The sequence below is a fragment of the Leisingera sp. ABM4_060 genome (assembly GCF_056158765.1).
The window spans coordinates 1-55,969 of record NZ_JBSWTX010000003.1; the positions used below are offsets into that span (position 1 = coordinate 1).

Sequence of the window (55,969 nt, forward strand, 5' to 3'; positions counted from 1 at the left end):
TGCCGCCGATGATAATCACCGGAAACCCCATCGGCCACAGCGCCTGCCGCATGGTCTGCAGCCGCTGCCGCCAGGTGGCCTTGGGCTCCGCGGGCACGTTGTTGCGCACCGCGTAGACATAGGCATAGGCGGAAAACAGCAGCAGGATCAGCAGGCCGGGACCGATGCCTGCAATGAACAGCTCCGCAATCGAGGTGCTGGAGACCACCCCATAGATGATCATCCCGATGGAGGGCGGGATCAGAAAGGCGATGTCGCTGGCGTTCACAATCAGCGCCAGCACAAAGCTGTCCTTGTAGCCCGCCTGCAGCATCCGCGGCCTGAGCGGCGCGCCAATCGCAACAACCGTCGCCTGGGTCGAGCCGGACACCGCACCGAACATGGTGCAGGCAGCCGCGGTGGAAATCGCCAGCCCGCCGCGGATATGGCCTATATAGGCCATCACCACATTGATCAGCCGCCCGGCCGACTGGCCGCGGGTCATGATGTCGGCGGCAAAGATGAACATCGGCACCGCAATCAGCGAGGCGGGCCGGATACCCGCCATCATCTGCTGCACCATGGTCTCGGTCCGGGCCAGATCGCCGAACAGCATCAGAAAGCCGATGAAGGCGCCGGCAATCAGCGGGATCATCATCGGAAAGCCCAGCAGCAGCAGGACAATCATGGTCAGGAAAATCGTGGCAGCCATGGGTCCCTCCTCAAAACCCGGTTTCTTCCGCGGCCTCGTACCCCTCCTGCACATGGGTCGAGAGGTAGATGCCGGAAGAGGTCAGGTTGCGCACCGCCGTCAGCAGGTACTGGGCGCCGGTCATGAAGAACCCCGCAGGCACCCAGACCAGAATGACCCAGACCGGGATCTGCAGCGCCGGCAGCACCCGCCCGCGCGCGGCCTGCGACCCGATGTATTTCACCGCGTAAAAGCACAGCAGGAACATGAAGCCCGCGGTGATAACGGAAATCACCACCACCATCACCTTGCGCAGATGCGGCGGCAGCAGGTCATAGACCGCCGACATGCGGATGTGGCGGGCGTTGCGCGCGGCATAGCTGATGCCGGCAAAGGTGATCAGGATGATCAGGATCCGGTTCAGCTCCTCGGTAAAGAAGATGGAATGCCCCAGCACGAACCGCCCCACCACATTGGCCACGGTATTCCCCGCCATCAGCAGGACACCCGCCGCCAGCAGAAACGACTCGGCGCGGCTGATGATGGTGTCCAGCGTGCCCAGCAAGCCGGGCAGGGCGGTGGCATGTGCCTGCTGCATTCCTTCCTCCCAAGGTCTGCGCACCGCTGAGCAGGCAGTGCCTGCTCAGCAGCGATTGCGGGAAAGCCTCAGTTGGCAGTTGCCGCCAGGTCTGCCTTCAGCTGCGCCAGAATGGCCGCGCCGCTGTCCCCGGTCATCTCAATGAACTTGGCCTCAACCTCGGCGGCCGCTTCCCTGAAGCAGCTGCGCTGCTCCTCGCTCAGCACCGTCACCTGCATCTCAGGCTTGGCCTCCAGGATCTTGGCCAGTTCGGTCTCCGCCGCCTGCTGCTGGTAAACCACCGTGTGGTCATAAGCCGCCCTGGCCGCGTTCTGGACGACCTGCTGCTCTTCCGCGCTGAGGCCGTCGTAGAAATCCTTGTTGGCCATCACCGCGGTGGTGAAATTGTTGTGGCCGGCATAGGTGATGTAATCGGTGACCTCATAGATCTTGGTCGAATAGAGGAAGAACGTCGGGTTCTCCTGCCCCTGGATCACATTGGTCTGCAGCCCGCCATAGACCTCGCCCCAGGGCAGCGGTGTCGGGGTGGCGCCAAAGGCCTTGTAGCTTTCTACCAGCAGGGGGTTGGTCATCACCCGGAACTTCACCTCGTCCAGGTCGGCACAGCTGGTCACCGGCGTCTTGGTGGTCATCGCCACTTCACCCTCGGGGAACATGTTCAAGAGCTCCAGCCCCTGATCGGCATAAAGCGGCTTGAACATCTCGTTGATCGCCTTGCTGCCGCGGTAGAAACGCGCCAGATGCGCCTGATCGGTGGGCAGCAGGTAGGGGACAAAGAACACCTGCGCCTCCGGGATCAGCGAGCCGGTAAAGCCCGGCGACTGGTCCACGAACTGCAGGATGCCGTCCTGGGCCTGTTCCATGATGTCGGCGGATTCGCCCAGCGTGCCATAGGGGAACAGCTGGATCTCATGATCCGAGTTCGCCTCGATCTCTGCCTTGAATTTCTGCGCATAGACGCCCTGCACATCGGTCATCGCCTCCTCGAAGGCATAGCGCCAGGTGTCCGCCTGCGCCGCACCGGCAGCCAATGCAATCCCCGCCGCCGCAACCGCTCCAAAGGTGAATGTGATGGATTGAGCCATGATTTCCTCCCAAGTCTTATCCGTGCCTGAGCACCGCTGCGCCAGACTTGGGAAATATTGTACTGCATGTCAATTTTTTTATTGACGCATGACAATTCTAATAGGTGAAGGGCGCAACCCCTTCCGGCGGCCGGCTGAGCATGCCGGCGATCAGCTCCAGCGCCTGCCGGAACCGGTCCGGGTCCTGGATACTGCCAAGCGAGACCCGCACCGCGTTCTGCGTTGGCGTCTTGGGGGTGAGGAAGGGGGCATCCGGCGCCACCGCCACTTTCAGCTCCCGGGCATAGGAGACAAAACTGGCGGTGCTCCAGCCCTCGGTCAGCGGCAGCCAGAGGTGCAGGGCAGAAGGATGGCCGCGCCACGGGTGGTCCTGCAGCACTTCTGCCGCAATACCATAACGCGCCGCCAGCGCCCGGTGCAGCCACTGCGCCAGTTCCGCAGCGGTGCCGTCCAGCACCCAGCGGGTGGCCAGCTCGCACATCAGCGGTGTCGCCATCCAGCCGAACACAACCAGACGCCCGGTCAAGGCCGGCAGCAAATGCTCCGGCGCGGCCATATAGCCCGCACGCAGGCCGGAGATGGTGCATTTGGTAAAGGTGGTGAGGTAGATCGACCGCTCCGGCGCCAGCGCCGACACCGGCACCGGGCGGTCTTCGGCAACCGGCCCGAAAGCATCGTTCTCGATGATGTGCAAATCGTGCTTGCGGGCAAGGCCAACCAATTCGCGGCGGCGCTCCTCCGGCATCATTCCCGCGGTGGAATTGGCCAAAGACGGAAGCAAAAACAGAACTTTGGCAGAATACTCGCGGCAATGGCGGTCCAGGGCCTCCGGCAGAATGCCGTCGGCATCCGTCTCCAGGCCGGCAAGGTTCAAACCCAGGTAAGAGCAGCCTGAAACCAGCAGATGATGCGTGATCCTGTCGGACACCACCGTGTCGCCCGGCCGGGTCAGCGCCGACAGGGCCGCGGACATTCCATGGCTGACTCCATTGGTCATGATGATCCGCTCCGCCGGCACCTCCAGCCCGCAAAGCTGCAGCCAGCGGCAGCCGGCAGCGCGGTGGGCGTCATGGCCGACATTGGGGCGGCAGGACAGGTAATAGCTCGGGTCCAGCCCCTCGGGCAGATCTTTCAGCGCCTGCTGGAACCGCTCTGCATGCTGATGCGAAATCACCGGGCGCGAGATTGACAGATCGAAATCCCCGCTCTTGTCAGAGCTCAGCCGGAACGGCTGGTCATTGGGCTTGTCAGGGTCCAGCACATAGCTGCCGCGCCCCACCTGGCCATCGATCAATCGCTGCCGCCGCAGGCTTTCGTAGGCCTTGCTGACGGTGTGAACGCTCAACTTCAGCTCTTCCGCCATTTTCCGGTGCGTCGGCAGCTGCGCCCCCTTGGGCAGCCTGCCGTCAGAGATGGCTTTCGCAATGGCCTGGGCAAGGCTGGAATGCAAAGGGGAGGTCAGGGTGGAGGGATCAGGAAGCCATATTGTCATGCGACAATTCTATAATTGAAGGAGTTCTGTTTGCAATGAAATTGCCGTGCCGGCTTCCGGCCCGGTGCCTGCGCCGGCGGGACAATGGTCTCTGGGACCGCGTGCCATGTGCTATACTTGTTCCGGGCACCGCAAGACCCGGCCCCCAAGGAGAAACAGACGATGTAAATGGAGGTTTGCCATGACCATTTCCGAAACCGCAGCACCTGCAGGGGTTCACGTAGCCGGGGACCTCGGGTGGCAGGATCTGCGCAGGGCGATTGCAGCAGGCTGGGCCGATTTCAAATCCATGCCCGCCTACGGGCTGTTCTTTGCCTGTTTCTACATGCTGGGCGGGATTGCGCTCTATTTCGGAATGATCGCCAACGGGCAGCTCGTCTGGTTCATCGCCGCTGCCGCAGGCTTTCCGCTGTTTGCGCCCTTTGCGGCCATCGGGATCTATGAGGTCAGCCGCCGCCGCGAGGCCAAGGAAGACGTCGGCTGGCGGGCCGTCCTGGGGGCGCTGCGCGGCCGGGGCAATGGCCAGCTCTCGGCCATGGCAGTGATGGTGCTCATCGTTTTCGGCTTCTGGGTGGTTCTGGCCCGCGGCATCTTTGCCATCTTCTTCGCTCAATCGGGGATCGGGCAGGAAACCGCCGGCATGCTGCTGTCTGCCCAGGGGCTGGCCATGCTGGCCGTCGGAACCCTTGTCGGCGGGATGATGGCACTGGCCTTGTTTTCCGTCACCGTTGTCAGCCTGCCGATGCTGCTTGACCGGGACGTGGATTTCGTCACCGCGATGATCGCCAGCCTCGAAGCGGTGCGCCAGAACCGCAATACGATGATGACCTGGGCGGCGCTGATCGCCGTGGTGCTGTTCGTGTCGATGCTTCCGGTCTTTCTCGGGCTTCTGATCGCGCTGCCGGTTCTGGGGCATTCAACCTGGCATCTGTACCGGCGCGCGGTGCCCGCAAACGGCTGAACCAAGGCGCCCCCAAGGCCGATCTCACTGCGCAGGCCGCATGGTCGCGACCAGCTCGGCTGCTTTCAGGCCGAACTTGCGCATCTCGGATTTGTTGAGGATGACACCGCTCTCCGTCAGATACATCCAGTCGGTGGCCTGCAGCACATGGCCGCCTGCGCTTTCTGGCAGCCTGATCGTATAGTTGAGCTGAACCGTGGCACCGGACACAACACCCTGCGCCTCTCCCACCAGATCATCGGCAGTGGCGGTAAACGTATTGTCCGGGCCAAGCGTCAGATACCATTTCCGGCTTTGGGTCACGCCGTTGGAATAGGTGAACTCCTCGGACAACGTGCCGGTGCCGCCCTCCCATTCCCCCACCATCCTGGCGGTGAAGCTGTTGGCCATCTTGCCATTGGGGCCAAAAATCAGCCCCTCGGACAGGATTTCGCCTGACAGATGCCTGGTCAGGACAAACTCAGGGCCTGTCCCCGCATAATCATCCGGCGACTGGAACCGGAAGCTCAGCAGATAGGTTTTTGCAATCATCGCAACAAGCGCGATCAGCAGCAGCGCGGTAAGCAGTTTCATGGCGCGGGTCTCTCCGATGGAAGCGTCAGGGCAAAGGCAAAAGCAGCGGATTTCAGGACACAGGGCAGCACCGCATAGGCCAGAGTCAGGGCCGTCAGCGCCTGCGCAGTGTTCGAACCGCCCGGGCGGAAGCCCTGCTGTTCCAGCAACGGCAGCGCCAGGGCGGCGGCCAGCGCCAGCGCCAGCTTGCCGGCAAAGGACCAGATACCGAATGCAGCAGCAGCGTTGAGGCCTGCCTTGGTCAGGGCGATGCTGAACATGGCCGGCAGCAGCACCATGTCGGCCCCAAGTGCTGCCCCGGAGGCCGCGCAGATCAGCGCAAACCCCGCCAGGCTGCCAGGGTCCAGACAGGCCGCACCGGCAAAGCTGGCAATCGCCAGCGGCATCGCTATCAGCAGGGTTTGCTTGGGGCTGGTCCGCTGGCTAAGGCGGGTCCACAGCGGCACGCTGAGGCCCGCGCAGAGGAAGAACAGCACCAGCAGCCCGCCTGCATATTCCGCCAGTTCCAGCCGGTCGCCGGCAAAGAACAGGAACAAGGTAGAGGTCAGCGCAACCGGCAGGCTGTTGAGCACCGCCAGGATCAGCAGCCGGATGGCCCCGGCGTTCGCCAGCGACCGGACGGACAGGCGCTGCCCCGCGCGCACTGGCCGGGTCCAGATCGGGCGGGTCAGCACCGCGGTCAGCAGCGCAAACAGGCCCAGGGCCAGACCAAAGGCGCCATAGCCCTGGCCCGCCGCCCCCAAAGCCGCCAAAGCGGCAGGGGCGACGGCAGCGAAAATGACACCGGCCAGCAAACCGGCCTCGCGAAAGGCCGCCAGGGTCAGCAGCTCGCGGGGGGCGGGCTGTCTGGCCAGCGTGGCGCTGCGGCCATACAGCAGGATCATGCCCAGGCTATAGGCAGTGAACAGGACGACCAGCACCAGAACCAGCCGGACCGCAGCCTGCGGCCCAGGGGCCAGCGAGAACAGCAGGGGAAACCCGGCCGCCAGCCCGCCGGCCGCCAGCATGGCAAGGCTGAACTGCGCCCCGGGCCAACGGTCGGCCAGCCAGCCGATCAGCGGATCCTGAACCAGATCGGCCAGGCGGATACCCAGCAGGATGGCGCCAAGCGTGCCCAGCCCGATGCCCAGTTCCACCGACGCAAACTGCGGCAGGTGGATGTACAGCGGGATACCCGCCGAGGCGAGCATCATCGCATAAAGACTGACCCGCGTGTAAAGCATCGTCACCCCAGCAGGCCGTGCGTGAAACGGGCCGAACGGGAGTTTTCGCCCAGGAAGATCGACATGAAATGCCGTTTGATGCCCGGGTGCCGCAGACTGCAGGTCTTGCGGCCGTTGCGCAGAAAATCGACCTGGTCCTCCCCCTTGCTGACGGCCAGGTAGCGGTCGCCGGGAGCAACGCTTTGAAAACAGGCGGCCAGCTTGGCCTCCGGCGGCGCCGGATTGCCCATGCGGCGCATCTCGCGCAGGGTTGCGCTGGTCAGATCCGCCTGGCTGATCCGGCGCTGATAGGTCAGTTCGATGCCGAATTCCTGCGACCAGTCCAGCGGTGCCGCGCCCTTGGTGAACAGCCGGGCCTGATAGACCGGCAAACCCAGCAGGCGGAAGGCCGCGGCGCCGCGCTCCTTGGCCCCCGGCAGCAGGGTTTGCAGCTGGCCGGCGGCCCCGGCCGCAGGCAGCGCCAGCAGGCACAGAATGGCAAACGGCCTAAGCATGGGCCAGCTCCACCTGCACCACATTGGTGTGGCCAATGGCAAAGGACGCGGCGCAGATTTCCAGGTAGTACTGCCAGTTGCGGAAAAAAGCCTCGCCATAGCCCAGATCCATGATGCGGCGTTTCTGATCCGCAAGGCGCTGCGCCCAGATGCGGCAGGTCTTGCCGTAATCCTGGCCAAAGGCAAAGCTGTCCCGCACGTGCAGCCCGGCGGCGCCCGCCTGCCGCGCGATCACCTGATCGGACAGCAGCATACCGCCCGGGAACACATACTGGCGGATATAGTCCGAAGACCTGCGGTAAGTCTGGAAGAAATCATCGCGCACCGTGATCGCCTGCAACAGCACCCGTCCGCCCTCGGCCAGATTGCTTTTGAGCTTGGCAAAATAGTCCGGCCAATACCGTTCGCCCACCGCTTCGATCATCTCGATCGAGACGATGTTCTCGAACTTGCCCTCGATGTCGCGGTAATCGCGCAGTTGGATGTCGGCGCGCCCGTCCAGGCGGCTTTCCGCATAGCTGTGCTGGTTGCGCGAGATGGTGACGCCGGTCACCTCGCGGCCCTCGGCGCTGGCCTGTTCGGCAAAACCGCCCCAGCCGCAGCCGATCTCCAGCACCCGCTCCCCGTCCCCAAGGCGGGACAGAATACGGTCGTTCTTGCGGGCCTGCGCCTTGGCCAGGTCGCCGCAGCCCGGGCTGAACAGGCCGGAAGAATAGGTCATGCCCTCATCCAGCCAAAGCTGATAGAACTCATTGCCCACATCGTAATGGGCGCGGATGTTCTTGCGGGCGCCGCGCTTGGAGTTTGCCCGCAGCAGGGTGTCGACAATGCGGAACTTTGCCCGGTTCAGCGGGCTGGCCTGATCATAGCTGCCGAGGTGGTCGCGGTTCTGCATGGCAAGCCGCATCAGCCCTTCGACCGACGGCGTGTCCCACAACCCCTGCACATAAGCCTCGCCCAGGCCGACCTGCCCATGCGCCGCCATGGCAGAGACCGCGGCCCAATCATGAATTTGCATTTCTGCCTCTGGCCCCCGGCCGCCGAATTCATAGCGCGCGCCGTCCGGCGTGCGCAGGGTCAGCCGCCCCTCACGCAGACGCGCGCAAGCTGAGAGGAATTCCGTCTGCAGGGCTTTGTCCGTGAATGCCATGATCTGTTCCTTTGACCGGGTATGCGCTGGGTGAATTCATCATGCGGACAATCCGCATGGCGCTGGCGATGCCGTCTTCGTGAAAGCCGTGCCGGTTATAGGCGCCGGCAAACCAGGTGCGGTTCTGCCCCTGCATGTCCCGGATCTGCCGCTGCGCCCGCAGCGCGGCCCGGTCAAAGACCGGATGGGCAAATTCCACCAGGTCATAGATCTTGCCCGGCGCAATCGGGCGGGAGGGGTTCAGCGTCACAAACAACGGATCGCTTTCGGGAATGTTCTGCAAACGGTTCATCCAGTAGGTGACCCCGACGCCGCCCTCCTGGCTGCGGTAGGCCCAGCTGGACCAGCAGGTGCGCCGCCGGGGCATCTGCCCCTCGTCGCAATGCAGCACCGCCGTGTTCGGCTGGTAGCGGATCGCGCCAAGCGCAGCGGCCTCGGCAGGGGTTGCACCGCTGCCCAGAATGGCCAGCGCCTGATCCGAATGGCAGGCAAAGATCACCTCGTCAAAGGCGCCCGGCGCCTGCCCCTCCATATGCAGCGTAACCCCCGCGCCATCGCGGACGGCCTTGCGGACGGGCGTGCCGGTCCGGATCCTGCAGCCGCGGGCAATCAGTGCGGCCTCCAGGCGGCGGACATATTCGATGCTGCCGCCCCTGACCGTCCACCACTGATGCTTGCCGGTGCCCGCCAGCAACGCGTGGTTGCGGAAGAACTGCACCAGCGATTTCGCCGGAAACGCATCCACATCCGAGACCGGCGTCGACCAGATCGCCCCGCACATCGGCATCAGGTAGTTGTTGCGGAACCACTTGCCCAGGCCCAGCTCATCCACCAGTTCGCCAATGGTTTTCTCGTCGTCGCCCGCTGCCGCTTCGGCTTGTCTGCCGAACCGGATGATGTCGGCAATCATCTTGTGGAACTGCGGACGGATCAGGTTGCTCTTTTGCGCGGTAAGCATGCGCAGGCTGTTCAGCCCGTATTCCAGCCGGCCATCGTCTATGCTGGCGCAAAAGCTCATCTCGCTTTTCATCACCGGCACATCCAGCTCGCGGAACAGCCGGGTCAGATAGGGATAGGTCGCATAGTTGAAGACGATAAATCCGGTATCGACTGGCTGGTCACCGTTCCTGCCCGCCAGCACCGTGCGGGCATGGCCGCCAAGCCGCGGGGCGGCCTCATACAGGGTGACGTCATGTTTCACAGACAGGTAATAGGCCGCGGACAGGCCGGAAATGCCGCCGCCGATGATCGCGATTTTGCTGCGTGGTCCCTGTGTCTGATCCAGCATAGGCCGTTTTCCCTCCGTTTCATTTGAAGGTGCTACGGCAGGGGAGGGGGCTCGGATCACTCCCGCCGGAAAAAAATCCTGTTTGAAAAAAGAGACCCGCAGAGTGATCCGGATAACCGGCACGCACGTAGAAGGAGCATGATAGAACATATTGCAGCCCAGACCCATCATGCCCGGCGGGGCGGTTTGAAGAATGCCTTCCGCTACGGCGTCGATTACATTCTGACCGATATGACCGAAGACGGCCCGCCGCTGCTGTCGCGCAACCGGTTCAATCTGTTTTCCATCCATGACCGCCACCACGGCGGCCCGCGCGGCGCGGGCAGCGGCGTTGCCTGGTTCCGCGGTCAGCTGCAGCAGCGCGGCTTTCCGCTGGAGGGCGCGCAACTGCTGCTGCTGGCCCAGCCCAGTTTTCTGTGGTTCCACTTCACCCCGGTGAGCTTCTGGATCGCCGTCAGGGACGGCACGCCAAGGGCCTTCATCGCCGAGGTGAACAACACCTTCGGCCACCGCCATTGCTACTTTGCGGCGCATCCGGATTTCCGGCCGATCCGCCGGGACGAGGTGATCGGCGCCGAAAAGCTGATGCATGTGTCGCCGTTTCAGCAGGTCGCCGGCCGCTACCAGTTCAATTTCGGGATGACCGACCGCCTCTTCAGCATCCGGATTTCCTACACGAACGGCGACCAGGGCGTGCTGGCAACCCTGAACGGGCTGCGCCGCCCGGCCACCGCGGCCTCCTTGGCCGGCGCCGCCCTGCGCCGTCCCCTGGGCGCGCTGCGGGTGCTGGCGCTGATCTACTGGCAGGCGCTGAAGCTCTGGGCCAAGCGGGCCCCGTTTCTCAGGAAGCCCGCGCCGCCGGAACCGCTGGTGTCCGACAGTTCCACCTATTCGGGAGGCGGCGCATGAACTGTTTTCGCGGCAAGACCGTCTGGCTGGTGGGCGCAAGCCACGGATTGGGGCGCGAGATCGCCCGGCAGCTGGACCGGGAAGGCATCCGGCTGGTCCTGTCGGGACGCTCGGGCGAAGAGCTGAAGGAGCTGGCGGGAGAGCTGGCCTGGGCACAGCCGGTGCCGATGGATGTGACAGACCCGGACTCGGTCGCGCTCGCGGCGCAGCTCGCGGGTCCCGTGGATTCGATTATCTACAACGCCGGCGACTATGAGCCGATGCACACCCGGGACTGGAACACCGAAGCCGCCCTGAAGATGAGCGAGGTGAACTACCACGGCGCCCTCAGGGTGCTGGGGCAGGTGGTGCCGGACTTCGTCAAATCCGGCCGCGGCGAAATCACCCTGATCGGATCGCTGGCCGGATACCGCGGCTTGCCCGCCGCCATCGGCTATGGCGCCAGCAAGGCGGCGCTGATCAGCCTCGCCGAAACCATGCGGCATGACCTGAAAGGCACCGGGATAACGGTCCGCATCATCAACCCGGGTTTCATCAAGACCCGGCTGACGGACAAGAACAAGTTTACCATGCCGCAGATGATGACCCCGGAAAAGGCGGCCCGCCGTGTTGTAGCGGCGCTGAAATCGCGCCGCTTCCGGACAGATTTTCCGCGCCCGTTTTCCTGGATGATCAAGCTCTTGAACCTGCTGCCCGACTGGCTGGTCTACCGCGGCCGCTAAGGCCGCTTCAGATCCTGAACAGCGGCTGCAGCAGGCGCGGCACCAGCGCATTGAACCGCAACGGCGCATCTGTCGCCGCAAGGCAGATGCAGGGCCCGCCGGCATCCGCCACGGGCGTATGCTCCAGATCTTCATCGCCAATCTCGACATCACCGGCGCCATACCGCCCGGTCTCGTCGCTGAAGCTGCCCTGCAGCACCAGCGTCAGCTCCAGGCCGTTGTGGCTGTGATCCGGCACCGCCTGGCCTGCGGGAATATACAGCAGCCGCACCGAACCGCCGTCGCCCTCGAACAGGATGTTCTGCCTGACGCCCATGCCCAGAGGCCGCCAGCGCGGGGCACCGCCCTTCAGGGCCTCCATCACCGGGCCGGGGTAAATGCCCTTGGCGTCATAGACCGGCTCCGGCACCGCGGGTTCATCCAGCATCGCCATGACGCTGGCCTTCATCCCGGGCGACAGCTCCGCGCCCGCAGCGGTTTCCAGCAACGCACCGCCAGCGCTTTGATGCGCGCCAAGCGCAGCCTGGCAGTCGCGGCAATAAGACAGATGGCTGGCCACCACCATGGCAAAGGCATGCGGCAGGCTGCCCGCCGCATAGGCGGCAATCATCGGGTCGGGGATATGATGGGTGATTGCAGGCATATCAGCGCAATCCTTTTAGTTCTTTGCGCAGCCGCCCCAATCCAAGGCGGATACGCGACTTCACGGTACCAAGCGGCAGGCCGGTCTGGCTGCTGATCTCCTGATGGGTCAGCTCGCCGATATAGGCCTTCTCGATCATCTCTTTCTGGTCCGGCTGCAACTGCTGGATCGCCAGCTTCAGCTGTTCGGCTTCCTGCTCCAGCCCCAGGATCTGGCTGGCATCCGGTTCCAGCCCGGGATCTTCGCCCAGCTCATCCGGAACCGGGCGGTGTTCCTTCCGGACAATGTCGATATGGCGGTTGCGGGCAATCTGATAGATCCAGGCCGAGGCCTGCGCCTTATGCGGGTCAAACTGCGCCGCCTTGCGCCAAATGGTGAGCATCACGTCCTGCACGATTTCCTCAGCCAGCGCAGAACCGGCGCCGGAGCGCATGACAAAGCCCTTCAACCGTGGCGCCAGATGGTCGAACAGCGCGCCAAAAGCCGCCCGGTCGCGCTGGTCGCGGACCGCAAGCAGCCAGATCGTCAGCTGAGAAAAGGCCTTGCCGTTTGACACTGCTGCTGCGCCCCTTGGGGATGCCCCGTGCAGAATGTGCCTGCCGGGCGGTCTGTCCAGATTTACTGTCACCATAAACCGGATACGGCGGCATAAGGAACTTGGATCATACCGGGCAGCAAAATTTCTTTCTGCACGCCCGCTCCAGGCCCCGCCCCAACACCCGTAATCAACATTATGGTAATTTATTCACCTCCACACCCCGCCAGCCGCCGCGCAGCGCAAAGGAGGCGCGGCCCGCCCAAGGTTGACAAACCGGCCTGCCAGCCATACTTAGACGGTAACAACACCCCCCAGGCGACCGGCCGAAAGACCGGGCTCAATACCGGGGGGTTACTTTTTTCCTGGGACTGGCGCATCAGTTTGCAGTTCACCAAACAGCCCACAGACATTGATCAGCAGCTGCAGCTTCTCATCAGCCGGGGCATGGATACCGGCGATGCCGCCGCGGCCCGCAAATGGCTCGAAACCGTCGGCTACTACCGGCTCAGCGCCTATTGGCTGCCGTTTGAGAAACCCGCGGCCAATGGGGCCGCCCGCAGCAAACGCTTTGAACCCGGAACCACGCTCGACGCGGTCACAGAGCTTTACGCCTTTGACCGCAGGCTGCGGGTCATCGTCCTTGAAGCCATTGAACGGGTCGAGGTGCATGTGCGCTCCCGCTGGACCTACCGCATGTCGCATGCGCACGGCCCGCACGCTCATCTGGATCACCGCCTGTTCTCAGGCGGCCTGAACCATGCCGAGCAGCTTGTCCGCCTGGCCCGCTCCGTTGAAAAATCCGAAGAAACCTTTGTTGTGCACTACAAACGCAAGTACTCGGAACCCTATTCGCCGCCGCTGTGGGCCGCCACCGAACTGATGACCCTCGGGGAATTGTCCAAGTGGTTTCAAGCCACCAAGGACAATTCCATCAAATCCCAGGTCGGTCGCGATCTGGGCCTGCCAACCAAGGAAATCGTCGAAGGCGTCCTGCAGGTACTGTCCTATGTGCGCAACATCTGCGCCCATCACGGGCGGCTGTGGAACCGGCGCACAGTCAAGCGTTTGCCCAAAATCAAACGCTACAAGGACGACCTCGTGCTGCTAAGGGAAGACGGACAGGCGCAAATCGACAACCGGCTGTACAATGTCCTGGTGGTCCTGCTGTATCTGATGGACCGGCAGGAAACGGACAGCACCCTGCGCAGCCGCCTGCGCGAGCTGGTCGAAAACCAATCCGCCGCCAACCAGGCCGCAATGGGGTTTCCCGCCGATTGGCAGGCACGGCCGGTCTGGTCGCGTTAAGCCGGAGTTGCTTTCGCCATTCCGGCAGGCGCGCCCTACCCGTTCAGCGCAATGGTCTTGGCGCTGTCCCACGACAGCCACACCGGTCCCTGTTCCGGCAGCCCCTGCAAGTCCTGGTCGCGGCCAATGACTTTCAGGCTTTCGCCCTGCCAGTCCAGGATGCAGGTGCCCATGGCGCCGCCAAAGACCTGCTGCACCAGCTTGGCCTGCAGCCGGTTCGCCGCCTCCGGCTCCTGCAGCGAGATCTGGATATTTTCAGGCCGCACCGCTGCCGTGGGGCTGCTGCAACCTGCGATCAAGGCACCATCCGCCAGCCGCAGCCCGCCCGCCTCCGGCGTGCCGGTGAACAGGTTCGCCTCCCCCAGAAACCGCGCGGTAAAGGCATCCTGCGGATCGTCGTAGACCGCGCGCGGCGGCCCATGGCGCACCAGCCGCCCGTCCTTCAGAATGCCGATCCGGTCCGACAGGGTCAGCGCCTCTTCCTGATCGTGGGTGACAAAGATGGTGGTGATGCCGATCTCGCGCTGGATCCGCTTCAGCTCAATCTGCATGTCGACCCGCAGCGCCTTGTCCAGCGCCGACAGCGGTTCGTCCAGCAGCAGCACCCGCGGCTGGGTCACGATCGCCCGCGCCATCGCCACCCGCTGCCGCTGGCCGCCCGACAGCTGGTGCGGCTTGCGTGCGCCCAAGTGCCCCAGCTGCACCAGCTCCAGCGCCTCCGCCACCCGGCGGGCGCGGTCAGCGCCCGAAACCCTGCGCACCTCCAGGCCAAAGCCCACATTCTCAGCCACCGTCATATTCGGAAACAGCGCATAGTTCTGGAATACCATACCGATCTCGCGCTTCTCCACCGGCACATTCTCCACCGGATCGCCGCCGATGATCACCCGGCCCGTATCCGGCGCCACAAAACCGGCAATCGCCCGCAGCAGCGTGGTCTTGCCGCTGCCCGATGGCCCCAGCAGCCCAAAGAACCCGCCGTCAGGAAAGGTCAGCGACACATCATCCAGCGCCCGCGCGGGCCCGTAGGTCTTGACCAGATGCTCTACCCGGACTTCGCCCATTACTGTTCGCCTCCGAAATTTGAATAGCGCGCGGCCAGCAGCATGATGCCCATCGAGACCGCGATGATGATGGTGGAGACCGCGTTGATCTCCGGTGTGAACCCCTTGCGGATCGAGGTGTAAATCAGCACCGGCAGGGTGCTGTCGCCCGGCTCCGACAGGAAGTAGGAGACCACGAACTGGTCAAAGCTGACGGCAAAGGCAAACAGCCCGCCCGCAATGATCCCCGGCAGGATCCAGGGAACAGTCACGGCCATGGTCACCTTCCAGGCACTGGCGCCCAGCGACCGCGCTGCTTCTTCCAGGGTCCGGTCGAATGTCGCCAGCCGCGCGGTGACCACGACAATCACGTAAGGCAGCGCCAGCGCCGCATGGCCGATGATCACCGCCGGCGTGCCGCGGTCCAGCCCGATGCCGAAAAAGAAGATCAGCATAGCGGTGCCGGTGATCAGCCAGGGGATTGCAATCGGCGGGAACAGCAGCAGCTGCAGCACCGTCTTGCCGGGAAACTCATATCGGAACAGCGCAATCGACGCCGCAGTGCCCAGTGAGGTGGCTATCACCGTCACCACCACCGCAATCCAGACCGACCGCCAGGCTGCCTCCAGAATCTCGTCATTCTTCCACAGCCGCTCGTACCACTCGGTCGAGAAGCTGAACGGCAGCTGATAGAATTCCGAGGCGTTGAACGACATCGCCGCCATCACCAGGATCGGCGCGTAAAGGAAAAACAGGATCAGTCCCAGATAGGCCTTTCCCAGATGGGCCAGCAAGCGGTTGCTCATGTCCGCGCCCTCCGCAAGACAGGGCTGAAGGCGCCCAGGATCACCAGCACCACGGCCAGCAGGATAAAGGACAGCGCCGCACCCAAGGGCCAGTTGAACACCGCCACAAACTGATCCTCGATCACCGTGCCGTAGTAGGTGCCGCGCCGCCCGCCGAGCAAACGCGGCTCCATGAAAGAGCCCACAACGGGCACAAAGATCAGCACTGCGCCGGCCAGGATGCCAGGTGCGGCCAGCGGCAGGATCAGCCGCGTCAGGATGGTCCGCCGCTTGGCGCCCAGCGACCGCGCCGCCTCGATCAGGCTGTCGTCAATCGCCTGCAGCGCCAGGTAGGAGGTCAGGATCACATACGGCAGATAGGAATGCACCAGCCCGATCACGATGGCGGTGGGGCTGAACATCAGGTTGATGCGCACGTCCCAGGGCAGCACCGCATTGGCGGCAAAATCCAAGACCCCGTTGCCGCGCAAAACAATCGCCCAGGAGAATATCCGCACCAGCGAATTGGACCAGAACGGCAGGATGACCAGCAGGAACAGCGCCTCGCGCGAGCGGCCCTTGATCACCTTGGCCAGCACATAGGCGCAAGGAAAGCCGATCAGCACCGAAATCCCCGTCACCATTAGCCCCAGCTTCAGCGACTTCCACAACAGCGTCGCATAGGTGCTGGTCTGAAAGAACTCCTGGTAATTCTCCAGCGTCCCATGCCATTCGCGCTCCCCAAAAGGCACGTCGGACAGAAAGCTGAAGAACACCATTGCCGACAGCGGCAGGAACACCGCCACCGTGAGCCACAGATACGCCGGGGAAAGGAGCGTGAACGCCCGTATCCGGTCCCGTCTAGCAGATAAGCTGCTCATCTCATTTCCCTTGGGGTCTTGGCATATTGAAAACAGTCTGTCTGAAACCCCGGGCCGCCTACGGCCCGGCTCGCGCCCGTCCCCGCCCCCCAGGGCGGGCGCGAACCTGTTGTTGCGGCAATCATCAGCGGCATGCAGCCTTGCTTTCAGATAGCTTTGGCCCGCCCTACTGCGCCGCCTTCAGCTCTTGCCAGAGCTTCAGGTAGGCCTCTCGGTTCTCTTCCGACACCGGCCGCATGAACTGCACCTTGGCCACGGTGGCCGGGTCGCCCAGAACGGTGCGGTTAAAACTGGTCTCAGGCAAAGCCGCCGCCGCCTTGGCGTTGGAGGTGGCCGGCGCGCCCTCAGCGTCCCATTTCACATAGAACTCCGGATCGACCATCCAGTCGATGAACGCATGCGCGGCCTCCTTGTGGGTGGAGCTTGCCGGGACCGAGAGCCCGTCCAGCCAGCCGATGGCGCCCTCATCCGCCACCACAAAGGTGATCGGAAGCCCCTTGGAAATCGACCGCGAGGCCGAACCCGACCAATAGGTCGCGACGGCAAAATCGCCCGCTGCCATGAACTGGTTCCAGTCGTTTTCCGACCCCCAGAACGTGGTGATCTGCGGCAGCAGTTCGGTCAGCTTCGCCTTCACCGCATCCATATCCTGGATGTCGTTGATGTTCTGGCCGGTCGCCATCGCGGCAAACTGCACCGCCTCCAGCCCGTCGTCGCGGATCGACACCCGGCCCTTCAGCTCCGGATCCCACAGGACCGACAGCGAAGTGGGCGCGTCGGGGAACTCGCCCGCATTCACCGCCAGCGAGGTCAGCCCCCAGGTCCAGGGCACCCCATGCAGCGCGCCGCCGGGGTTCAGATCCTCATTGCCCGTAAGGTTCGGGTCCAGATCACCAAAATTCGAAATCAGCGTCGCATCAACCGGCCCGATCAGCCCCTCTTCCTGCGCCTGCGCGGTATAGGCCGCGTTGATCAGCACCACGTCATAAGCGCCCGGATTGGTGCGCAGCTTGGTCAGCATCTCCTGTTCCGAGGTGAAATACTCATGCACCACGGTATGGCCGGTGGCCTCGGTAAAGGCCTCCAGCGACCAGTCCAGGTCGGTGCCGTAGCCTTGCCAGTTCAGCACCCGGATTTCATCGGCCAGCGCTCCCTGGGCAGCCAGGGCAAGCACCGATGCGGCGAGCAGTTTCTTCATGATATCCTCCCAGATATGTGTGTGGTGTGTCAGGCCGGGGCCTCTGCGCGCTCCAGCACGGCTAAAACCTCGTCCCATGCCGGAGCCGCCGAGGGCCCGCGTCTGGTTGTTGAAAGCGCCGCGCTGATATTGGCCGCCCGCGCGGCCTCCGCCGCAGCCCAGCCCTGCGCCATCAGCGCAATGAACGTGCCGGTATGGGCATCCCCTGCCCCGTTGGTGTCCACGGCCGTGACCTTGTGGCCCGGAAGGTGCGAAACATGCCCGTCCGGCAGCGCCAGCCAACAGCCTTCTGCCCCCGCCCGCACCAGCGCGCCGCCCTTGCGGCCCTTTGCCAGTTTGCAAGCGGCCTCCGCCGGGGCCGAGAGGCCGGTCAGCACCCGCGCCTCCTCAGCATTGGCCGTCACCCAGGCCGCAGCACCCAAAGCCGCCGAAACGGCCTCCACCGGAAGTTCCGCCACCAGCGGGCAAGGGTCAAACACCAGATCAAGCCCGCACCCGGCCTGCGCCTGCAGCCAGCGCGTCAGCGCGCCGCAGCTGCCCTTGTAGTGCAGCGCATAGCCCGACAGCAGCAGCCAGTCCCCTGCCCCGGGGGTGATCCGCGCCAGGTCCGCATCCGTCACAACCCCGTCCGCCCCGGATGAGGCAATGAAACTGCGCTCGCCGTCGCGGTCGATCAGCACCGTGCAGCAGCCCTGGTCCTGGCCTTCCAGCCGCGGGTGCAGATTGCCGATGCCCTCATCTTTCAACGCCGCCTCGGCAATCCCGGCAAACGCCCCGCTGCCCATCGTGCCGCCGTAATCCACATTCAGCCCGGCCCGGCGCGCCGCCACCATCGCATTGAACCCGCCGCCCGCAGCAATGGCGCTGCCGTGCACCACCGCCTCGGTTCCGGGCGCCGGCACCGCGTCAACGGAATAGATCATGTCGATGATCACCCCGGACAGCTGGATCAGCCGCGCGCTCATCCCGCAGCCCTCCGCGCGCGCAGCTCCAGCAGTCCGCGTGCCACCGGTTCCAACTGCAGCCCGTTGGCCTCTGCCACCTGCGCCAGCTTCTCTGCCGGAAAGGCGCTTATCCCGGCACAGGCCCCCGCCATGGCGCAGGCAATGGCGCCGATGGTGTCGGTGTCATCGCCGAAATTCGCCGCCAGCAGTGCCGCCTGCCAGGGATCGCCCTGCGCCAGCCGCACAATGCCGAAGGCCGCTGCCACCAACTCCCGGCTGGCCACCGAGTTGCCCGCCACCCGCAGCAGTGCCTCTTCGCCGCCGCTGTCTGCGGCCTCAACTGCGCGGGCTATCCGCCCGGCCATGTCCTCTTCGCCCACCGGATAGCCCCGGGTGCTGCCGATCCGGGCCGTCTCCAGCGCCGCGGGCAAAGCCGCCTCGAAATCCGCGCCGTCAATGCCGCAGCTCACCGCCATCGCCACCGCCGAGGCCGCCGCAATGGCCTCGCGCGTGGCATGGGTCACCCGGCAGGCCTCGGCCACTTTGTCCACCAGCGCCTCCGCATCCTGCGGCGGGCAGGCAATCCCCACCGGCGCAATCCGCATCGCCGCGCCATTGGTGGTGCCGCCCTTGCCGGTCTCGCTGGCCGGCGTGCCTGCCAAGAGCGCGTCCAGCGCCGCCTTCGACGACGGGCCCAAGAGGTCGCGCAACCCCCGCGCCCGCACATCCGCCTCCCAGTCCAACAGCGCCCGCGCCCAAAGCTCGTCTTCGAACGTATCCGGGTTGAACAACAGCAAATCTGCAAGCAACAGCGTCTGCTCGGTATCATCCGTCACCTGCGCCGCCCGCAGCCCGTGCGACACAGGGTGATCCGGGAAAGGATCCGCAAAATCCGTGATCCGCCCGTAGGCCGCCCGGATCTGCGCCCGCGGCAGGGTCTGGGCCGGCATGCCCATGGCATCCCCCAGGGCCACCCCGGCCAGCGCCCCAAGCGCCCGATCGAACCGCTCCGTCAAAACGAAATCCTCAAGCCAAAGCGGTCCGGGTCGAGGATGCTTTCCACGAACTCCAGCACGCTGCCGTCCTCGCAGCGGGTCACCCGCTGCAGCCGCAGCATCGGCGCGCCGGCCGGGCGCTCCATGATCGCTGCGTCCACCGCCTCCAGCGCCGGGATCACCCCGGCAGTTTCTTCGCCGCTGGCCGCCGCCAGGCCCTGCCCCGCCAGCGTTTCATTCAAAGAGCCGTCCTGCAGCCCCTGCTCCAGCACCGCCTCAAATCCCTCGCGCCACGGCAGCCGGCTGCGCTCCAGCGAAATGCCCTGCCCCGCCGCGCCGCAAAACCGCAGACGGTCCAGGCACAGATACTCCTGCCCCTCCCCCAGTGCCGCATCCGCCCGGACGCAGCCATCCCTGCGCAGCGACAACAGCCGCGTCGACACATCGCCGCCGCCCTCGGACAGCGCCACGGTCCAGCCCTGGCTGCTGTCGATCGTCGCCCCGTCATAGGTCACAAAGGACCCGATCCCGGTGCGGGTGGTGATCAGCCCCTGGCGCGACAGTTTCTCCAGCCCGCGCCGCACCGTGTTGCGGCTGACCGAGAACCGACGCATCAGCGCCCCTTCGCTCTCCAGCTGGTCGCCATGGCCAACCCGCCCCTCGCGGATCTCGCGCTCGATGGTCTGCGCCACCTGTTCAGATTTTGGGAGTCCGACGTGTTTCACTGGCTTGCGAGTCATAGTACCTGTTCCTACCTGTACCTTTTGATATTCGTGCTGTTCTGTCAAGAGCCCGCACACGCAGGTGCCGGAACCGCTTGCAGCACCTATAGCAAAAACAGCGCTGGAGGGGCCCCGGCGCTGTTCAATTTCCCAACTATTGTTGCAGGTTAGCAGGCCGCAGGCCTCACCGCGCCTGTGCCGCCAGAAACGCTGAAACCCGCGCCAGCCCCTGCTTCAGAACCTCCGGCCCATTGGCATAGCCGATGCGCACATAGCCCTCCATGCCCAGAACCGACCCCGGCGTGAACATCACCCCTGTCTCTTGCAACAGCGCCACACAGAACTCCCGCGAGTTCATCGGCAGATTGAATTTCAACAGCGCCGTGGTGCCGGACCGCGGCTTCACCCAGGAAATCCGCGGCTCCTGTTCCACCCACGCTTCCAGGATTGCCAGGTTGCCGCGGGTGATCCGCTGGCTGCGCGCCAGCACAGCCTCCCGGTTCTCCAGTGCCAGCGCTGCAAAGTGATCGTCGATCATCCCCACCGAGATGGTGTCGTAATCGCGGTGAATGGATACCGCCTCGATCACCTCCCTAGGCCCGGCAATCCACCCCAGCCGCAGCCCGGCCAGCGCGTACGCCTTGGACATGCCCGCAGTGGAAATCCCCTTCTCATAGAGATCCGCGATTGAGGCGGTCATCCCGTCCCCCTCCTGATCGGTGCCGCGGTAAACCTCGTCGCACAGGATCCACGCCCCGGCCTCACGGGCAATGGCGGCGATCTCCTCCAGCATCGCTTGGTCCATCAGCGCCCCGGTCGGGTTGTTGGGGTTGTTGATCGCAATCAGCCTGGTCTCCGGCGTCACCAGCGCCCGCAGCTCCTCCAGGTCGGGCAGAAACCCGTTCTCCGCGCGCAGGCGCAGCGGGTGCACATCCGCGCCGATGCTGGCCGGGATCGAGTAATGCTGCTGATAGGTTGGCACCACCGCCACCACGCGGTCGCCGCGCGCGACCAGCGCCTTATGCACCAGCATATTGGCGCCGATGGTGCCATGGGTGACGATCACATTTTCCGGGCTCTGCCCCTTGTACAGAGCCGAAATCGCATTGCGCAGCCGGTCCGAGCCCTCAATGGCGCCATAGGTCATTTTCATCGCCAACAGCTCGGACAGATCGGCGGAGTTTCTCCCCGCCAGTTGCAGCAGCTCGTCAATAGTCAGGCTCTCGACACAGGTCTCGGCGAGGTTCCATTCGCATTTGGTCTCCCACTCGTTCATCCAGATCTCGACGCCAAAGGGTTCGATATGCATGGCTCTCTCCTGTCTCTCAAGCGCTTGCGGCGCGGTAGATGGCATTGGCGATGGCAATGTCTTCCAGCCCCAAACCAATCGAGCGGAAGAACACCGGCCGCCCAGGCTCCGGCCCCTCACAGGTTCCGGCGGCCAGCCCCGCCAGATCGCCGCGGAGCTGATCCGCGCTCCAGCCGTGATCCCGCGCCGCCAGCACCATCTCACCGGCGCTTGCCGGCGTGGTCTCACGGTAGTCGCAATAAACCTGCGCCGAAGCCAGGAAGCTGGGCGCGATCTCATGCGCCTCAGCCGCATTGGTACTGATCGAGGTGACCAGCGCCCCCGGCGCCAGTGCCGCGGTGTCCAGAACCGGCGTGCCTGACGACGTGCACAACATCACCACATCCGCCTCCCGTGCTGCCTCTTCCGCACTGGCAGCAAAGACAGCCTCAGGACAAATTCCGCGCCAGGCGGCCTGCTTGTCCGCATCGGCGCCCAGCCCCGGCGAATAGACCCGCACCTCCTGCCAGCCGCGCAGGCCCTGCACATACCGCCAATGCGCCTGCGCCACGGCGCCGGAGCCGATGACAGCCACCGTCCTGGCGCCTTTCCCGGCCAGCAGCTCCACCGCCAGCGCCGTTGTGGCCGCCGTCCGCTCGGTGGTCAGCCGCCCGGCATCGCACAGCATCAGCGGCTGCCCTGTCTCCATCGACATCAGCACCGTCCAGGCGGTGATCACCGGCCCGCCCTCGCGTACCAGATAGGGTGAGAGCTTCGCACCAAACGAACCGCCCCCGGCCCCCAGATAAGTGATGAAATCCCCCTGCCCTTCGGGAAACAGCGTCAAGGTCTGCGCCGGCTGCACCGCCTCGCCGCGGCCCAGGCCGGCAAACAGCGCCCGCATTTCCTGCAGCACATCGACCTGCGGCAGCAGCCGCGCCACGGCCGCGCCGTCCAAAACAATCGGGGGAGTCGTCATTGGCAAATTCCTTCTTTGCCCGAAGGGTAGCGGCCCCCCTGCCCCGCCACCATCATCCCCAAGGATGATGCACGCCACCCCGCCGCGTGTTATGGCAGGCAGACCGGGAGGATAACGTGGAATTTCAAGGCACTGACATTGCGGCTGCAAACAGCGCGCTGGCCCGCGTCATCAATGGCAGCGGCGGCGCGGCAGAGCTGATTGCCGCCGCCCGCCCGCTGCTGCCCTTCACCGCCGCGTTCTGCGTGGTGAACCGCCCCGGCCAGCGCCCGCATTACCTGGCGGACACCTACCCGCAAGGCGCCGCCAAGGACGCGGTGCAGCTCTATGTGCGCAGCACCTATCTCCTGAACCCGGTCTGCAACGCGCTGCTCGACGGGCTGCAGCCGGGCCTCTACCGGATGGCGGACCTGGCGCCCGACAACTGGAACCCGGCGCCCGGGACGCCCGGCATCCTGGTCGAAAACGGCGAGGAGATCGGCTACCGCACCCCCGGCTGGCCTGCGGGCCTGGTAGAGCTCACACTGCTGGCGGAACTGCCCGAAGGCGCCATGGGCGAGATCAGCTTTGCCCGCCCCGCGTCCCAAGGCGGCTTCCCGGACAGCCTGCTGGACCGCCTGCGCCCCTTCCTGCCGCTGTTTGGGGCAGCTTTCACCCGGCTCTGGTCCCGTGAGTCGGTCACCCCGAACTCCGAGGCCCCGGACCGCACGCTGAAGGACTTCGCCCGCGCCACCCTCTCCCCGCGCGAGGCAGAGGTGGTGCAGATGATCCTCAAGGGCCACTCCAGCCTGTCGATCAGCCTGACCTTGGGCATCGCCCTGCCCACCGTCAAAACCCACCGCAAGAACGCCTATGCCAAACTGGGCATCAGCACCCAGCAGCAGCTGTTCAACGCCTTCCTGGAATGGCAGAAGGCCCCCGGCTGACCCCTCCGCCCTGCCAAACCGGGCTCAGCGCCGGACGGTCACAACCGCCGTCATATGCGGATGATAGGCGCAAAGGTACTCAAACCGCCCTTCCCGCTCAAACACCACCCCGGCCTGCGCGCCCTTGACGATCTCTCCGGTGTCCCAGCCACCGTCCCGGCCCGTCGCCGTATGCGGGGCCGAGTCCCTGTTTTCCCAGACCACCCGGTCCCCCGGCCGGATCACCAGCTCCGCCGGCTCAAACTTGAACCGCCGGATGGCCACGGAATGCTCCGCGCCCGCAGCCCGCCCCTGCCCGGCCGGCAGCATAGCTGCGGCCGTCAGGGACAGGCCAAACCCCCGCCGGTTCAGCCGCATTGCAGCGCCGCCACCATGTTCTCCGCATGTTTTTCATGCGCCTGGAACGTCACCAGCCCCTCGCCCAGCAGGTCCTTGAGCTGCGGCACGGTCGCCCAGGGGATAAAGCTCTCTTCCAGCGTCTTGTTGACCAGCTGGTGATAGGCCAGCTCGTTGGCGGCATAGGCGCAGTCGAAATCCTTGCCCGACAGCCCGGCCAGCTCTGCCCGCTTCTCCGCGGCACCCGAGACCAGGGCCCGCGACAGGTCGTTGTCCTGGGGCGTCACGTTCAGCTCCGCCACCAGCCCGCCCGCGGCCTCGTTCACGGCCCTATGGTCGCGCAGCATGACGGTGGCAAACTCCCGCACCTCCGGGCTTTCGGACACCGCCAGCGCCAGATGCGCGTAGCGGATATCAATCGCCCCGGCAGTATAGGCCGTATGCGCAATCTCCAGATCATTCATCTTGTCGCTGGCGCCAGCAGCCGTTGCAGCCGCGCAGGCCAGTCCACAGGCCGCCGCCAAAGCGGTCATTTTCAGGTGTTCCACAGCTCTCTCCCTTTCACTCAATCAGGTGCAAAGCCTCGTCAGCCGATTCTTTACACCCTTTGTTAATTACTTAAATTACAAAGTTGCGTCAAACCGGCGGCCGCATTAGATGTTGGCCACTCACAGGAAAGTGTCCCGGATGCTTGGAACCAGCCAGTCTGCCATTCTGAAAACCCTGCTCTACCAGCCCGAAGGCGCCAATATCGACGCCCTGTCGCAAAGCCTGGAGATCTCCCGCAACGCCACCTACCAGCATGTCAAATCGCTGGAGCGCGACGGGCTGATCACCAGCCACCGGGTGGAAAAGACCAAGGGAAGGCCCGGCCAGACTTACCGGCTGACCCGCAAGGGCCAGGCCACCTTCAAACAATCCTATTCGCTGATCGCCACGCTGCTGGTGGGTGCCGTCAAGGACCGGCTGGGCACGGAGGAAACCAAGGCCCTGCTGCAGGATCTGGGCCGCTCCCTTGCCGCGGGCCTGCAGGCGGATCTGGCGGGCCTGTCCGGCGAAGACAAGATACGCGAAATCAGCGCCGCCCTGGCCAGCCTCGGCTATGAAGCCTCGCTGGAGGACGCCGAACCCGGCAGCCTCCCCGTTATTGCCGCCCATAATTGCGTCTTTCACGATGTGGCAGAGGAACACCCGGAAGTCTGCGAACTGGACCTCACCCTGCTGCGCGGGCTCTCCGGCTGCCAGGTTGAGCATCGCGAATGCATCGTCAGGGGCGGCCAGCGCTGCCGGTTTGCCTTCCGCAAGGACTGAACAGGCCATGGCCCAGCGGGCCGGCCAGCGCAGCGGCTGGACTTTAGACCAAAGGGAGCCTCTGAATCAGGCTCTAACTTGAGGTTTCTGCCCCAGCCCAGGTCATGATCCGCCTGATTTCATCCATCAGGCAGGCCTGGAACTCCCGGTCGATCATCGACGCCCGGCTGCCCAGCGGCTCAAACACCGCAAACCGGTAGGCCGGCAGGTCCGGCACGATACGCGCCCGCCCGCCGTGGCGCTGCTGCCAGTAATGCGCGGTAAAGGCATCAATCACCGGCAGCCCGCCGCAATGCTGCGCCAGCGTCAGCGCCGCCAAAGAGGTCTCCGCCGTCATCGGAGCTCCCGCATTAGACCCTATGTTGCGCAGCGCCAGCTCATCCGCCACCTGCCCCAGCAGACCGATCAGCGGCACGCCCCGCAGTTCCCGCAGCGGCAAAGGCCCGGCGTCAGCGGCCAGCCCATGCCCCTCCGGCACAAACACCATATGCGGCACCGCGCCCTCAAACAGCAAATGCATCCCCGTCGGCATATGCAGCACATTGGCAAAGCCGGTTTTCAGCGTCCCCGAGCGGGCAAAATCCAGCACCCATTTCGAGGATTTCACCTGCCACGACACCTTGATCTGCTTCTCCCGCACCCCCAGCCGCTCCAGCGCCCGGGGCACGATCTCCAGCGAGGCGGCAGTGATGGTGGCAATCGACAGCGTGCCGCGCTCCTTGCGGGCAATCTGCGCCGCTGCCTCCTCAAGGTTGGACAGCACCAGATAGTTGCGCTCCACCTCCTCCAGAAACGCCTCCGCCTCCGGCGTCGGATGCACGCCCTTGCTCTTGCGCTGAAACAGCGGCACCCCGAACTGCCGCTCCAGATCGCCCAGGATCCGGCTGACGCTCGGCTGCGACAGGTTCAGCCGCCGCCCGGCGGCAGAGACAGAGCCGGTGGACATCACCGCGCGGAACACTTCGAGCTGCTTCTGACTGAACATGATATTCACTTTACGAATATCATGGCAAAAACATAGTATTTTTCCAAATCCCTCTGGCCCGCTACCGTCCCTGCGCCGCAACCGCAGAGGACCCAGATGCCCCCAAACGTCATCCTGATCATGACCGACCAGCAGCGCGCCGACAGCCTTGGCTGCACCGGCAACCCGGTTGTGCAGACCCCGCAGCTCGACGCCCTCGCCGCCCGCGGCGCCCTGTTCCGCAATCATTTCACCCCGCATCAGATCTGCTCGCCCAGCCGTTCCACCCTGTTCTCCGGCCTGTTCGCCCGCCACCACGGCCTCACCCGCAACGGCGTCGCCCTGCCCCAGGACCTGCCGCTGATCACCCACAACCTCAAGGCCGCCGGCTACCGCACCCACGGCGCGGGCAAGTTCCACTTCCAGCCCATCCTCGCAGGCGCCGAACACGCAATGCCCGACAGCAACGCCTTCTGGGACCTGCCGCAAAGCGCGGGCTGGACCGGCCCCTTCTACGGCTTTGACACAGTGGACATCCTGATCGGCAAATCCGTCAGCGCCACCGAAGGCGGCCACTACGCCAACTGGCTGCGCCAAACCGCGCCCGAGGCCGCCGCGCTCTACCTCCCCGAAAACGCGCTGGAACAGCCGCCCGGCGACATGGACGAGGTCTGGAAATCCGCCATCCCGGCAGAGCTCCACTACAACACTTGGATCACCAATCAGGCCTGCCATTTTCTGCAGGACCAAAACGGCGACGCGCCCTTCTTCCTCTTCGTCTCCTACCCCGACCCGCACCACCCGTTCGCGCCGCCCGCGCCCTGGTGCGACATGTACGATCCCGCCGAGGTCCCTGCCCCGGCTTTGGTCCCCGACGAACTCTCCGCCATGCCCTCCTACATCCTGGAGGGTGACCGCGAGGAAGCCGCCAGCAGCTATGTCGACTTCCTGCGCAACCCCGGCCCCCCGCGCGAGCAGGGCTTCATGCAGACCACCAAACGCTTCTCCGACGCCTCTCTGCGCCAGGCCATCGCCCATACCTACGGCATGGTCTCGATGATCGACGATTGCATCACCCGCATCCTCGCCCAGCTCGACGCCCGGGGGCTGACGGACAACACCCTGATCATTTTCACCTCCGACCATGGCGAACTGCTGGGCGACCACGGGCTGATCCGCAAGGGCCCCTCCCCCTACCGCCCGCTGCTGCATGTGCCGCTGATCATCGCAGGCCCCGGCGTCACTCCCGGCGAGCGCCAGGGCATCACCAGCCACCTCGACCTGCGCGCCACCCTGCAGGACCACCTCGCCCTGCCCGCCCAGCACACCGACGGCACATCCTTCCAGCCCATGCTGCCCGCGCCCGAAACACCGGGCCGCGAGACCTTCTATGCCGAGTATCACCCGCGCACCCGCATGGACACCTACAACCAGACCCTGCTCAGCGCGGACTGGCGTTTCACCCTCTACCCGCAGAACCCGGAGTGGGGTGAGATGTTCCACCTCGCCTCTGACCCCGGCGAACATGTAAATCTTTACTTTCATCCGAACTATACCCAACAAAAACAACAGTTTACCGAGCAAATCACCCGCGAATTCCCGCCCGCCCCCCAGGCCGGCGGCCCATCGCTTGCGACCTACTGATGCGCGCAGGCCAAGATCACTCCAGGGAGACCGACATGACCCATCCCAACATCCACCCCGCGGCCAAAATGCACGCCGCCGAAGTGCAGAGCGGCAAGCTCAGCCGCCGCGAATTCCTGTCCCGCGCCACCGCCCTTGGCGTCAGTGCCACCGCGGCTTACGGGCTGATCGGCGCCGCCGCCCCGGCCCGCGCCGAAGCCACGCCCCAGCAGGGCGGCACCCTGCGCATCCAGATGGACGTCAAAGGCCTGAAAGAGCCCCGCGTCTACGACTGGTCGCAGATCGGCAATATCACCCGCGGCACTTTTGAGTACCTGGTCGAGTACAACAACGACGGCTCCTTCCGCGGCATGCTGCTGGAAAGCTGGGAGGTGAACGACAGCGCCACCGAATACACCCTGCACGTCCGCCCCGGCGTCACCTGGCACAACGGCGATCCCTTTACCGCCGCCGATGTCGCCCGCAATATCGAAGGCTGGTGCGACAAATCCGTCGAGGGCAACTCCATGGCCGCCCGCATGGCCACGCTGGTCGACAAGGACAGCGGCAAGGCCCTTCCCGGCGCCATCACTGTGGTCGACGGCCTCACGGTGAAACTCACCCTGCCCCGCCCCGACATCTCACTGATCCCGGCGATGGCCGACTATCCGGCGCAGATCATCCACGCCAATTTCGACACCGCCGACCTCTTGAACAACATCGGCACCGGCCCTTATGTGATTGCCGAACATCAGGTCGGGGTGAACTGCATCCTGGAACGCAAGGCCGATTTCACCTGGTGGGGCACCGAGGTCTACGGCGGCCCCTACCTCGACCGCATTGAATATCTCGACTTCGGCACCGACCCCTCCTCCTGGCTGGCGGCACTGGAATCCGAGGAAGTCGACATGCTGCATGAATCCGTCGGCGAATACATCTCCATCCTCGACGATCTCGGCCTGGAGAAATCCGAGGTGGTGACCGCCTCCACCCTGGTGATCCGCCCCAACCAGCAGGCCGAGGTGAACGGCGTCAAACCCTATGCAGACGTCCGCGTCCGCAAGGCCCTGGCATTGGCCGTCGACAACAAGGTCTGCCTGGAACTGGGCTACAACAACCTCGGGGCGCCTGCCGAAAACCACCACGTCTCCCCGGTGCATCCGGCCTACGCCGAACTGCCGCCGCTGGAGGTGAACCCCGAGAAGGCCAAGGCGCTGATGGACGAGGCCGGCATGGGAGATTTCGAGCATGAGCTGATCTCGATCGACGACGACTGGCGCCGCAACACTTGCGACGCGGTGGCCGCCCAGCTGCGCGATGCAGGCATCAAGGTGAAGCGCACGGTGCTGCCTGGCTCGACCTTCTGGAACGACTGGACCAAATACCCGTTCTCGGCCACCAACTGGAACCACCGGGCGCTGGCGGTGCAGATCCTGAACGTCGCCTACCGCTCCGGCGAAGCATGGAACGAATTCGGCTGGGACAACCCGGAATTCGACGCCTTGCTGGACGAGGCCCTGTCGATTGCAGACGCAGACAAGCGCCGGGATGTCATGGCCAAAATCCAAAAGCTGATCCAGGACGAGGGCGTTGCCATTCAGCCTTATTGGCGTGCGCTCTACCGCCACCACCGCCCGGGACTGGCCGGGTGCGGCCAGCATCTCTCCTTTGACCACCATCACTACAAGATGGGCTGGGTCTGAGCCTCTTTCTTTGGGCTGGTCATACCAGGCTGGCCCAAGGACCCCGGATCGTGCTCCGAACCCCGGGAATGCCGGGGCGGGGGCCTTGGGCCAGAGCTTTTCCCACGTTCTGACTGGCCTTCAGATACACCGGCATCTCAGCTTTCCTAGGTCTGCCCCGCGCCTGTTGCGTTGCCACCGTGCGCACCGCTTGCCACTTGTTAAGCCCGGCGTGCTACTGTGTGCTGATGCAAAATCCTCAGCCCGCAGGCCCTGTTCACAGCCGCACCCAGCCAAAGTTCACAGCTGTGAACTCCTCACGCCGCTGCCCGGCGGGAGAGGGCAACCACCATCGGCCCGCTGGAGAACACCCCGGCCAAGGCCTTGGTGCTGAGGCTGCGCAGATAGGCGCTGGGAGATCGGATATCGCCAAACCGCTCCAGCATCGCCGCCACCACAACCGAGGCTTCGGCCGCCCCCATGGCGCGCTTAGCCTCCTCCCAGACCGTGGCGGAAATCCCCATCATCGGCCGCACCGTGTCGGCGGCCCTGACCAGATCATGCCATTGGGTGATCGCTTCTCCGGTATAGGTCCTGATTTCCCCGCAGGCCTCGAGGATCACTCGCAACGGAAGTTTTGGAGCGGATACTGCAGAAGGTTTGGAAGAGGGTTCTTCCGAAGCGGGCAGGGCATTCGTTGCAAAAAGGGTTTCCGCTTGGCGATCCGTTTCCGGCACTTGCGTCTGTTCAAATTCATAAAGTCTTTTTTTGAACTCTGATAGTGCTGCTCAATTTGGCCGTCACAGGTGCTCATTTTCCTGGTTTTCAGAAGGCCGGAAACCTCTGCCAGCTTGACTTTAAGAGCCGCCTGGACCGCCTCAATCTCTGCAACGCCAAGCTTCCGCCGCAACTGCCGGGCGGTCAAAAGAGCAAAGTCATGAAATTGATCCCACACCCCCAGCTCCGGCATTTCCGCCGCACCGAACAGGGCAAGATTCGCCAGATCCCGCCGCATCAGGCTGACGGTTTCCCGCAGCTCCCTGAGCCGCTCCTGCATGTCCCGCTCTGCCTCGGCCGCATCGCAAAACTCCGCAAACCGCAGCGCAAGAGGGGAGAGATCAAAGCCAAACGCCACCCGATCACCCTGGTACCGGCGCACGTAGCGTTTACCGTTGGGGCTGTCGCGCCGGGCCAGAATGCCGGCCTGCACCAGCTTGGCCACATGACGCCGCATGGTGGAGCAGGGCATGCCGTTCAGCCGCTCGCAGATGGTCTGGTTGGAGGGGTGGATCACCAGATCCTTCTGCGACGGCTCCAGCATTTTGCCGGGCAGGAAGCTCAGCAGCGCTTGCAGCACGCTCATGTCCCGGTCATTCAGGCCATAGCGTTTGCGGGCCGTGGCCAGTTCGCGCAGCACGTCCCATTTGTTCACTGTTGCGGGCGCAATGCCCCGTTCGGTGGCGGCCTGCTGGTGCAGCAGGACAGAATCCACCGTTCGCCCGAAAGGCGTAATCGGCATGTATCCCATGTCATCATCACGAAAGACAAAAAAAGAGCGGCCCGCGAATCGCTTTGGACTTGCGGTTAAGGGCTCCGGCCACTAACTTGAGAGTGCTAGAAACAAGTAGGTCTCGTGGAGCTCCGGCTTTGCGGGGCCTTCTTTTTAGTCTGCTCTGTGCCTCCTTAAGTTATTGTTTTCATTTAACCTTCCACCCGTTCTTGCCAGCGGGCGTGAAGCTCTTCGATCAGGGTCTGGGCTTCGGCCTCGAACCAGTCGGCAAACTCGCCGCCGGGAAGCTCCAGGTTCAAACCCTTGGCTGAACGGCGCAAAGTGGCGCCGCGTTTGCCGCCGATGGTCAGTTTCTGCGCCCCTTGCAGTGCCTTTTTGGCCGGTTTGGCGGGTTGTGAAGACGGGGCGGGGACGGCGGCCTTGAACACCGCTTCAAAGGCCAGCAGCGAGGGATCCGCGGGGGCGGCATCGGCGCCTTCGGTCACCGCTTCCAGGGCGAAATTGCTGTATTCGGTATTGGCAATCTCCACCAGCCTGCCGCGGTCGATGCCGGTTTCCTCGATGGCCCTGGCAAGCGTGTCCCAGCGCGGGCGGCCGATGCCCTGGGCGGGGCCGATGGCGCGAGCTAGCCCGGGGCCGATGGCCTCGGCAATGGCGATGGCCATGGAGACCGAGGATTTGGTGACGGTCAGCACCTCGGCCACCTGCGACTGGTTGCCAAAGCCGTTCTCGACCAGCTCCTGGGCAAACAGGGCCTTCTCGATGAAGGTGAGGTCGCGCCGGGCCATGTTCTCGGAGATCTGGGCGCGCACCGCGGCGTCATCGTCGAGATTGGCAACCAGGGCGCGGACCTTGGCGACCTTGCCGGAGGAGCGGATCGCCTCCAGCCGTCGGCGGCCGTAGACCAGCAGGTAGCGGTCGGGCTCGACAGGGTGGCGGCGCACCAGGATCGGCACGGTCTGGCCGTTGGTTTCGATCGCGTCGCGCAGGTCGATGATGTCTTCGGGGTCGAGCCGGTCGGTGAGCCGGTCATCCTGGATCTGATGCGGCTCAAGCTCCCAGACCCGGTGCGAATCCACCGCGTCACGGGCCGAGCGCAGGGCGCGGTTGCTGGCCATCATCGACGAGGCCGGGGCCGCGGAGGCCATCGGCGCGCCGGCCGCGGCCAGGCTGTCGAGCATCGAGAGACGGGATTTCTTGCTGGTCATGTGCGCCCCCAGGTTTCCTGAATGAGCTGGCTGATTTCGTCGTTGACCGCGTTCAGGCTTTCAACCGCGCGGTCATAGGTCGAGCGGGTGAAGGCACTGCGCTCGACCTCGTAGAGTGTCTGTTTTGTGAGGCCGGCGTCGGAGATTGCAGTGGATTTCAGCATCGGCGCGTTCAGCACCTTGTCGCCGTACATGGTGCGCAGGAAGGCGACGATCCGGTTCTGCGGCGCATCCGAGGGTTCGTAGCGGGTCAGCAGGTAGCGCATCCAGTCGTGGCTCATATCGGCGCCGGATTCCGCGATCACGTCCATCAGGTCGGCGGTCATGCGCAGGAATTGCGACATCGACATCACGTCGAGCATCTCAGGATGGATGGTGACCAGCACGCCGGTGGCGGCGGAAAGTGCGGACATGGTGAGGAAGCCAAGCTGCGGCGGACAGTCGATGACCACCACGTCATAGTCGGAATCCACCTGTGTTAGAGCCTCTTTCACCCGGAAAAAGAACAGCCCGGCGCTGCCCTGGGCAAGGGCGCGGGGGGTGTCGTGCTCGAACTCCATCAGTTCGAGGTTGCCGGGGATCAGGTCGAGGTTCGGGATATAGGTCTTGCGGATCACCGACTGGATCGGCGCCGGGTCCTCGTAACGGATGGCGTCATAGAGCGTGCCGCCGTCCTGCAGGTCAAACTCCGGCTGCACCCCGTGCAGCGCGGTCAGCGAGGCCTGCGGATCGAGGTCGATGGCCAGCACCCGGTAACCCTTCAGCGCAAGGCGCTGTGCGAGGTGGGCGGAGGAGGTGGTCTTGCCCGAGCCGCCCTTGAAATTCATCACCCCGATGACCTGCATTTTGTCACCGTCACGGCGGCCGGGCAGGTAGTCGCCGGGCTTGCGGGCGGTCTTTTCCAGCAGTTCGCGCAGTTCCTGGATGTCGTCGGCGGTGTACTGGCGGCGGTTGCCGGGGGTCAGCTCGGGCGAGGGGCCCTTGCCGTCCAGATGCAGCTTGCGCAGGTAGGAATCATTCACGCCGAGCAGGGCCGCGGCCTCGCCGGAGGTGAATTTCCGCATGGTTTTCGAAGCGTTGGGCGGAAACAGGCTCTCGCGCTGCGCGTGCAGCTGCGCAGCAATCCATTCGGAATGCTGGCGGATTACCGCGTTGAGGTCCTCGGGAGTGTGTGTAGTATCCATCTGCTCGCTGCCCGTATGTAACTCCGTGGGTCTGCGCAGTTCGTATTGCTGCAGCGTGTTCACGGAAATTGGCGTTTACCGCCTCTTTTTCGTGACTATTGGCGAAACAGGCGGATTCGTGCAAGTGTTTTCTACAGTTGGCCGGTCAGCGGCCGCCGGCGGCGGATCTGAGCGCGCCACCGTGGCCTGAGGGCAATATGCCCTTGTTAGGGTCTGATTTCATCCGGAATTTTGCGAAACAGGGCCAGGTGTCAGCCGCGGGCGCGCAGTTGCTTGCGGAAGTCGCGCGGCGGTACCGCGTAGATGCCGGAGAAGGCGCGGGAGAAATGGGCGAGGTCTGAAAACCCGGTTTCCATCGCGATCTGCGTGAGCGACAGGCTGGTGTTGACCAGCTGCCAGCGGGCCTGCTCCATCTGCAGGGCGCGGCGGAAGCGGGCGGGGCTGTGGCCGGTTTCCGTCTGGAACACGCGGGAAAGCTGCGAGGGGCTGACGCCGAGGCTATCCGCGATCTCGCCGGTGGTGAGGGGCTGGCTGAGGTCCTCGCGCATCAGCTGGATTGCCATGCGGATGCGGCGGTCGGCGTGGCTGTCGAATTTGCTGAGCGGGGTGATGGCCATGTCGGTGGCCTGGCGGTGGCGGTCGACGCTCATCTCGACCAGACCCTTGAGCGCGCGCTGGCGGCCCAGTTTCGGGGTGAGCAGGGAGATTGCCAGGTCGATGGAGGCGGTGCCGCCGGGGCAGGTGATGACGCGGCCGTCGCGGACGTGGATGTCGCGGCTGGTGATCTGCACGTCCGGGTAGCGGGACAGGAAATCGCGGCGGTGGCGGTGGTGGACCACGGCCTTGCGGCCCTTGAGCAGCCCGGCCTGGCCGAGGATGAAACTGCCGGTGCACAGGCCGATGACGGTGCCGCCGCGGGCGTGGAAGGCGCGGATGTAGTCGAGGGTCTGCTGCGGCACGTCGTCGATGGTGGGCATCAGCGCGCCGATGGCGATCAGGTAGTCTGGGTCCTGCATGTCCGCAAATGCCGTGTCCGGGGTCACGTCGATGCCGGCACTGGCGCGGACGGGTGTGCGGTCGGGGCCGCAGATCTGCCAGCTGCAATAAATCTGCCGGTTGCGGTTATTGTCGTCGGCGGCGTGGCGCAGGGTGTCGACAAAGGCGCTGAGCGCCAGCACCGAAAAGGTCGGCGTCATGGTGAGCGCAAAGGTCACCTCGGGCTTGCGGGGGATGGTCATACGCAGTTTTTACAAGTAAATGAATATATCATTCAAGTTTTACCCGCCGGAATCTGGAATTTCCTGTTGCAACAGGATCTGACAGCGAAGGCGGTTTTATGGAACTTGAGCGGGAAATCGAACTTCTCGGCGTGCATGCGGAAGGCGAGGTCGGGCGGGTGATCGTCTCTGGCGCGCCGGAGATCCCTGGGGCCTCGCTGGTGGAGAAGATGGGGTTCATCAACACCACCGACGACAGCCTGCTGAAGCAGTGCCTCTATGAGCCGCGCGGAGCGGCGCAGATGACGATCAACCTGCTGCAGCGTTCGTGCCGGGCGGAGGCGGAATTCGGCTTTATCCCGCTGCAGGCGGACGGGGCGCATGCGATGTCCGGCTCCAACACCATGTGCGTGGTGACAGCTCTGTTGGAAAGCGGGCTGGTGCAGGCGGAAGGGCCGGAGGCGGTGGTGCCGCTGGACACGCCTGCGGGGCTGATCAAGGCAACCGCGTACTGGGACGGCAAGAAGGTGGAGCGGGTGCAGATCGCGATGCCGGTGAGCTTTGCCGAGCATTTCGACCATCCGCTGGAAGTGGAGGGCCTGGGCACCATCAAGACCGATGTGGCTTTTGGCGGCTGCTATTTTGCGCTGATCAAGGCCGAAGAGCTGGGGTTTGCGATTGCCCCGGACGAGGCGCGGGACCTGGTGGAGCTGGGCGCGCGCATTCAGGCTGCCGCTGCCGAGCAGATCAAAGTGCAGCATCCGGAGGTCGATGCCTTCAACCGGGTGGAATACCCGATGTTCATCGCGGGGCAGGGGGCCTCGATCCGCAATGCGACGATCATTCACCCGGGCCGCATCGACCGGTCGCCCTGCGGCACGGGAACCTCCGCACGGCTGGCGGTGATGCTGGCGCGGGGCGAGATCAGCCTGGCGGATACGGTGTCGTCGCGCTCGATCATCGGCGGCGAATTCACCGCGAGGATCACCGGGACAACCACCTGCGGCGGACGGGAGGCAATCCAGCCGCAGGTCGCCGGGCGGGCCTGGATCTATGGCCGCCATGTGCTGGGGGTGCATCCCTCTGATCCGTTCCCGCTGGGCTACACGCTTTCCGATACCTGGGGCACAGCGGCGCCCCGCTGACCCCCTGCGCCCCGGCTGCCGCCGCCGGTGCAGCTGCCCGGGGCTTACCCCTTTTTCCGGCACTCACTTGGGAGGATATGCAATGAAGCTTTTTACCGGACTGAAACTGGGTGCTGCGGCGCTGGCGCTGATGACGGCCGCCAGCGCGGCGGCGGCCGATGTGAAACTGCGCCTGGCAGGCCAGCACCCGGTCGACCACAACGCCACCAAGGTGCTGAAGGAAACCATCGCTGAAATCGAAGGCGCCGGAGTGGGCGTTGAGATCAAACTGTTCCCGGCCGGCCAGCTGGGCAATGGCGAGGTGGTGTTTGATGACGTTGCCGCAGGGGTGATCGATATTGGCCATACCTTCATTTACAGCCACAAGGACCCGGTGCTGGAAATCAACTCGCTGCCTTATCTGGTCAGCAACTACGAAGAGATGGAAAAGGTCTATTCGGCAGGCTCTGCCTTTTATGGCATCTATGACGAGCATATCGCGGCGCAGGGCATGAAACTGCTGGGCGTCTTTGCCGAAGGGTTTATCGGCGTCGGCTCGACCAAGGCGCCGGCCGATGCGGGCGGCACCGGGGACAAGGAATTGAACATCCGGGTGTGGAGCGCTGACGTGGGCCGGCTGACGGCGCAGGCGATCGGTTTCAAGACCACCACGATGAACTGGGGCGATGTGGTTCCGGCGATCCAGCAAGGGGTGATCGAGGGTGTGATCGGCGGCACCGCCGAGTCGAACTACACCGTGTTCGGCGACAGCGTGAAATATTTCACCCCCTATAACGCCTTTGTCGAAAACACCGCGTTTTACATCAATCAGAACACCTGGGACGGCTTGAGCGCCGATCAGCAGCAGGTGATTGCGGAGGCTTTTGCCAAAGCCTCGGCCAAGTCGTTTGCGCTGAGCAAGAGCGTTGATGCCGAATACATCGGGCGGCTGGGTGAGAAGAACATCGAAGTGGTGGGCATTTCCGACGCCGAGCGCGCGGCGCTGGCGGCGCATGTGCGCGGGACCGTCTGGCCGGTGCTGGAGGACAAGCTGGGCAAGGCGCTGCTCGACTCGATCAAGGCCGACCTGAACTGATGATGTGCCGGGGCGGGCTTGGGCCTGCCCCGGTTCCCTAGGGGAGGGGGAGCCCATGGACCTGCTGGTCAAACTGGAGCGCGCCATCGTGTTCACCTGCAGCCTGTTTCTGGCCTCGGTGTTCCTGGTGGTGGTGCTGATGCGCTATGTCTTTGAAAGTGATCTGTTTGCCTATGAGGAATGGGCGCTGATCGTGGCCTTTCTGTTGTATTTTGCAGGGGGCGCGCTGGCTTCGAAAACCGACAGCCACATCAAGGCCGATATCATTCTGGAAATGATCCGCACGCCGCGCGGGCGGCAGGTCTATTCCGGTGTGATCCAGCTGCTGGAGGCGCTGATCCTGGCCGGGCTGACCTATTTCGCGGTGCGCATGTTCCTGAACGAATTTGCCCGCTGGCCGAACATCCCCGCCACCACCGTTTACAAGATCCCGCTGGCAGTGCCGCGGTTCTTCATTGCCGCGGGATTTGTGCTGATGACCCTGCATGCGCTGCTGAACGGGCTGCAGACCCTGCGCGGTGCCCGTGCGGCCAGCCCGGAGGCTGCATCATGACCCTGGCTATCGTTTTCATCCTGCTGTGCCTGCTGCTGGTGATCGGGCTGCCGGTGCCCTTTGCCTTTGGCGCGGTGCTTTTGTACCTCGGCTGGGCGGCCGAGACCGATATCGCCAATTTCCTGTCCTCAGGCCATTGGCGGATGAACAATATCGTGCTCTTGGCAATCCCGCTGTTCATCCTGTCCGGCGCGATCATGAACCGGGGCAAGCTGGCGGAGCCGCTGGTCGACATGGCCTCGCTGTTCCTGGGGCGCTTCCGCGGCGGGCTGTCGGCGGCGGCGGTGCTGGCGAGCGCCATCTTCGGCTCGATCTCCGGGTCGGCGGCGGCGACGCTGACCTGTATTGGCGGGGTGATGCTGCCGCGGCTGGAGCGGCACAACTACCCCAAGGGGTTCTCGGCAGCGCTGATCGCCAATGCGGCGCCGCTGGGGCTGCTGATCCCGCCCAGTTCGATTCAGATCATCTATGCCTGGGTGACGCGGCAGTCGGTGCTGAAGTGTTTTCTGGCCACCGTGGTGCCGGGGATCATTCTGATCACCCTGCTGTGCCTGGTGAACTGGGTGCTGATGCGGACCCGCAAGGAGATCGTGCTGGAGGAGGCGCCGCAGTCGATGCTGGCCGAGACCCGCCGCCGCACCGCCTTTGCCACCCCGGCGCTTTTGATGCCGGTGATCATCCTGGGCGGCATCTATGGCGGGGTGATGACCCCGACCGAGGCGGCGGCGATTGCGGTGTTTTATGCGCTGCCGGTGGGGTTCTGGGTCTACCGCGGCCTCAACTGGCAGACCTTCAAGGAGGCGGTGATCGAAAGCGGCATCACCACCGGTGCGGTGATGGTGATGTTCTTCATGGTGATGATCGTGAGCCGCCTGCTGGTGTTCGAGGATATCCCGGCGCTGGCGCAGGAATTCATCTATTCGGTGTCGGAGAACCCCATCGTGATCCTGTTGATGATCAACATCGTGCTGGTGGCAATCGGGATGCTGATGGACGACGTCTCGGGCGTGCTTTTGTCGGCGCCGCTGCTGCTGCCGGTGGTGCAGGATCTGGGCGTCGATCCGGTGCAGTTTGCTGCCATCATCGGGGTCAATCTGGGCATGGGGAATATCACGCCGCCGACCGCGCCGCTGCTCTATCTGGGCGCGCGGGTGGGGCAGACATCCGTGCAGTCGATGCTGAAGCCGACGCTGCTGATGATCGCCTTTGCCTGGATCCCGACGCTGATCCTGACAACCTATATCCCCGGCGTGGCGCTGGCGCTGCCGGAATATATTCTCGGATACTAAGGACTTGGACATGACGTTCACGCAAGACATTGCCGCCCGGCTGGAAAGCCTGAAGGCGGAAGGGCTGTATAAAACCGAAGCGCCGATTGCCTCGCCGCAGCAGGGGGAGGTGGTGCTGGAGGATGGCAGCCGCAGCATCAACCTGTGTGCCAACAACTACCTTGGGCTGTCGAACCACCCGGCGCTGGTGGCGGCGGCGCGGGGCGCGCTGGAGCAGTACGGGTTCGGCATGTCCTCGGTGCGGTTCATCTGCGGCACGCAGGTCCCGCACAAGGCGCTGGAGGCGCGGCTGAGCGGGTTTCTGGGGATGCAGGACACGATCCTGTTCCCAAGCTGCTTTGATGCCAATGCCGGGCTGTTCGAGACGCTGCTGGGGCCGGAGGATGCGATCATCTCGGATGCGCTGAACCATGCCTCGATCATCGACGGGGTTCGCTTAAGCAAGGCGCGGCGGTTCCGCTATGCGAATTCGGACATGGGCGAATTGGAGCGCTGTTTGCAGGAGGCGCAAGGCGCGCGCTACCGGCTGATTGCCACCGACGGGGTGTTCTCGATGGATGGCTATATCGCCAGGCTGCCCGAGATTTGCGGCTTGGCCGAGAAATACGATGCCATGGTGATGGTGGACGACAGCCACGCGGTGGGATTTCTGGGCGACCACGGGCGCGGCACGCCGGAGCTGTGCGGGGTGGAGGGCCGGGTGGATATTCTGACCGGCACCCTGGGCAAGGCCCTGGGCGGCGCCTCCGGCGGCTATGTGGCGGCAAGTGCCGAGGTGGTGGACTGGCTGCGGCAGCGCTCGCGGCCCTATCTGTTCTCCAATACTCTGGCGCCGGTGATTGCGCAGACCAGCCTGCGGGTGCTGGACCTCCTGAAGGAGGAGCCGGAGCTGCGGGCGCGGCTGCGGCGCAACGCGGAGCATTTCCGCCGGGAGATGATGGCGCTGGGGTTTGAGCTGCTGCCCGGGGAGCATCCGGTCATTCCGCTGATGCTGCGCGATCCGCAGCTGGCGCAGGATTTTGCCGCGCGGCTGCGGCAGCTGGGGGTTTATGTGGCGGCGTTCTCTTTCCCGGTGGTGCCCAAGGATCAGGACCGGATCCGCACCCAGATGTCGGCGGCGCATTCGATTGAGGATCTGGACCGCGCCATTGCCGCCTTTGCCCAGGCGGGGCGCGAGCTGGGCGTGATTTCCTGAAGGAGGGAGAGAGATGTTTTCACTGAAAGGGCAGACAGCGATTGTCACCGGCGGCGCCAGCGGCATTGGCCTGGCCACGGTCTGGATGCTGGCCGAACTGGGGGCGAACATCGTTATCGCCGACCTCAATGAGGAGGCGGGCGCGGATGTCGTCACGCAGCTGGAAGGGGAGGGGACTAAGGCCTTGTTCCAGCACACCAATGTGGCCGAGGCTGCGGATGTGGACGCGCTGATCGGCGCCACGCTGGAGCACTTCGGCGGCTTGGAGATCCTGATGCATTTTGCCGGGATCGGGCTGGAGCAGCATGCGCTGGACACCACGCGGGAGAACTGGGAGCGGATCATTGGCGTGAACCTCACCGGCAGCTTCCTGATGCTGCAGGCGGCGGGCCGGGTGATGGTGGACAAGGGGTATGGCCGGATTGTTGCCATGTCCTCGATGGCCGGGGTGCGCGGGGGGACCGGGCGCGCGGCCTATGGCGCCTCCAAGGGCGGGGTGTCGGCGATGATGCGGGTGATGGCGATGGAATGGGCCAAGCATGGGGTCACGGTGAATGCGCTGGCGCCGGGCGGGATCGAGACCGCCCTGGTCAAGAAGATGCACGACGCCGAGACCCGCCGCGCCTATCTGGCGGGCATCCCGATGGACCGTTACGGCACGCCGGAGGAGGTGGCTGCGGCCGCCGTCTATCTGGCGCTGCCGCAGTCGAGCTACATCACCGGGGTGAACCTGCCGGTGGATGGCGGGTTTGACGCCTCCGGGGTGATCAAGGACGGCTGATGCAGCATTTTTCGCTCAATTGATGCCACCCGCCCGGCCGACAGGCCGGGCTGCGTCATGCTGAAAGCATGCCTCCGGCATGACCCGCCCCCATGGGGCGGCGCATTTGCGCCACCCCGCGGGTCTCTGCAGCCCTTTGCGCTCTACTGGGTTGCTGCTTCCAGGGCTATTGGGTGTCGAGACCGGGCCAGTGCGCTTCCGTCTGTGCCCGGAATTCAGTCTCGGTGTAGCTGCCGAACCAGTCGAGGAAGGCCGCAATGCGCGGGGAACTCCGGTCGCGGGCCACGGCATAGAGGCCGTCTTCCAGCACCACCGGCGCGTCGAGCACCGGCACCAGCTGGCCCTCCTGCAGGAAGTCCAGCGCGGTGCCAATCCAGCCAAGCGCGATGCCGCGGCCGCTGAGGGCGGCTTGCATCATCAAGAGGTGGTTGTCGAAGGCGGGGCCGGGCAGGGGGCCGCTTTGCCTGACGCCGAAGTATGAGAACCACTGCGCCCAGTCGTACCAGGATTTGTCGTTGGAGCGGGCGTGCAGCAGGGTATGGGCCGTGAGGTCCTGCGGGTTTGACGCGGCGCCGGCCTGTTCGAGATAGCCGGGGGAGGCGACCGGCAGGATCTGCTCGCGGAACAGCAGCCTGGACTGGCAGCCGGGCCAGTTGCCGCGGCCAAAGCGGATGGCCACGTCGATGCCGGGGTCGAGCGTGGACAGCCCGTGAAAGGCGGTGACCATATTGACCTGGATGCCGGGGTGCGCGGCGTGAAACCCCTTGAGCCGCGGCAGCAGCCAGTAGTTGCCGTAAGCCAGGTTGCAGGAGATTGTCAGCGTGTTGTCTTCCTTGCGCCGGCGCAGCGCCTGGGTGTCGGCCGAGAGCTGCGCCAGGCAGGTACTGAGCGAGGCAATGTATTCGGTGCCCTCCGCCGTCAGCGCGACGGGGCGGGCGGAGCGGTCGAACAATTTGGTTTCAAGGAAGGCCTCTGCCTGGGTCACCGCGTGGCTGACGGCGGACTGGCTGGTGTTCAGCTCTTCGCCGGCGCGGGTAAAGCTGCGCAGCCGGGCCACGGCCTCAACCGCCAGCAGGGCCTTCAGCGGCGGGATGGTCTTCCAGTAGTGCATCATGAAAATCCTTCATGATAGAATGATCGCTTTCTCTCTACCCTTGTCGCCTCTTTACCGTTGAAATCAAGCGGAATGCGCGGGGCTGGTGCCCGCAGGAGGCATGAGGGGAGACGATATGGCTGGGCTGATAGAGGTGACGGCGCGCGGCCGCGTGCTGGCGGTGGCGATGAACCGGCCGCCGGTGAATGCGATCAATCTGGATCTGAGCCGTCAGATGTATGCGGCGTTTCAGCGGTTGAACGAGGATGAGGGGCTGAGTGTTGGGCTGCTGTCGAGCCTGGGTAACGAGAAGAACATTTTCTCGGCAGGCTGGGATTTGAAGGCCTTTGCCGCAGGGGAAAGCGCGGATGCGGAGCAGGGGTTCGACCTTGGGCCGGGCGGCCTGGGCGGTCTGCCGGAGTTTTTCGATCTTTACAAACCCGTGGTGGTGGCGCTGGCGGGCGGCGCCATCGGCGGCGGTTTTGAGCTGGCGCTGGGGGGAGATGTGATCCTCTGCTCCGAGGATGCCTATTTCTGGCTGCCGGAGATGCAGCGCGGCTTCCTGCCGGATGCAGGCGCGATCCAGAAGCTGCATCACAGGATCCCGCATAACGTGGCGATGGATCTGATCCTGACGGGGCGCAAGATGTATGCGGATGAGGCCAAGCACTGGGGCCTGGTGCGCGATGTGGTGCCGGTGGACCAGCTGATGGAACACGCCCGCGGGGTGGCAGACACGATCGCGCAAGGGGCGCCTTTGGTTGCCGGTGCCTTGAAGGAATACATGCGCAAATACGGCCACCGCTCGGTTGAGGAAAGCCATGCGGCGGTGCGCCGGGCCTGGGTCGGCAAGAGCGACATGCCGATGTACGAGCAGATGATCCGCTCGGACGATTTCACCGAAGGCTCGGTGGCTTTTGCCGAAAAACGCGATCCCAAGTTCAAGGGCTAAGATGATGCACAGGCTTTCTCCGATGTTTGAGGCCCGTTCGGTGGCCGTGGTGGGCGCCTCGGCGCGGGCAGGCTCCTTTGGGGCGCGGCTGGCTGAGGCCACTTTGTCTGGTGGATTCCAGGAGCGGATCAGTTTCATCAACCCGCGCGGCGGGGAGATTTTGGGGCGGCAGGCGCTGGCCTCGATCCGGGAGCTGGATCATGCGCCGGATGTGGCGGTGCTGGGGATCGGCGGCGCCAATCTGGAAGGCGCGCTGGTGGATGCGATTGCGATGGGCGCAAAGTCGGCGGTGGTGTTTGACCTCTGCCAGGGGCAGACCGTCAATGGCACCCCGCTGCTGGCGCGGCTCAAGGATATTGCGGCGGAGGCCGGGCTACCCATCTGCGGCGGCTCGGGCATGGGGGTGATCAACACGCAGACCGGGCTGGTGGGCAGCTTCTATCCGGCGGATCACATGCGGGCGGGGGGGATCTCTCTGATTGCCCATTCGGGCAGCGTGTTCACGGTGCTGGGGATGAACGATCCGCGGTTCCGCTTCGATCTGGTCGCCTCGCCCGGGCAGGAGATCGGCGCCACGGTGGATGAATATATCGCCTATGCCGCCAGCCGCGGGACCACCAAGGCGATTGCGGTGTTCATGGAGAGCGCGCGCAATCCCGAAGGGCTGGTGGAGGCGCTGAAGCTGGCGCGGGATGCGGGCAAGCCGGTGGTCATCTGCAAGGTGGGCCGCACTGAGGAAAGCGCGCGGCTGGCGCGTTCGCACACCGGGGCGCTGGCGGGCAGCCATGCGGCCTATGAGGCGGTGTTCGAGGAGTGCGGCGCGATTGCGGTGGATACGGTTGATGCGCTGATGAACACGGCGCTGTTGTGCGCCTCGGGGCGTATTCCGGGGCCGGGCGGCGCCGGGCTGGTGACCGACAGCGGCGGGTTGCGCGAGATGCAGGTGGACCTGGCGGCGGAGACCGGCACGCCGCTGGCGGTGCTGAGCGGCAAGACCCGCATCGCACTGCGCGAGGCTTTGCCGCCGGAGCTGGAGCCGTCGAACCCGCTCGATTGCGCGGCGGATATGACGGATGAGTTTCCCAAGGTGTTTGACCGCGGCCTGGACATTCTGGCGGCGGCGCCGGAAGTGTCGATGCTGGGGTTCGAGGCGGATTTGCGGGATGATTACGTCTATGAGCCGGGACTGCTGGAACACGCCAGGCAGCTGCGGGCGCGCACGGAAAAACCGGTGTTTTTCTATGCCAGCTTTGGCCAGACCCATAACCGCGGCATTGGCGAGGCGCTGGCGGAAGCGGGGGTACCCTGCCTGAACGGGGCTGAAACCGCGATGCAGGCGGTGAAGGCGTTTCAGGCCTGGGCAGATGGCTTGCGGGCGGAGGTTGAGACCGCGCCTGAGGTGCCTCTCGGGCAGGCGCTGCCCGCGTATCTGGATGAGGCGGCGAGCCTGGAGGTGCTCTCCGGGTTCGGCGTGCCGGGTGCGCTCAGCCGGGTGTGCAGCGATGCGGGCAGCGTGGCTGCGGCGGGGCAAGAGCTGGGCTATCCGGTGGTGCTGAAAACCGCCGAGGCCGGGATTGACCACAAGAGCGATCTGGGCGGGGTGATCCTAGACCTTGGCGATGAGACTGCGCTGGCCGCGGCTTATGCGGATCTGTCGGCGCGGCTGGGGCCGCGGGTGGTGGTGCAGAAACAGGCCGCGAAAGGCGTTGAGCTGGCCTTTGGCTGCGTGATGGATCCGGATTTCGGGCCGCTGGTGATGGTGGCGCCGGGCGGCACGCTGGTGGAGCTGTTTGATGAGCGCCAGTTTGCCCGCGCGCCGTTTGGGCCCGGGCAGGCAGAGAAGATGATCCGCCGCTTGCGGGTAGCCAAGCTGATCGACGGGGTGCGGGGCGATGCACCGCGGGATATGGCGGCGGCGGCCCAAGCCTTGAGCGCGTTTTCCACGGCCTGCGCGGCGATGCGGGATCAGGTGGCGGAGATCGACGTGAACCCGGTGATGGTCACTGAGACCGGCGCGATGGCGGTGGATGCGCTGATCGTGCCGGCGCAGGGTGCTGTCCGGGAGGCGGCGGAATGAAGGTTGCGATCCTTGGCGGCGGCGTGATCGGCGGCGGCTGGGCGGCGCGGTTTCTGCTCAACGGCCATGACGTGGCGGTTTATGATCCGGCGCCGGATGCGGAGCGCAAACTGGGTGAGGTCTTGGACAACGCCCGTGCCAGCTTGCCTGCCTTGTACGACCGGCCATTGCCGCCGGAGGGGTCACTGCACTTTGCGCCATCGCTGACGGAAGCGCTAGCCGGAGCGGATTGGGTACAGGAAAGCGCGCCGGAGCGGCTGGAGGTGAAACAGGCTCTGTACCGGGAGATTGAGCCGCATTTGGGGGAGGGCACCGTGCTGGCGTCGTCGACCTCGGGCTACAGGCCGAGCCAGTTGCAGGCGCTGCTGGAGCGCCCGGAACGGCTGATCGTGGCGCATCCGTTCAACCCGGTTTACCTGGTGCCGCTGGTTGAGGTGGTGGGCTCGGACGCGACGCCGGAGGCGTTGAAAACCCGCGCGGCGGAGGTGCTGCGCGGGATCGGGATGCATCCCTTGGTGATAGGCTGCGAGATTGACGGCTTCATCGGCAACCGTTTGCAGGAGGCGGTCTGGCGCGAGACCCTGTGGATGGTGAAGGAGGGTGTGGCCACGACGCAGGAGATCGACGAGGCGATCCTTTACGGCTTTGGCCTGCGGTGGGCGCAGATGGGGCAGTTCGACACCTACCGGCTGGCGGGCGGCGAGGCCGGGATGCGGCATTTTCTGGCGCAGTTCGGGCCTTCGCTGAAGGAACCGCTGACGCGGCTGATGGATGTGCCGGAGCTGGACGGTGCGCTGGTGGAACGGCTGGCGGCGCAGTCCGATGCACAGTCGGGGCATCTGAGCATCCGGCAGATGGAGCGGGCGCGGGATGCCAATCTGGTGGCGCTGATCCGGGCCTTGAAGCAGCGGGATGCCGGTGCCGGGCGCGCGGTGAAGGCGCAGGAGGCCGGTTTGGCTGTTCCGCAGACCGCGGATTTGCCGGTAACCGCCAAGCGGGTGATCCCGCCGAGCTGGACGGACGCCAACGGACATATGAACGAGGCGCATTACATCGAGGTGGCCTCAAACGCCGCCGATGCGCTGACCGAAAGCTGCGGGGTGACGGCGGAGTATATCGCCGGCGGCAACAGCCATTTCACGGCTGAGACCCATGTGCGCTATCTGGCGGAGCTGCATGAGGGCGATGAGATCACCGTGCAGACCCAGGTGCTGCATGGCTCTGGCAAGAAGACGCATCTGTTTCACCGCATCCTGGGGCCGGATGGGCTGAGCGCCACGGTGGAGATGATGATCCTGCATGTGGATCTGGCGACGCGGCGGGTGGCAGACCCTTTGCCGCATGTTGCCCAAGCCCTGAAAGCGCTGGAATGCGCGCATTCCCATCTGCCGCGGCCCGATGGCGCCGGGGCGGCGATCCGTGATTTGACAAAGACATAGACCCAAGAGGCAGTAGCGATGAGCCAGGCCCGTTTCCCCAATCTGTTCTCCCCGATCACCCTGGGCAGCCTTGCCTTGCGCAACCGGATCGTCTCGACCGGGCATGAGACGCATCTGAACGAGAAGGGGCGGATCGGCGATAGGATGATCGCCTATCACGAAGCGCGGGCAAAGGGCGGCGCCGGGCTGATCGTGGTGGAGGTGGCGCTGGTGCATCCAAGCGCGGTGTTTGTGGCCGATCCGATCCGGATCGATACGGATGAGTGCATTCCCGGCTACCGGCGGCTGGCTGAGGTGGTGAAGGGCCACGGCTGCGGGCTGATTGCGCAGCTGTTCCATCCGGGGCGCGAGATGCTGGCCTCGGAAGACGGCACGGCACCGGTGTCCTACAGCGCTTCGGCCACGCCGAACGAGCGGTTCCATGTGATGCCGCGGCCAATGACGCCGGAGATGATTGCGGAGGTGATCGCCTCTTACGGCGCGGCGGCGCGGCGGATGCAGGAAGCCGGGCTGGACGGGGTCGAGATCGTCGCCTCGCATGGCTATCTGCCGGCGCAGTTTCTGAACGGGCAGGTGAACCGGCGCGAGGATGAATACGGCGGCTCGCTGGAGAACCGGACGCGGTTTATCCGCGAGATTGCGGCGGCGATCCGGGCCAAGACCGGGGAGGGCTTTGCCGTGGGCCTGCGCTTGTCGGGGGATGAGCGCAGCCATGAGGGGCTGGAGGCGGATGAAATCCTGGACGCTTGCGAATTGATCGCGGCGGACGGCTCGCTGGATTACCTGAGCGTGGTGGCGGGGTCTTCGGCAACCTTGGCCGGCTCGGTGCATATCGCGCCGCCGATGTACGAGGATGCGGGCTATACCGCGCCTTTGGGGCAGGCAATCCGGGAGCGGACCGGGCTGGCGACCATTGTGACGGGGCGGATCAACCAGCCGCAGGAGGCGGAACGGATCATTGCCAGCGGCCAGGCGGATATGTGCGGCATGACCCGGGCGATGATTTGCGACCCGGAAGCGGGGAACAAGGCGCAAGAAGGCCGTGCGGAGGACATCCGCGCCTGTATCGGCTGCAACCAGGCCTGTATCGGGCATTTCCACGACGGCTACCCGATCTCCTGCATTCAGAACCCGGTGAGCGGGCGGGAGCTGCAGCTGGGGGTGCCGTCTCTGGCGGCCGCCAAACGCCGGGTGATGGTGATCGGCGGAGGGCCCGGCGGCATGAAGGCCGCCGCAGTCGCAGCGGAGCGGGGGCATGAGGTTGCCTTGTTCGAGCAGGCGGCCCAGCTGGGCGGCCAGGCGCGGCTGGCGCAGCTGCTGCCGCATCGGGCGGAGTTCGGCGGCATCATCACCAATCTGGCCCGCGAGATGGAGCTGGCCGGGGTGGAAGTCCGCACCGGTGCGGCGGTGGATGAGGGGGTGATCCGGGATTATGGCCCGGATACAGTGATCATCGCCACGGGTGCTGCGCCGCGCTGGCCGGAGTTCGAGGGGCGCGAAGAGGCGCATAGCGTGGATGCCTGGCAGGTGCTGCAGGGGCAGGCGGATATTGGCAAGTCGGTGCTGGTTGCCGACTGGCGCGCCGATTGGGTTGGCATGGGCGTGGCGGAATTGCTGGCGCAGAACGGCCATCATGTGCGGCTGGCGGTGAACGGCTATATGCCCGGGCAGACCATCCAGATGTATGTGCGCGATGCAGGCATCGGGCGGCTGCACGCCTTGGGCGTCGAGGTGCTGCCCTATATGCGGCTGTTCGGGGCCGATGCGGACAGCGTCTATCTGCAGCACATCATGAGCAACGAAGCGGTGATCTGCGAGGGCGTCGACACGCTGGTGCTGTGCCAGGGGCATACACCGCAAAACCAGGTAGAGGAGATGGTGCGCGGGCTGGGGATCGAACATCATCTGGCAGGCGATTGCATCGCGCCGCGCACCGCCGAGGAGGCGGTGCTGGAGGGGCTGCGGGCGGGCCGCAGCGTTTAAAGTCGCGGCGGGTTGCGCCGCGCTGCTTCGGCCCGGCAGGCTCCCTGGGCCGGATTTGCCATATAGGGCGGCAGTTTAACTAATTCCGGCATAAGAAGTTGGCGGCGCGTAAACCCTGTGTTTACTCGCTGCCTGGGGCAATTGCGGCGGAAATGGGGCGGATCTGCCTTATTTGCCGCAAAAGCTCCGCAAACAGGTCACAGTCCGATTTCAGCCTTGGAACCACGCGGCCGCTGCGCCGGCTGCGCTCCACTCGCTGCCACGGGGAATTGACACTGTGCCTCATGATACGTCTTTTGCAGGGGATGCGCCGGGCTGCGAGCTGCCCGGCGGCTTCAAGCTGCTGCAGGGGCAGTACCAGATCGAGCGGCCGCTGATCAGCGGCGGTTTCGGCATCACCTATCTGGCCCGCGACAGCCTGGAGCGCCGGGTGGTGATCAAGGAGTGTTTCCCGGCCGGGCTGTGCCGCCGCGACGGCATTGATGTGAAGCCCGAGGCGATGGGGCAGGCCAAGGCCTACCGCAATATCCTGCGGGCGTTCCTGCGCGAGGCGCAGTGGCTGGCCAAGTCGCAGCACCCGGGCATTGCCCAGGTGCATCAGGTTTTCAAGGAAAACCAGACCGCCTATATCGCGATGGAGTGCATTGACGGGCTGGACCTCTTGACCGTGCGCGAGGAGCAGCCGGAGCGGCTGACCGGGGCGGTTTTGAAGCAGATCCTGGACCAGGCGCTGGATGTGCTGGGATGCATTCACAAGCTGGGCATCCTGCACCGTGATATTTCGCCGGACAATTTCCTGCTGGATAAGCAGGGCAAGCTGACCTTGATCGATTTCGGCGCCGCCTGCGGCAGCCGCGGCACGGACAGCAGCGGCGCGGCTGCGGTGATGGCGGTGAAGGACGGCTATTCGGCGCATGAGCTGTACCAGCCGGAGCTGCCGCACCGGCCGGTCTGCGATCTCTATGCGCTGGGGGCCACGTTTTACTATCTGATCACCGGCGATGCGCCGCCGCACAGCCAGGAGCGGCTGAAGGCGGTGATGGCGGGTGACCCGGACCCTTGCAAGCCGCTTCTGGGCGGCGCCTGGGCGGTTGATCCGGCACTGCTGGCAACGGTGGACATGGCCTTGTCGGTGCTGCCGGCGGAACGGTTCCAGTCGGCGCGGGACTGGGCTGATGCGCTGGCGGAGTGCGAAGAGACTGAGGTTCAGCCGGTTGAGGAAGCCGCGCCGGAGCCTGCCGTGGCGGATGCGGGCGGCGATGGCAATCTGGTTGCGGCAATCGCCGATCTGGTGGCCCGCACCAATGGCAGCCTGACGCCGGGCAAACCGCGCTCAAGCTTGGCAGAGCAGGCACCGCCGCCGCCCAAGCCGGAGGCAGAGGCGCGGGAGCTGGTGAACCTCTTTGGCGAGCCGGTCACCGATCTGGAGGCCTGGCTGCAGGAAGAGGATGCTATTGCCCGCCGCCGCAAGAACACGCCGCCTGCGGAACAGCCTTTGGCAGCCGGCAGCGGTGCCGAGCAGCAGCAGCAGAGCTTTGCAGGGCGTCTGCGCAAAATCCTGGGGCGCGGGCCGGGCGGCCTGTCTCCGGTTAGGAATTGAGGGGAACGGTTATGAAATTCATCAAGGACATCATTGGCGAACGGCGTGAGCGGGTGCAGCAGGGCGGGTTTGCGCCGGACGCGGCCTTGGCACAGCCGGTGCCGCCGCCGGAGCCGGATGCGATGGCGGCGTTCTTTGCCGACACCGGTGAGGCGGCCGAAGCGCCGGCGCCGCTGCGCCTGGAGGACGAGTTCCGGATGGCCGGAGTGCAGCAGGAGGCTCTGGCTGAACCGGAGACTGCGGCCGCAGCGGAAGAGGAGCCTTTGGCGGCCCAGGCAGAGCCAGCGGCAAAGGCTGCCGATGAACAGGCGATTGCAGCCTTTTTCGCCCGCGAGCAGGCTGCGGCGGCGGATCCTGTGGAAGCGTTCTTTGCTGAGGAGGCGGAAGGTCAGGACGTGTTGCAGGACGATGATCCGGAGGTTGATGAGGAGGAGACACCGTTTGCGCCTGGCGAGGGTGCGGATTTCTCCCGCCTGATGCAGCCTGATGCGCCGGAGAAAGATGGTGGGGAGGAGCGCAGGCCCTACCGGGTTTTCACCCGGCGGCTGAAACCGGATGCGGAGCCAGGCGCGGAGGCGGCGGTAAACGCAGATCCTGTGCCGGAACCAGAACTGGAGGAAGATGCAGTGCCAGGACTGGAGCAGATCGTTTCCGCGGCCGCTGTGCAAACAACGCCAGAGGGGCCGGCTGCTGTGCCCGAACCCCGGATGGAAGCTGCGCCGGAGCCGATTGATGTGCCGGCACCTTCGATGGGGCGGGGCGCTGCGCGCGCGGGGCGGGTCAAGACGCGGCTGCTGGGGTTCAGCCCCGATCAGGGCGCGGGCAGCGATCCCTTTGCCCGCAGCGCCGACAGCAGTGTGCCGGGCTATACGGAGTTTCCTGTCGGCTGGCTGGCCATCGTCAAGGGACCGGGGCGCGGTGCGGCCTTCACCCTGTTCAGCGGTGTCACCGTGATTGGCCGCGGTGCGGATCAGACGGTGCGGCTGGACTTTGGCGACAACAGCATCTCGCGCGATAACCACGCAGCAATTGCCTATGACGCGGAGCAGAAGGCGTTTTACATCGGCCATGGCGGCAAGGCCAATCTGGTGCGCCGCAATGGCCGCCCGGTGCTGAGCACCGAGGAGCTGGCGGCGGGTGACGAGATCCGGATCGGCGAGACCACGCTGCGGTTTGTGCCCCTGTGCGGCGCGGAATTCGGCTGGGATCAGATGCAGCAGGGTGATGCCGGCTATGCCGCTGCCCGCTGAGTTTGCATATGACGCCGCAACGGCGATCAGCCAGGGCCGCCGCGAGCGCCAGGAGGACGCTGTGGCGGCGGATTTCCTGGCCGGAGCCGGGACCGGCTTTGCGGTGCTGGCGGATGGCATGGGCGGGCATGCGGCAGGCGACATCGCCAGCAAGATCGTGGTCACCGAGGTGTTCAGCGATCTGAAGCTGCGGGCCGGTGATCCGGAGGCGATGGAGGACCGGATCGGCGATGTGCTGCAGGCGGCGGCGGAGGCGGCAAATGCCTGCCTGGGCGAATATGCCGGCGGTTTCCCCGAAAGCCGGGGCATGGGGGCAACCCTGCTGGCGCCGGTGCTGTTTCAGGAGCGGCTTTACTGGATCTCGGTCGGCAACTCGCCGCTGTATCTGTTCCGGAACGGCAAGCTGCTGCGGCTGAATGCCGAGCATTCGATGGCGGCGGAATTTGCGGGTCTGGTGGCGCAGGGCCGGATGGCGGCGGCAGAGGCGGCCAGCCACCCGGACCGCCATTGCGTGACCTCGGTGCTGAACGGCGGCGGGATCCGCCGGATCGATTGCCGCCGCGCGCCGGTGTGCCTGCGGGCAGGCGACATCCTGCTGGCGGCCAGCGACGGGCTGCAATTCCTGGCCGAGACGGAGATTGCCGGGGTGCTGGCGGCCGAGCGGCACAGCAGCAGTGCCCGCATCGGTGCGGTGCTGATGCAGCAGCTGGAGCAGCTGGGCGCGCCGGAGCAGGACAATGCGGCGCTCTGCGTGATCAAGCCCTTTGCGCAGCGGATGCCGGCGGAGGCTGAACCGGTGCGGGTGGAGGCCCGGGCGGAACAGCCGGCTGCCGGGGCCAGCGCTGCGCGCGGGCGGCGCAAGATCACTTTGCTGGCTACGGTCTCCAAGCGCGGCGGCGCCTCTGCTGCCTGTAATGTGAGGGATGTGATGCTGTGAGCTTGCCTGCAACTGACATAGATCCGCTGGCCGGACGGCTGGAGCAGGTCCTGGGCACCGGACGGCTGCCGCGGGAATACAGCACTTGGGTCAGCCAGCTGCTGCAGCGGCTGCGCCAGCCGGTGCGGGTGGCGCTGACCGGCACCGCGGGGGCCGGCAAGTCGGCGGTGGCCGACATGCTGCTGGGCCGGGTGGTGATCGGCCGCAAGGCGGGCGGGCATATGGTCGAGATCTGCCATGGCCGCGATGAGCGGGTGGTGTTTGAGACCGCGGATGGCACGCGGGTGCAGCAGCCGGGGGTGCTGGCCGGTGCAAAGGTGCCGCAGGATACGGTGCTGGTGCGCCAGTATCTGCCGGATCCGCAGCTGCGCTGGCACAGCTATACCGAGCTGCCGCTGTCCGGGTCTGCCGGCCGCCAGCGGGATCTGCTGCAAAAGGCCTCCGCTGCGGTGGATATCATCCTGTGGTGCAGCCAGGAGTTCAGCCCCGCGGAACAAGCGCTGTGGGCGGGGGTGCCTGACAGCAGCAAGGACCACAGCTTTCTGGTGCTGACCATGGCTGACCGGCAGATCATGCGCGGTGTTCTGGCTGACCGGATTGCGGCGCTGGAGCCGGTTGCCGCGGAAGAGTTTCTGGGGGTCTACCCGGTGGCCGCGATCCAGGGGCTGACGGCGCGCAGCGCGGGCGGGTCTTCCGGTGCGGGTCTGTGGCGTTCGAGCGGCGGCCAGCAGCTGTTTGACGATGTGATGCATCAGGTCGAGCTGGGCCGGAGCTCTGACCTGGACCAGGCGGAAATGCTGGTGCGGAAGTTTGGTGCCGAGGCTCCGGCGCCGCGCCAGGAGGCCCGGACACCGCCGCCGCCGCAGGCTCCCGCGGCAAGTTCCGGTGATATACCCGCTGCCAGGCCCGCCTCCAGACCCGCTGCCAGGCAGGAGGCGCCGGCTGGCCAGGGGCTGGAGGGCGCGCTGGAGCTGCTGCAGCAGCGGGCGGAAGAGATGCTGGCGGAGGCGGACGCGGCGGGCGGGGCCCGGGCGGATGCGGTGCTGGGGCGATGCCTGGAAGCGGTTCAGGAGCTGTCGGAGATGCTGGAGCAGGCGCCGGACAGCCCGGCAGCGGCGGCGGCCCGGGAGGCGGTGCAGGATGGCGGCGAGCTGATGGTGCTGTGCCAGCTGGAACAGGGCGAGGATGCCGCCATCGATGCAGTGACGCTGCTGGTGCAGCTGAAGAAGGAACTGGCGGAAGACAGCGGCTGACACAGGGCCGGCCTTCCGGACCTTTGCAATCGACCGCCCCTACAAGACTGAGCAAGACTGAAATGAACATGCAGCCCCAGATCGAGAGTGCAACGGATATCCGCGGATCGGCGCGGCCGACCAATCTGAAGGCGGGCCTGGAGCCGCTGGCGGAGTTTGCCGCCAAATCGCAGGAGACCGGAGCCGCGCTGGATGCGCTGGCCGAGGCCTCCGGCGAACGGGTTGCGCGCAGCCTTGCCCGGCTGAAAGGGGAACTGGAGGCCTTTGAACCCAGCGTGACGCTGCTGGGGCAGGTGAAATCCGGCAAGACCTCTTTGGTCAATGCGATGGCGGGCTGGGCGGACCTTTTGCCCTCGGATGTGAACCCCTGGACCTCGGTGGTGACCTCGCTGCATCTGACGCCCGGCGAGCGGCGGCAGGAGGGCAAGGCCTGTTTCCAGTTCATGACCGAAGCGGAATGGGACCGGCTGCTGACCAAGGGCGGCCGCATCGGCGAGATGGCGGGGCGGGCAGGTGCCGGCAGCGAGTTGCAGAAAATCCGCTCTCAGATCGAGGAGATGCGGGAGCGTTCGCGGCAGCGGCTGGGCCGTAAGTTCGAGCTGCTGATGGGGCAGAAGCATGAATACGGCTATTTCGACAAGAACCTGATCGAACGCTACATCTGCCTGGGCGATGATTTCGACGCGCCGGAGGACGGCGGCCTGGATGAGCAGGGCCGCTTTGCCGATATCACCCGCGCGGCCGATCTGTACCTGAACTGCCGCACCGTGCCGCACCGGCTGTGCCTGCGGGATACACCGGGGGTCAACGATACCTTCATGATGCGCGAGCAGATCACCATTCAGGCGATCCGCGACAGCCGGTTGTGCGTGGTGGTGCTGTCGGCGGGGCAGGCGCTGACCTCGGTCGACCTGGGGCTGATCCGGATGATTTCGAACCTGCAGTCGCGCGAGGTGGTGATTTTCGTCAACCGGATCGATGAGCTGGCCGAGCCGGCCGCCCAGACCGCCGAGATCGAGGCCAGCATCCGCCAGACGCTGGAGACCCATCACGGCCCCAAGGATGCCGCCATCATCTTTGGCAGCGCCTATTGGGCCAACAAGGTGCTGACGGGCGGGCTGGAAGAGATGGAGAAGGAAAGCTCCGACGCATTGCTGGACTGGGCGCAGGCCTCGGTCAATGCCTCGCATGCCGGGCAGCCGGCCCAGAACATGGTGTGGGAGCTGTCCGGCCTGCCGGCGCTGAACCGGGCGATCTCAGAGCGCATCGTTGCAGATCTGGGCGCGCCGCTGCTGACCCGGGTTGCCAGTTCGGCTGTCACAGCGGCGACCGGCCAAGAGGCGGCCAATGCGGTTCTGGTGCAGGGTGCGGGCAGCGCGGCGCATGGCAATGTCCACGGCATCCGCGCGGCCTTTGAGGAGACCGCGCAATCGCATCTGCAAGCGCTGGAGGCGGAGATTGACGCGGTCTTTGAGGCCTACCGCGAGCGGGCTGACCGGGCGCATGGCAACTTTACCGACCGCGCCACCCATGCGCTGATCGAGCATCTGGAGAAATGGGGTGAGGACAGCCCCTGGGAATATGATCCGGCCGGGCTGCGGATGCTGCTGCGGACGGCCTATTCGGTGATGGCCAAACGGCTGCAGGCAACGGCGCAGCTGCGCTATGAGGCGGCGGTGCAGGATGTTGCGGGCGTGCTCTACGACGGGTTCGGCGCTGCGGTCGAAGGCATCCAGATGTCGGTGCCCGAAGTGCCGGCTCCGGCCTCGCCGGTGGCGCTGGGGCAGGCGATTGCGCTGGACTTCAATGACAGCTGGTGGGCTGCCTGGTGGCGCCGCACCCGCGGCTACAAGGCCTTTGCCAAACAATTCCGCAGCCTGATCGAAGGCGAGACCGAAGACTTCATGACCCAGCTGAAGACCGTGCAGACGGCGGATGCGCGGGCGGCGGTTCTGGCCCGGCTGCAGGGGTTCTTTGAGGATCAGCGCGACATTTTGCTGGAGATTGCCGATTGCAGCCGCACGGGCGGCGACATGCAGGCGCTGTTCTCCGGCCCGGAGGGCAGCCGCCGCCGCCAGCAGGCCGAGGCCGCCCTGCAAACGCTCAGGAGCTTTACCGCATGATACAGGAGACCCCCATGCCCGATGCCGACCGCCAGCCCCTGTCCGGGTCCCTGTCCGCGCCTCAGGCCGCGCCCGCGCCGCGCAAGCCGCGTTTGGCGCTGATGGGTGAATTCAGCGCAGGCAAGAGCACGCTGATCAACCTGCTGGCGGGCCGCCAGCCGCTGCCGGTGCGGGTAACGGCGACGCGGCTGCCGCCGGTGTGGCTGTCGCATGGAGCTGAGGCGGCGCGCGTCGTCGGCACCGATGGCAGCGAAACGCCGGTTCCGCTGGAGGATCTGGCCAGCGTCGGGATGGAGGATACCGCGCTGATCCGCCTCAGCCTGCCGGCCGAGGCGCTGGAGCTGTGCGATCTGATCGATATGCCGGGGATTTCCGATCCGAACATGCCCGCCAGTGTCTGGCAGCAGTTGCTGCCGGAGGTGGACAGCGTGATCTGGTGCACCCATGCCACCCAGGCCTGGCGCCAGTCCGAGGCGGCGGCCTGGGAGGAGATCTCAAAGCAGGTCAAGGGGCCGGGGACCTTGCTGATCACCCATTTCGACAAGCTGCGCAACGCGCGGGACCGCGAGCGGGTGGTTAAACGGGTGCGCAAGGAGACCGGCGATGCCTTTGCCGCGGTCTTCCCGCTGTCGCTGAGCCAGGCCCTGGCGGCGGGTGAGGATATGGAGCTGTGGAAGTCCAGCGGCGCCGACGGGTTTGTCGAATACCTGGTGGATCTGCTGCTGAACTGGGGTGCGCCGGAGCGCCGCCCGGTGCCGCCGCAGGCGCCGGCGGCTG

53 protein-coding genes (1 of these 53 cut by a window edge) are annotated in these 55,969 nt (G+C 65.2%); 24 read left to right on the forward strand and 29 right to left on the reverse strand.

Annotation, left to right across the window (positions count from 1 at the left end):
- The 4 genes from ACXAEH_RS22015 to ehuR all read right to left on the reverse strand — a co-directional run.
- On the reverse strand, positions 1-691 hold a 691-nt coding region (locus tag ACXAEH_RS22015), incomplete at its 3' end, for a TRAP transporter large permease subunit (RefSeq protein WP_475036150.1).
- A gap of 10 nt (positions 692-701) precedes the next feature.
- On the reverse strand, positions 702-1,268 hold the full coding sequence (locus ACXAEH_RS22020) for a TRAP transporter small permease (RefSeq protein ID WP_475036151.1): 567 nt from the start codon (positions 1,266-1,268) through the stop codon (positions 702-704).
- A gap of 68 nt (positions 1,269-1,336) precedes the next feature.
- Positions 1,337-2,353 (reverse strand): TRAP transporter substrate-binding protein, encoded by a 1,017-nt coding sequence (locus ACXAEH_RS22025; RefSeq protein ID WP_475036153.1) that lies wholly within the window; start codon positions 2,351-2,353, stop codon positions 1,337-1,339.
- Positions 2,354-2,450: 97 nt separating this feature from the next.
- A complete protein-coding gene (gene ehuR / locus ACXAEH_RS22030) occupies positions 2,451-3,845 on the reverse strand; it encodes a MocR-like ectoine utilization transcription factor EhuR (protein ID WP_475036155.1) in 1,395 nt (464 codons plus the stop codon).
- A 181-nt stretch (positions 3,846-4,026) separates the two neighbouring features.
- Between ehuR and ACXAEH_RS22035 the strand changes: the two genes are divergently transcribed.
- On the forward strand, positions 4,027-4,806 hold the full coding sequence (locus ACXAEH_RS22035) for a DUF2189 domain-containing protein (RefSeq protein WP_475036157.1): 780 nt from the start codon (positions 4,027-4,029) through the stop codon (positions 4,804-4,806).
- A 24-nt stretch (positions 4,807-4,830) separates the two neighbouring features.
- Here the strand turns inward: ACXAEH_RS22035 and ACXAEH_RS22040 are convergent, their stop codons facing one another.
- From ACXAEH_RS22040 to ACXAEH_RS22060, 5 genes are read right to left on the reverse strand one after another with little or no spacing between them, the layout of a single operon-like run.
- Complete coding sequence (locus ACXAEH_RS22040) at positions 4,831-5,379, reverse strand: DUF3833 domain-containing protein (RefSeq protein WP_475036158.1); 549 nt, start codon at positions 5,377-5,379, stop codon at positions 4,831-4,833.
- Positions 5,376-6,602, reverse strand: coding sequence for an MFS transporter (locus ACXAEH_RS22045; protein WP_475036301.1), 1,227 nt, complete (start codon positions 6,600-6,602; stop codon positions 5,376-5,378). The genes ACXAEH_RS22040 and ACXAEH_RS22045 overlap by 4 nt, the downstream gene beginning before the upstream one ends.
- Positions 6,603-6,604: 2 nt before the next feature.
- Positions 6,605-7,096 (reverse strand): hypothetical protein, encoded by a 492-nt coding sequence (locus ACXAEH_RS22050; RefSeq protein WP_475036160.1) that lies wholly within the window; start codon positions 7,094-7,096, stop codon positions 6,605-6,607.
- Complete coding sequence (locus ACXAEH_RS22055) at positions 7,089-8,246, reverse strand: class I SAM-dependent methyltransferase (protein ID WP_475036161.1); 1,158 nt, start codon at positions 8,244-8,246, stop codon at positions 7,089-7,091. Before ACXAEH_RS22055 ends, ACXAEH_RS22050 begins: the two co-directional genes overlap by 8 nt.
- Positions 8,185-9,534: an NAD(P)/FAD-dependent oxidoreductase gene (locus ACXAEH_RS22060; protein WP_475036162.1), complete on the reverse strand. Its 1,350-nt coding sequence runs from the start codon at positions 9,532-9,534 to the stop codon at positions 8,185-8,187. The genes ACXAEH_RS22055 and ACXAEH_RS22060 overlap by 62 nt, the downstream gene beginning before the upstream one ends.
- 138 nt (positions 9,535-9,672) lie before the next feature.
- On the opposite strand from ACXAEH_RS22060, the gene ACXAEH_RS22065 reads away from it, so the two are divergent.
- Both ACXAEH_RS22065 and ACXAEH_RS22070 read left to right on the forward strand, forming a co-directional pair.
- Positions 9,673-10,443 carry a DUF1365 domain-containing protein gene (locus ACXAEH_RS22065; RefSeq protein ID WP_475036164.1) on the forward strand — a complete coding sequence of 257 codons (771 nt, stop codon included), beginning with the start codon at positions 9,673-9,675 and terminating at the stop codon, positions 10,441-10,443.
- Positions 10,440-11,165 carry an SDR family NAD(P)-dependent oxidoreductase gene (locus ACXAEH_RS22070; RefSeq protein WP_475036165.1) on the forward strand — a complete coding sequence of 242 codons (726 nt, stop codon included), beginning with the start codon at positions 10,440-10,442 and terminating at the stop codon, positions 11,163-11,165. The genes ACXAEH_RS22065 and ACXAEH_RS22070 overlap by 4 nt, the downstream gene beginning before the upstream one ends.
- Before the next feature lie 7 nt (positions 11,166-11,172).
- On the opposite strand, the gene ACXAEH_RS22075 is transcribed toward ACXAEH_RS22070, so the two are convergent.
- Both ACXAEH_RS22075 and ACXAEH_RS22080 read right to left on the reverse strand, forming a co-directional pair.
- The gene (locus ACXAEH_RS22075) at positions 11,173-11,808 is read right to left on the reverse strand and encodes a ChrR family anti-sigma-E factor (RefSeq protein WP_475036167.1); all 636 of its coding nucleotides are present in this window, start codon (positions 11,806-11,808) and stop codon (positions 11,173-11,175) included.
- Between the two features lies 1 nt (position 11,809).
- Complete coding sequence (locus ACXAEH_RS22080) at positions 11,810-12,439, reverse strand: sigma-70 family RNA polymerase sigma factor (protein ID WP_475036169.1); 630 nt, start codon at positions 12,437-12,439, stop codon at positions 11,810-11,812.
- Between the two features lie 351 nt (positions 12,440-12,790).
- On the opposite strand from ACXAEH_RS22080, the gene ACXAEH_RS22085 reads away from it, so the two are divergent.
- The gene (locus ACXAEH_RS22085; RefSeq protein WP_475036171.1) at positions 12,791-13,651 is read left to right on the forward strand and encodes an Abi family protein; all 861 of its coding nucleotides are present in this window, start codon (positions 12,791-12,793) and stop codon (positions 13,649-13,651) included.
- A 35-nt stretch (positions 13,652-13,686) separates the two neighbouring features.
- Here ACXAEH_RS22085 and ACXAEH_RS22090 read toward each other — a convergent pair whose 3' ends face one another.
- From ACXAEH_RS22090 to ACXAEH_RS22130, 9 genes are all read right to left on the reverse strand, one after another.
- Complete coding sequence (locus ACXAEH_RS22090) at positions 13,687-14,715, reverse strand: ABC transporter ATP-binding protein (protein WP_475036173.1); 1,029 nt, start codon at positions 14,713-14,715, stop codon at positions 13,687-13,689.
- Positions 14,715-15,500, reverse strand: coding sequence for an ABC transporter permease (locus ACXAEH_RS22095; protein WP_039123538.1), 786 nt, complete (start codon positions 15,498-15,500; stop codon positions 14,715-14,717). The genes ACXAEH_RS22090 and ACXAEH_RS22095 overlap by 1 nt, the downstream gene beginning before the upstream one ends.
- Positions 15,497-16,360, reverse strand: coding sequence for an ABC transporter permease (locus tag ACXAEH_RS22100; RefSeq protein WP_475036174.1), 864 nt, complete (start codon positions 16,358-16,360; stop codon positions 15,497-15,499). Before ACXAEH_RS22100 ends, ACXAEH_RS22095 begins: the two co-directional genes overlap by 4 nt.
- Before the next feature lie 166 nt (positions 16,361-16,526).
- Positions 16,527-17,558, reverse strand: a complete 1,032-nt coding sequence (locus ACXAEH_RS22105) for an ABC transporter substrate-binding protein (protein WP_475036176.1) — start codon at positions 17,556-17,558, stop codon at positions 16,527-16,529.
- A gap of 29 nt (positions 17,559-17,587) precedes the next feature.
- Complete coding sequence (locus ACXAEH_RS22110; protein ID WP_475036178.1) at positions 17,588-18,523, reverse strand: PfkB family carbohydrate kinase; 936 nt, start codon at positions 18,521-18,523, stop codon at positions 17,588-17,590.
- Positions 18,520-19,518 carry an ADP-ribosylglycohydrolase family protein gene (locus ACXAEH_RS22115; RefSeq protein ID WP_475036180.1) on the reverse strand — a complete coding sequence of 333 codons (999 nt, stop codon included), beginning with the start codon at positions 19,516-19,518 and terminating at the stop codon, positions 18,520-18,522. The genes ACXAEH_RS22110 and ACXAEH_RS22115 overlap by 4 nt, the downstream gene beginning before the upstream one ends.
- On the reverse strand, positions 19,515-20,237 hold the full coding sequence (locus tag ACXAEH_RS22120; RefSeq protein ID WP_475036181.1) for a GntR family transcriptional regulator: 723 nt from the start codon (positions 20,235-20,237) through the stop codon (positions 19,515-19,517). The genes ACXAEH_RS22115 and ACXAEH_RS22120 overlap by 4 nt, the downstream gene beginning before the upstream one ends.
- Positions 20,238-20,403: 166 nt before the next feature.
- A complete protein-coding gene (locus ACXAEH_RS22125) occupies positions 20,404-21,528 on the reverse strand; it encodes an aminotransferase (protein ID WP_475036183.1) in 1,125 nt (374 codons plus the stop codon).
- A 16-nt stretch (positions 21,529-21,544) separates the two neighbouring features.
- Entirely contained in the window at positions 21,545-22,486 is a 942-nt protein-coding gene (locus ACXAEH_RS22130; protein ID WP_475036184.1) for an ornithine cyclodeaminase family protein, read from the reverse strand.
- Positions 22,487-22,602: 116 nt separating this feature from the next.
- Between ACXAEH_RS22130 and ACXAEH_RS22135 the strand changes: the two genes are divergently transcribed.
- Complete coding sequence (locus tag ACXAEH_RS22135; protein WP_475036186.1) at positions 22,603-23,412, forward strand: helix-turn-helix transcriptional regulator; 810 nt, start codon at positions 22,603-22,605, stop codon at positions 23,410-23,412.
- A 24-nt stretch (positions 23,413-23,436) separates the two neighbouring features.
- Here the strand turns inward: ACXAEH_RS22135 and ACXAEH_RS22140 are convergent, their stop codons facing one another.
- On the reverse strand, positions 23,437-23,769 hold the full coding sequence (locus ACXAEH_RS22140) for a cupredoxin domain-containing protein (RefSeq protein ID WP_475036187.1): 333 nt from the start codon (positions 23,767-23,769) through the stop codon (positions 23,437-23,439).
- Complete coding sequence (locus ACXAEH_RS22145) at positions 23,760-24,296, reverse strand: DUF4142 domain-containing protein (RefSeq protein ID WP_475036189.1); 537 nt, start codon at positions 24,294-24,296, stop codon at positions 23,760-23,762. The genes ACXAEH_RS22140 and ACXAEH_RS22145 overlap by 10 nt, the downstream gene beginning before the upstream one ends.
- 139 nt (positions 24,297-24,435) lie before the next feature.
- Here ACXAEH_RS22145 and ACXAEH_RS22150 point away from each other — a divergent pair, with 139 nt between their 5' ends.
- Positions 24,436-25,059 carry a helix-turn-helix transcriptional regulator gene (locus ACXAEH_RS22150; RefSeq protein WP_475036191.1) on the forward strand — a complete coding sequence of 208 codons (624 nt, stop codon included), beginning with the start codon at positions 24,436-24,438 and terminating at the stop codon, positions 25,057-25,059.
- Positions 25,060-25,132: 73 nt separating this feature from the next.
- Here ACXAEH_RS22150 and ACXAEH_RS22155 read toward each other — a convergent pair whose 3' ends face one another.
- Entirely contained in the window at positions 25,133-26,044 is a 912-nt protein-coding gene (locus ACXAEH_RS22155) for a LysR family transcriptional regulator (protein ID WP_475036193.1), read from the reverse strand.
- A gap of 96 nt (positions 26,045-26,140) precedes the next feature.
- Between ACXAEH_RS22155 and ACXAEH_RS22160 the strand changes: the two genes are divergently transcribed.
- On the forward strand, positions 26,141-27,667 hold the full coding sequence (locus ACXAEH_RS22160; protein ID WP_475036194.1) for a sulfatase family protein: 1,527 nt from the start codon (positions 26,141-26,143) through the stop codon (positions 27,665-27,667).
- A gap of 35 nt (positions 27,668-27,702) precedes the next feature.
- Positions 27,703-29,349, forward strand: a complete 1,647-nt coding sequence (locus ACXAEH_RS22165; RefSeq protein ID WP_475036195.1) for an ABC transporter substrate-binding protein — start codon at positions 27,703-27,705, stop codon at positions 29,347-29,349.
- A gap of 296 nt (positions 29,350-29,645) precedes the next feature.
- Here the strand turns inward: ACXAEH_RS22165 and repC (ACXAEH_RS22170) are convergent, their stop codons facing one another.
- The 5 genes from repC (ACXAEH_RS22170) to ACXAEH_RS22190 form a co-directional block, all read right to left on the reverse strand.
- Positions 29,646-29,951: a replication initiation protein RepC gene (repC, locus tag ACXAEH_RS22170; protein WP_475036197.1), complete on the reverse strand. Its 306-nt coding sequence runs from the start codon at positions 29,949-29,951 to the stop codon at positions 29,646-29,648.
- Entirely contained in the window at positions 29,948-30,856 is a 909-nt protein-coding gene (gene repC / locus ACXAEH_RS22175) for a plasmid replication protein RepC (RefSeq protein ID WP_475036199.1), read from the reverse strand. Before repC (ACXAEH_RS22175) ends, repC (ACXAEH_RS22170) begins: the two co-directional genes overlap by 4 nt.
- A 173-nt stretch (positions 30,857-31,029) precedes the next feature.
- Positions 31,030-32,046, reverse strand: a complete 1,017-nt coding sequence (gene repB / locus ACXAEH_RS22180) for a plasmid partitioning protein RepB (RefSeq protein WP_475036200.1) — start codon at positions 32,044-32,046, stop codon at positions 31,030-31,032.
- Entirely contained in the window at positions 32,043-33,230 is a 1,188-nt protein-coding gene (gene repA, locus ACXAEH_RS22185; RefSeq protein WP_475036201.1) for a plasmid partitioning protein RepA, read from the reverse strand. The genes repB and repA overlap by 4 nt, the downstream gene beginning before the upstream one ends.
- A gap of 251 nt (positions 33,231-33,481) precedes the next feature.
- Positions 33,482-34,468 (reverse strand): GlxA family transcriptional regulator, encoded by a 987-nt coding sequence (locus ACXAEH_RS22190; protein WP_475036203.1) that lies wholly within the window; start codon positions 34,466-34,468, stop codon positions 33,482-33,484.
- 98 nt (positions 34,469-34,566) lie between these two features.
- Here ACXAEH_RS22190 and ACXAEH_RS22195 point away from each other — a divergent pair, with 98 nt between their 5' ends.
- The 6 genes from ACXAEH_RS22195 (at position 34,567) to ACXAEH_RS22220 (ending at position 40,485) form a co-directional block, all read left to right on the forward strand.
- On the forward strand, positions 34,567-35,592 hold the full coding sequence (locus ACXAEH_RS22195; protein WP_475036204.1) for a proline racemase family protein: 1,026 nt from the start codon (positions 34,567-34,569) through the stop codon (positions 35,590-35,592).
- Between the two features lie 82 nt (positions 35,593-35,674).
- The gene (dctP, locus tag ACXAEH_RS22200; RefSeq protein WP_475036205.1) at positions 35,675-36,667 is read left to right on the forward strand and encodes a TRAP transporter substrate-binding protein DctP; all 993 of its coding nucleotides are present in this window, start codon (positions 35,675-35,677) and stop codon (positions 36,665-36,667) included.
- A gap of 55 nt (positions 36,668-36,722) precedes the next feature.
- Positions 36,723-37,220 (forward strand): TRAP transporter small permease, encoded by a 498-nt coding sequence (locus ACXAEH_RS22205; RefSeq protein ID WP_475036206.1) that lies wholly within the window; start codon positions 36,723-36,725, stop codon positions 37,218-37,220.
- Positions 37,217-38,509 (forward strand): TRAP transporter large permease, encoded by a 1,293-nt coding sequence (locus ACXAEH_RS22210; RefSeq protein WP_475036208.1) that lies wholly within the window; start codon positions 37,217-37,219, stop codon positions 38,507-38,509. The genes ACXAEH_RS22205 and ACXAEH_RS22210 overlap by 4 nt, the downstream gene beginning before the upstream one ends.
- 10 nt (positions 38,510-38,519) lie before the next feature.
- Positions 38,520-39,704 carry a glycine C-acetyltransferase gene (locus ACXAEH_RS22215; RefSeq protein WP_475036209.1) on the forward strand — a complete coding sequence of 395 codons (1,185 nt, stop codon included), beginning with the start codon at positions 38,520-38,522 and terminating at the stop codon, positions 39,702-39,704.
- 13 nt (positions 39,705-39,717) lie between these two features.
- Positions 39,718-40,485: an SDR family NAD(P)-dependent oxidoreductase gene (locus ACXAEH_RS22220; protein WP_475036210.1), complete on the forward strand. Its 768-nt coding sequence runs from the start codon at positions 39,718-39,720 to the stop codon at positions 40,483-40,485.
- Positions 40,486-40,651: 166 nt separating this feature from the next.
- Here the strand turns inward: ACXAEH_RS22220 and ACXAEH_RS22225 are convergent, their stop codons facing one another.
- On the reverse strand, positions 40,652-41,596 hold the full coding sequence (locus ACXAEH_RS22225; protein WP_475036211.1) for a LysR substrate-binding domain-containing protein: 945 nt from the start codon (positions 41,594-41,596) through the stop codon (positions 40,652-40,654).
- Between the two features lie 118 nt (positions 41,597-41,714).
- Here ACXAEH_RS22225 and ACXAEH_RS22230 point away from each other — a divergent pair, with 118 nt between their 5' ends.
- The 10 genes from ACXAEH_RS22230 to ACXAEH_RS22275 form a co-directional block, all read left to right on the forward strand.
- On the forward strand, positions 41,715-42,530 hold the full coding sequence (locus tag ACXAEH_RS22230; protein ID WP_475036213.1) for an enoyl-CoA hydratase-related protein: 816 nt from the start codon (positions 41,715-41,717) through the stop codon (positions 42,528-42,530).
- Position 42,531: 1 nt separating this feature from the next.
- Positions 42,532-44,607: an acetate--CoA ligase family protein gene (locus ACXAEH_RS22235; RefSeq protein WP_475036214.1), complete on the forward strand. Its 2,076-nt coding sequence runs from the start codon at positions 42,532-42,534 to the stop codon at positions 44,605-44,607.
- Entirely contained in the window at positions 44,604-46,046 is a 1,443-nt protein-coding gene (locus ACXAEH_RS22240) for a carnitine 3-dehydrogenase (protein WP_475036215.1), read from the forward strand. Before ACXAEH_RS22235 ends, ACXAEH_RS22240 begins: the two co-directional genes overlap by 4 nt.
- A gap of 18 nt (positions 46,047-46,064) precedes the next feature.
- Positions 46,065-48,029, forward strand: coding sequence for an oxidoreductase (locus ACXAEH_RS22245; RefSeq protein WP_475036216.1), 1,965 nt, complete (start codon positions 46,065-46,067; stop codon positions 48,027-48,029).
- Positions 48,030-48,306: 277 nt separating this feature from the next.
- Positions 48,307-49,629: a serine/threonine protein kinase gene (locus ACXAEH_RS22250; protein WP_475036218.1), complete on the forward strand. Its 1,323-nt coding sequence runs from the start codon at positions 48,307-48,309 to the stop codon at positions 49,627-49,629.
- Positions 49,630-49,640: 11 nt separating this feature from the next.
- Positions 49,641-50,879, forward strand: a complete 1,239-nt coding sequence (locus tag ACXAEH_RS22255; protein WP_475036220.1) for an FHA domain-containing protein — start codon at positions 49,641-49,643, stop codon at positions 50,877-50,879.
- Positions 50,863-51,816: a PP2C family protein-serine/threonine phosphatase gene (locus ACXAEH_RS22260; protein WP_475036222.1), complete on the forward strand. Its 954-nt coding sequence runs from the start codon at positions 50,863-50,865 to the stop codon at positions 51,814-51,816. The genes ACXAEH_RS22255 and ACXAEH_RS22260 overlap by 17 nt, the downstream gene beginning before the upstream one ends.
- Positions 51,813-53,069 (forward strand): hypothetical protein, encoded by a 1,257-nt coding sequence (locus tag ACXAEH_RS22265; RefSeq protein ID WP_475036223.1) that lies wholly within the window; start codon positions 51,813-51,815, stop codon positions 53,067-53,069. The genes ACXAEH_RS22260 and ACXAEH_RS22265 overlap by 4 nt, the downstream gene beginning before the upstream one ends.
- Positions 53,070-53,131: 62 nt before the next feature.
- Positions 53,132-55,192, forward strand: coding sequence for a dynamin family protein (locus tag ACXAEH_RS22270; protein ID WP_475036224.1), 2,061 nt, complete (start codon positions 53,132-53,134; stop codon positions 55,190-55,192).
- Between the two features lie 14 nt (positions 55,193-55,206).
- On the forward strand, positions 55,207-55,969 hold the 5' portion of the coding sequence (locus ACXAEH_RS22275; protein ID WP_475036226.1) for a dynamin family protein. It continues 200 nt past the right edge of the window; 763 of the gene's 963 nt are visible here — the first part of the coding sequence; its start codon is at positions 55,207-55,209; its stop codon lies off the right edge, out of view.

Bases quoted from the DNA above. Each gene is read 5' to 3' on its own strand.
- ACXAEH_RS22020 (WP_475036151.1), bottom strand. From the start codon at position 1,268: ATGCAGCAGGCACATGCCACCGCCCTGCCCGGCTTGCTGGGCACGCTG.
- ACXAEH_RS22025 (WP_475036153.1), bottom strand. From the start codon at position 2,353: ATGGCTCAATCCATCACATTCACCTTTGGAGCGGTTGCGGCGGCGGGG.
- ehuR (WP_475036155.1), bottom strand. From the start codon at position 3,845: ATGACAATATGGCTTCCTGATCCCTCCACCCTGACCTCCCCTTTGCAT.
- ACXAEH_RS22035 (WP_475036157.1), top strand. From the start codon at position 4,027: ATGACCATTTCCGAAACCGCAGCACCTGCAGGGGTTCACGTAGCCGGG.
- ACXAEH_RS22040 (WP_475036158.1), bottom strand. From the start codon at position 5,379: ATGAAACTGCTTACCGCGCTGCTGCTGATCGCGCTTGTTGCGATGATT.
- ACXAEH_RS22045 (WP_475036301.1), bottom strand. From the start codon at position 6,602: ATGCTTTACACGCGGGTCAGTCTTTATGCGATGATGCTCGCCTCGGCG.
- ACXAEH_RS22050 (WP_475036160.1), bottom strand. From the start codon at position 7,096: ATGCTTAGGCCGTTTGCCATTCTGTGCCTGCTGGCGCTGCCTGCGGCC.
- ACXAEH_RS22055 (WP_475036161.1), bottom strand. From the start codon at position 8,246: ATGGCATTCACGGACAAAGCCCTGCAGACGGAATTCCTCTCAGCTTGC.
- ACXAEH_RS22060 (WP_475036162.1), bottom strand. From the start codon at position 9,534: ATGCTGGATCAGACACAGGGACCACGCAGCAAAATCGCGATCATCGGC.
- ACXAEH_RS22065 (WP_475036164.1), top strand. From the start codon at position 9,673: ATGATAGAACATATTGCAGCCCAGACCCATCATGCCCGGCGGGGCGGT.
- ACXAEH_RS22070 (WP_475036165.1), top strand. From the start codon at position 10,440: ATGAACTGTTTTCGCGGCAAGACCGTCTGGCTGGTGGGCGCAAGCCAC.
- ACXAEH_RS22075 (WP_475036167.1), bottom strand. From the start codon at position 11,808: ATGCCTGCAATCACCCATCATATCCCCGACCCGATGATTGCCGCCTAT.
- ACXAEH_RS22080 (WP_475036169.1), bottom strand. From the start codon at position 12,439: ATGGTGACAGTAAATCTGGACAGACCGCCCGGCAGGCACATTCTGCAC.
- ACXAEH_RS22085 (WP_475036171.1), top strand. From the start codon at position 12,791: ATGGATACCGGCGATGCCGCCGCGGCCCGCAAATGGCTCGAAACCGTC.
- ACXAEH_RS22090 (WP_475036173.1), bottom strand. From the start codon at position 14,715: ATGGGCGAAGTCCGGGTAGAGCATCTGGTCAAGACCTACGGGCCCGCG.
- ACXAEH_RS22095 (WP_039123538.1), bottom strand. From the start codon at position 15,500: ATGAGCAACCGCTTGCTGGCCCATCTGGGAAAGGCCTATCTGGGACTG.
- ACXAEH_RS22100 (WP_475036174.1), bottom strand. From the start codon at position 16,360: ATGAGCAGCTTATCTGCTAGACGGGACCGGATACGGGCGTTCACGCTC.
- ACXAEH_RS22105 (WP_475036176.1), bottom strand. From the start codon at position 17,558: ATGAAGAAACTGCTCGCCGCATCGGTGCTTGCCCTGGCTGCCCAGGGA.
- ACXAEH_RS22110 (WP_475036178.1), bottom strand. From the start codon at position 18,523: ATGAGCGCGCGGCTGATCCAGCTGTCCGGGGTGATCATCGACATGATC.
- ACXAEH_RS22120 (WP_475036181.1), bottom strand. From the start codon at position 20,237: ATGACTCGCAAGCCAGTGAAACACGTCGGACTCCCAAAATCTGAACAG.
- ACXAEH_RS22125 (WP_475036183.1), bottom strand. From the start codon at position 21,528: ATGCATATCGAACCCTTTGGCGTCGAGATCTGGATGAACGAGTGGGAG.
- ACXAEH_RS22130 (WP_475036184.1), bottom strand. From the start codon at position 22,486: ATGACGACTCCCCCGATTGTTTTGGACGGCGCGGCCGTGGCGCGGCTG.
- ACXAEH_RS22140 (WP_475036187.1), bottom strand. From the start codon at position 23,769: ATGCGGCTGAACCGGCGGGGGTTTGGCCTGTCCCTGACGGCCGCAGCT.
- ACXAEH_RS22150 (WP_475036191.1), top strand. From the start codon at position 24,436: ATGCTTGGAACCAGCCAGTCTGCCATTCTGAAAACCCTGCTCTACCAG.
- ACXAEH_RS22155 (WP_475036193.1), bottom strand. From the start codon at position 26,044: ATGTTCAGTCAGAAGCAGCTCGAAGTGTTCCGCGCGGTGATGTCCACC.
- ACXAEH_RS22160 (WP_475036194.1), top strand. From the start codon at position 26,141: ATGCCCCCAAACGTCATCCTGATCATGACCGACCAGCAGCGCGCCGAC.
- ACXAEH_RS22165 (WP_475036195.1), top strand. From the start codon at position 27,703: ATGACCCATCCCAACATCCACCCCGCGGCCAAAATGCACGCCGCCGAA.
- repC (WP_475036199.1), bottom strand. From the start codon at position 30,856: ATGGGATACATGCCGATTACGCCTTTCGGGCGAACGGTGGATTCTGTC.
- repB (WP_475036200.1), bottom strand. From the start codon at position 32,046: ATGACCAGCAAGAAATCCCGTCTCTCGATGCTCGACAGCCTGGCCGCG.
- repA (WP_475036201.1), bottom strand. From the start codon at position 33,230: ATGGATACTACACACACTCCCGAGGACCTCAACGCGGTAATCCGCCAG.
- ACXAEH_RS22190 (WP_475036203.1), bottom strand. From the start codon at position 34,468: ATGACCATCCCCCGCAAGCCCGAGGTGACCTTTGCGCTCACCATGACG.
- ACXAEH_RS22195 (WP_475036204.1), top strand. From the start codon at position 34,567: ATGGAACTTGAGCGGGAAATCGAACTTCTCGGCGTGCATGCGGAAGGC.
- dctP (WP_475036205.1), top strand. From the start codon at position 35,675: ATGAAGCTTTTTACCGGACTGAAACTGGGTGCTGCGGCGCTGGCGCTG.
- ACXAEH_RS22205 (WP_475036206.1), top strand. From the start codon at position 36,723: ATGGACCTGCTGGTCAAACTGGAGCGCGCCATCGTGTTCACCTGCAGC.
- ACXAEH_RS22210 (WP_475036208.1), top strand. From the start codon at position 37,217: ATGACCCTGGCTATCGTTTTCATCCTGCTGTGCCTGCTGCTGGTGATC.
- ACXAEH_RS22215 (WP_475036209.1), top strand. From the start codon at position 38,520: ATGACGTTCACGCAAGACATTGCCGCCCGGCTGGAAAGCCTGAAGGCG.
- ACXAEH_RS22220 (WP_475036210.1), top strand. From the start codon at position 39,718: ATGTTTTCACTGAAAGGGCAGACAGCGATTGTCACCGGCGGCGCCAGC.
- ACXAEH_RS22225 (WP_475036211.1), bottom strand. From the start codon at position 41,596: ATGCACTACTGGAAGACCATCCCGCCGCTGAAGGCCCTGCTGGCGGTT.
- ACXAEH_RS22230 (WP_475036213.1), top strand. From the start codon at position 41,715: ATGGCTGGGCTGATAGAGGTGACGGCGCGCGGCCGCGTGCTGGCGGTG.
- ACXAEH_RS22235 (WP_475036214.1), top strand. From the start codon at position 42,532: ATGATGCACAGGCTTTCTCCGATGTTTGAGGCCCGTTCGGTGGCCGTG.
- ACXAEH_RS22240 (WP_475036215.1), top strand. From the start codon at position 44,604: ATGAAGGTTGCGATCCTTGGCGGCGGCGTGATCGGCGGCGGCTGGGCG.
- ACXAEH_RS22245 (WP_475036216.1), top strand. From the start codon at position 46,065: ATGAGCCAGGCCCGTTTCCCCAATCTGTTCTCCCCGATCACCCTGGGC.
- ACXAEH_RS22255 (WP_475036220.1), top strand. From the start codon at position 49,641: ATGAAATTCATCAAGGACATCATTGGCGAACGGCGTGAGCGGGTGCAG.
- ACXAEH_RS22260 (WP_475036222.1), top strand. From the start codon at position 50,863: ATGCCGCTGCCCGCTGAGTTTGCATATGACGCCGCAACGGCGATCAGC.
- ACXAEH_RS22270 (WP_475036224.1), top strand. From the start codon at position 53,132: ATGAACATGCAGCCCCAGATCGAGAGTGCAACGGATATCCGCGGATCG.